This window comes from Marilutibacter penaei, from assembly GCF_014145395.1.
Taxonomy (GTDB): domain Bacteria; phylum Pseudomonadota; class Gammaproteobacteria; order Xanthomonadales; family Xanthomonadaceae; genus Marilutibacter; species Marilutibacter penaei.
The window spans coordinates 1-55,617 of the sequence record NZ_JACHTE010000002.1 but is presented as its reverse complement, the minus strand read 5'-3'; the positions used below and the strand labels follow the sequence as shown (position 1 = coordinate 55,617).

General features: G+C 70.0%; 53 protein-coding genes and 1 pseudogene. 30 read left to right on the top strand and 24 right to left on the bottom strand.

All coding sequences use genetic code 11. The features are described 5' to 3' along the window. Window positions 1-280: 280 nt before the first annotated feature. From H4F99_RS02655 to mutS, 3 genes are read left to right on the top strand one after another with little or no spacing between them, the layout of a single operon-like run. On the top strand, window positions 281-1,759 hold the full coding sequence (locus H4F99_RS02655) for a SulP family inorganic anion transporter (protein WP_182668188.1): 1,479 nt from the start codon (window positions 281-283) through the stop codon (window positions 1,757-1,759). Window positions 1,760-1,769: 10 nt separating this feature from the next. Then, window positions 1,770-2,642, top strand: coding sequence for a universal stress protein (locus tag H4F99_RS02650; protein WP_182668187.1), 873 nt, complete (start codon window positions 1,770-1,772; stop codon window positions 2,640-2,642). Between the two features lie 58 nt (window positions 2,643-2,700). Then, a complete protein-coding gene (gene mutS, locus H4F99_RS02645) occupies window positions 2,701-5,310 on the top strand; it encodes a DNA mismatch repair protein MutS (RefSeq protein ID WP_182668186.1) in 2,610 nt (869 codons plus the stop codon). Between the two features lie 12 nt (window positions 5,311-5,322). Here mutS and H4F99_RS02640 read toward each other — a convergent pair whose 3' ends face one another. Then, window positions 5,323-5,985 carry a hypothetical protein gene (locus H4F99_RS02640; RefSeq protein WP_182668185.1) on the bottom strand — a complete coding sequence of 221 codons (663 nt, stop codon included), beginning with the start codon at window positions 5,983-5,985 and terminating at the stop codon, window positions 5,323-5,325. A gap of 350 nt (window positions 5,986-6,335) precedes the next feature. Here H4F99_RS02640 and katG point away from each other — a divergent pair, with 350 nt between their 5' ends. Then, window positions 6,336-8,570, top strand: a complete 2,235-nt coding sequence (gene katG / locus H4F99_RS02635; protein ID WP_182668461.1) for a catalase/peroxidase HPI — start codon at window positions 6,336-6,338, stop codon at window positions 8,568-8,570. 478 nt (window positions 8,571-9,048) lie between these two features. Here the strand turns inward: katG and H4F99_RS02630 are convergent, their stop codons facing one another. Continuing rightward, window positions 9,049-10,242, bottom strand: a complete 1,194-nt coding sequence (locus H4F99_RS02630; RefSeq protein ID WP_182668184.1) for a trans-sulfuration enzyme family protein — start codon at window positions 10,240-10,242, stop codon at window positions 9,049-9,051. Between the two features lie 90 nt (window positions 10,243-10,332). On the opposite strand from H4F99_RS02630, the gene H4F99_RS02625 reads away from it, so the two are divergent. Both H4F99_RS02625 and H4F99_RS02620 read left to right on the top strand, forming a co-directional pair. Beyond that, window positions 10,333-10,815 carry an Lrp/AsnC family transcriptional regulator gene (locus H4F99_RS02625; RefSeq protein WP_182668183.1) on the top strand — a complete coding sequence of 161 codons (483 nt, stop codon included), beginning with the start codon at window positions 10,333-10,335 and terminating at the stop codon, window positions 10,813-10,815. 70 nt (window positions 10,816-10,885) lie between these two features. Beyond that, window positions 10,886-11,503 carry a DUF937 domain-containing protein gene (locus H4F99_RS02620; protein WP_182668182.1) on the top strand — a complete coding sequence of 206 codons (618 nt, stop codon included), beginning with the start codon at window positions 10,886-10,888 and terminating at the stop codon, window positions 11,501-11,503. Between the two features lie 6 nt (window positions 11,504-11,509). Here the strand turns inward: H4F99_RS02620 and H4F99_RS02615 are convergent, their stop codons facing one another. From H4F99_RS02615 to ffh, 7 genes are all read right to left on the bottom strand, one after another. Further along, window positions 11,510-11,920, bottom strand: a complete 411-nt coding sequence (locus H4F99_RS02615) for an RNA-binding S4 domain-containing protein (protein ID WP_182668181.1) — start codon at window positions 11,918-11,920, stop codon at window positions 11,510-11,512. Window positions 11,921-12,014: 94 nt separating this feature from the next. Next, window positions 12,015-12,389, bottom strand: coding sequence for a 50S ribosomal protein L19 (gene rplS / locus H4F99_RS02610; RefSeq protein ID WP_182668180.1), 375 nt, complete (start codon window positions 12,387-12,389; stop codon window positions 12,015-12,017). A gap of 147 nt (window positions 12,390-12,536) precedes the next feature. Continuing rightward, the gene (gene trmD, locus H4F99_RS02605) at window positions 12,537-13,328 is read right to left on the bottom strand and encodes a tRNA (guanosine(37)-N1)-methyltransferase TrmD (RefSeq protein WP_182668179.1); all 792 of its coding nucleotides are present in this window, start codon (window positions 13,326-13,328) and stop codon (window positions 12,537-12,539) included. 9 nt (window positions 13,329-13,337) lie between these two features. Continuing rightward, entirely contained in the window at window positions 13,338-13,853 is a 516-nt protein-coding gene (rimM, locus tag H4F99_RS02600; protein WP_182668178.1) for a ribosome maturation factor RimM, read from the bottom strand. Window positions 13,854-13,897: 44 nt separating this feature from the next. Next, window positions 13,898-14,152 carry a 30S ribosomal protein S16 gene (gene rpsP, locus H4F99_RS02595; protein ID WP_182668177.1) on the bottom strand — a complete coding sequence of 85 codons (255 nt, stop codon included), beginning with the start codon at window positions 14,150-14,152 and terminating at the stop codon, window positions 13,898-13,900. Window positions 14,153-14,335: 183 nt separating this feature from the next. Next, window positions 14,336-17,617, bottom strand: a complete 3,282-nt coding sequence (locus tag H4F99_RS02590; RefSeq protein WP_246371206.1) for a S8 family serine peptidase — start codon at window positions 17,615-17,617, stop codon at window positions 14,336-14,338. A gap of 212 nt (window positions 17,618-17,829) precedes the next feature. Beyond that, window positions 17,830-19,197, bottom strand: a complete 1,368-nt coding sequence (ffh, locus tag H4F99_RS02585; RefSeq protein ID WP_182668175.1) for a signal recognition particle protein — start codon at window positions 19,195-19,197, stop codon at window positions 17,830-17,832. Window positions 19,198-19,303: 106 nt separating this feature from the next. Between ffh and H4F99_RS02580 the strand changes: the two genes are divergently transcribed. The 6 genes from H4F99_RS02580 to purU all read left to right on the top strand — a co-directional run bounded on the left by H4F99_RS02580 (window position 19,304) and on the right by purU (window position 26,017). Next, a complete protein-coding gene (locus tag H4F99_RS02580; RefSeq protein ID WP_182668174.1) occupies window positions 19,304-20,098 on the top strand; it encodes a cytochrome C assembly family protein in 795 nt (264 codons plus the stop codon). Window positions 20,099-20,276: 178 nt separating this feature from the next. Next, window positions 20,277-20,729, top strand: a complete 453-nt coding sequence (locus tag H4F99_RS02575) for a MarR family winged helix-turn-helix transcriptional regulator (protein ID WP_182668173.1) — start codon at window positions 20,277-20,279, stop codon at window positions 20,727-20,729. Window positions 20,730-20,732: 3 nt separating this feature from the next. Continuing rightward, window positions 20,733-22,184 carry an efflux transporter outer membrane subunit gene (locus tag H4F99_RS02570; RefSeq protein WP_182668172.1) on the top strand — a complete coding sequence of 484 codons (1,452 nt, stop codon included), beginning with the start codon at window positions 20,733-20,735 and terminating at the stop codon, window positions 22,182-22,184. 68 nt (window positions 22,185-22,252) lie between these two features. Further along, window positions 22,253-23,464, top strand: a complete 1,212-nt coding sequence (locus tag H4F99_RS02565; protein WP_425487987.1) for an HlyD family secretion protein — start codon at window positions 22,253-22,255, stop codon at window positions 23,462-23,464. Between the two features lie 9 nt (window positions 23,465-23,473). Beyond that, the gene (locus H4F99_RS02560; RefSeq protein WP_182668170.1) at window positions 23,474-25,057 is read left to right on the top strand and encodes a DHA2 family efflux MFS transporter permease subunit; all 1,584 of its coding nucleotides are present in this window, start codon (window positions 23,474-23,476) and stop codon (window positions 25,055-25,057) included. 108 nt (window positions 25,058-25,165) lie between these two features. Beyond that, a complete protein-coding gene (gene purU / locus H4F99_RS02555) occupies window positions 25,166-26,017 on the top strand; it encodes a formyltetrahydrofolate deformylase (protein ID WP_182668169.1) in 852 nt (283 codons plus the stop codon). A 9-nt stretch (window positions 26,018-26,026) separates the two neighbouring features. Here purU and radA read toward each other — a convergent pair whose 3' ends face one another. Together radA and H4F99_RS02545 are read right to left on the bottom strand one after the other, a co-directional pair. Then, the gene (radA, locus tag H4F99_RS02550) at window positions 26,027-27,433 is read right to left on the bottom strand and encodes a DNA repair protein RadA (RefSeq protein ID WP_182668168.1); all 1,407 of its coding nucleotides are present in this window, start codon (window positions 27,431-27,433) and stop codon (window positions 26,027-26,029) included. Window positions 27,434-27,497: 64 nt separating this feature from the next. Next, entirely contained in the window at window positions 27,498-28,790 is a 1,293-nt protein-coding gene (locus H4F99_RS02545; RefSeq protein WP_182668167.1) for a nucleotide sugar dehydrogenase, read from the bottom strand. Window positions 28,791-28,948: 158 nt separating this feature from the next. On the opposite strand from H4F99_RS02545, the gene H4F99_RS02540 reads away from it, so the two are divergent. The 4 genes from H4F99_RS02540 to aqpZ all read left to right on the top strand — a co-directional run bounded on the left by H4F99_RS02540 (window position 28,949) and on the right by aqpZ (window position 31,917). Next, window positions 28,949-29,479 carry a phosphoglycerate mutase family protein gene (locus tag H4F99_RS02540; protein ID WP_182668166.1) on the top strand — a complete coding sequence of 177 codons (531 nt, stop codon included), beginning with the start codon at window positions 28,949-28,951 and terminating at the stop codon, window positions 29,477-29,479. An 87-nt stretch (window positions 29,480-29,566) separates the two neighbouring features. Further along, window positions 29,567-30,427 carry a pirin family protein gene (locus H4F99_RS02535; protein WP_182668165.1) on the top strand — a complete coding sequence of 287 codons (861 nt, stop codon included), beginning with the start codon at window positions 29,567-29,569 and terminating at the stop codon, window positions 30,425-30,427. Between the two features lie 139 nt (window positions 30,428-30,566). Further along, window positions 30,567-31,022 (top strand): hypothetical protein, encoded by a 456-nt coding sequence (locus tag H4F99_RS02530; protein WP_182668164.1) that lies wholly within the window; start codon window positions 30,567-30,569, stop codon window positions 31,020-31,022. 160 nt (window positions 31,023-31,182) lie between these two features. Further along, entirely contained in the window at window positions 31,183-31,917 is a 735-nt protein-coding gene (aqpZ, locus tag H4F99_RS02525) for an aquaporin Z (protein WP_182668163.1), read from the top strand. A gap of 424 nt (window positions 31,918-32,341) precedes the next feature. Here aqpZ and H4F99_RS02520 read toward each other — a convergent pair whose 3' ends face one another. The 4 genes from H4F99_RS02520 to H4F99_RS02505 all read right to left on the bottom strand — a co-directional run bounded on the left by H4F99_RS02520 (window position 32,342) and on the right by H4F99_RS02505 (window position 37,018). Continuing rightward, window positions 32,342-33,199 (bottom strand): pirin family protein, encoded by an 858-nt coding sequence (locus H4F99_RS02520; protein ID WP_182668162.1) that lies wholly within the window; start codon window positions 33,197-33,199, stop codon window positions 32,342-32,344. A gap of 561 nt (window positions 33,200-33,760) precedes the next feature. Next, complete coding sequence (gene rlmKL, locus H4F99_RS02515; protein WP_182668161.1) at window positions 33,761-35,944, bottom strand: bifunctional 23S rRNA (guanine(2069)-N(7))-methyltransferase RlmK/23S rRNA (guanine(2445)-N(2))-methyltransferase RlmL; 2,184 nt, start codon at window positions 35,942-35,944, stop codon at window positions 33,761-33,763. Then, complete coding sequence (locus H4F99_RS02510) at window positions 35,941-36,483, bottom strand: alpha/beta hydrolase (protein ID WP_182668160.1); 543 nt, start codon at window positions 36,481-36,483, stop codon at window positions 35,941-35,943. Before H4F99_RS02510 ends, rlmKL begins: the two co-directional genes overlap by 4 nt. Window position 36,484: 1 nt before the next feature. Next, the gene (locus tag H4F99_RS02505; protein WP_182668159.1) at window positions 36,485-37,018 is read right to left on the bottom strand and encodes an MOSC domain-containing protein; all 534 of its coding nucleotides are present in this window, start codon (window positions 37,016-37,018) and stop codon (window positions 36,485-36,487) included. A gap of 72 nt (window positions 37,019-37,090) precedes the next feature. On the opposite strand from H4F99_RS02505, the gene H4F99_RS02500 reads away from it, so the two are divergent. From H4F99_RS02500 to H4F99_RS02485, 4 genes are all read left to right on the top strand, one after another. Further along, window positions 37,091-37,657, top strand: a complete 567-nt coding sequence (locus H4F99_RS02500) for an N-acetylmuramoyl-L-alanine amidase (RefSeq protein WP_182668158.1) — start codon at window positions 37,091-37,093, stop codon at window positions 37,655-37,657. 56 nt (window positions 37,658-37,713) lie between these two features. After that, window positions 37,714-38,610 carry an acyl-CoA thioesterase gene (locus tag H4F99_RS02495; RefSeq protein WP_182668157.1) on the top strand — a complete coding sequence of 299 codons (897 nt, stop codon included), beginning with the start codon at window positions 37,714-37,716 and terminating at the stop codon, window positions 38,608-38,610. Further along, window positions 38,610-39,515 (top strand): hypothetical protein, encoded by a 906-nt coding sequence (locus H4F99_RS02490; RefSeq protein WP_182668156.1) that lies wholly within the window; start codon window positions 38,610-38,612, stop codon window positions 39,513-39,515. Before H4F99_RS02495 ends, H4F99_RS02490 begins: the two co-directional genes overlap by 1 nt. Window positions 39,516-39,599: 84 nt before the next feature. After that, window positions 39,600-40,796, top strand: a complete 1,197-nt coding sequence (locus tag H4F99_RS02485) for an RNA polymerase sigma factor (protein WP_182668155.1) — start codon at window positions 39,600-39,602, stop codon at window positions 40,794-40,796. Window positions 40,797-41,316: 520 nt separating this feature from the next. Here H4F99_RS02485 and H4F99_RS02480 read toward each other — a convergent pair. Continuing rightward, window positions 41,317-41,982 (bottom strand): EF-hand domain-containing protein, encoded by a 666-nt coding sequence (locus tag H4F99_RS02480; RefSeq protein ID WP_182668154.1) that lies wholly within the window; start codon window positions 41,980-41,982, stop codon window positions 41,317-41,319. 135 nt (window positions 41,983-42,117) lie between these two features. Here H4F99_RS02480 and H4F99_RS02475 point away from each other — a divergent pair, with 135 nt between their 5' ends. Continuing rightward, window positions 42,118-42,879 (top strand): arginyltransferase, encoded by a 762-nt coding sequence (locus tag H4F99_RS02475; RefSeq protein WP_182668153.1) that lies wholly within the window; start codon window positions 42,118-42,120, stop codon window positions 42,877-42,879. Window positions 42,880-42,932: 53 nt separating this feature from the next. Next, complete coding sequence (locus H4F99_RS02470; RefSeq protein WP_343064134.1) at window positions 42,933-44,102, top strand: endonuclease/exonuclease/phosphatase family protein; 1,170 nt, start codon at window positions 42,933-42,935, stop codon at window positions 44,100-44,102. A gap of 6 nt (window positions 44,103-44,108) precedes the next feature. Here H4F99_RS02470 and H4F99_RS02465 read toward each other — a convergent pair whose 3' ends face one another. Together H4F99_RS02465 and purT are read right to left on the bottom strand one after the other, a co-directional pair. Beyond that, window positions 44,109-44,489 carry a hypothetical protein gene (locus H4F99_RS02465; RefSeq protein ID WP_182668152.1) on the bottom strand — a complete coding sequence of 127 codons (381 nt, stop codon included), beginning with the start codon at window positions 44,487-44,489 and terminating at the stop codon, window positions 44,109-44,111. 25 nt (window positions 44,490-44,514) lie between these two features. After that, entirely contained in the window at window positions 44,515-45,729 is a 1,215-nt protein-coding gene (gene purT, locus H4F99_RS02460; RefSeq protein WP_182668151.1) for a formate-dependent phosphoribosylglycinamide formyltransferase, read from the bottom strand. A gap of 195 nt (window positions 45,730-45,924) precedes the next feature. On the opposite strand from purT, the gene H4F99_RS02455 reads away from it, so the two are divergent. The 6 genes from H4F99_RS02455 (at window position 45,925) to H4F99_RS02430 (ending at window position 49,501) form a co-directional block, all read left to right on the top strand. After that, complete coding sequence (locus tag H4F99_RS02455) at window positions 45,925-46,830, top strand: hypothetical protein (RefSeq protein WP_182668150.1); 906 nt, start codon at window positions 45,925-45,927, stop codon at window positions 46,828-46,830. A 139-nt stretch (window positions 46,831-46,969) separates the two neighbouring features. After that, the gene (locus H4F99_RS02450) at window positions 46,970-47,833 is read left to right on the top strand and encodes an SPFH domain-containing protein (protein ID WP_182668459.1); all 864 of its coding nucleotides are present in this window, start codon (window positions 46,970-46,972) and stop codon (window positions 47,831-47,833) included. Between the two features lie 10 nt (window positions 47,834-47,843). Continuing rightward, window positions 47,844-48,230, top strand: a complete 387-nt coding sequence (locus tag H4F99_RS02445) for a hypothetical protein (protein WP_182668149.1) — start codon at window positions 47,844-47,846, stop codon at window positions 48,228-48,230. Continuing rightward, a complete protein-coding gene (locus H4F99_RS02440) occupies window positions 48,227-48,424 on the top strand; it encodes an Arc family DNA binding domain-containing protein (RefSeq protein ID WP_182668148.1) in 198 nt (65 codons plus the stop codon). Before H4F99_RS02445 ends, H4F99_RS02440 begins: the two co-directional genes overlap by 4 nt. Continuing rightward, window positions 48,417-48,593 (top strand): DUF4177 domain-containing protein, encoded by a 177-nt coding sequence (locus H4F99_RS02435; RefSeq protein ID WP_182668147.1) that lies wholly within the window; start codon window positions 48,417-48,419, stop codon window positions 48,591-48,593. Before H4F99_RS02440 ends, H4F99_RS02435 begins: the two co-directional genes overlap by 8 nt. 104 nt (window positions 48,594-48,697) lie before the next feature. Then, window positions 48,698-49,501 (top strand): M15 family metallopeptidase, encoded by an 804-nt coding sequence (locus H4F99_RS02430; RefSeq protein WP_182668146.1) that lies wholly within the window; start codon window positions 48,698-48,700, stop codon window positions 49,499-49,501. 31 nt (window positions 49,502-49,532) lie between these two features. Here the strand turns inward: H4F99_RS02430 and H4F99_RS02425 are convergent, their stop codons facing one another. The 6 genes from H4F99_RS02425 to H4F99_RS02400 form a co-directional block, all read right to left on the bottom strand. Continuing rightward, on the bottom strand, window positions 49,533-49,925 hold the full coding sequence (locus tag H4F99_RS02425) for a hypothetical protein (RefSeq protein WP_182668145.1): 393 nt from the start codon (window positions 49,923-49,925) through the stop codon (window positions 49,533-49,535). A gap of 107 nt (window positions 49,926-50,032) precedes the next feature. After that, window positions 50,033-50,701: a DNA-3-methyladenine glycosylase family protein gene (locus H4F99_RS02420; protein WP_182668144.1), complete on the bottom strand. Its 669-nt coding sequence runs from the start codon at window positions 50,699-50,701 to the stop codon at window positions 50,033-50,035. Between the two features lie 5 nt (window positions 50,702-50,706). Beyond that, window positions 50,707-51,075 (bottom strand): DUF423 domain-containing protein, encoded by a 369-nt coding sequence (locus H4F99_RS02415; protein WP_182668143.1) that lies wholly within the window; start codon window positions 51,073-51,075, stop codon window positions 50,707-50,709. A 101-nt stretch (window positions 51,076-51,176) separates the two neighbouring features. Then, entirely contained in the window at window positions 51,177-52,358 is a 1,182-nt protein-coding gene (locus H4F99_RS02410; protein WP_182668142.1) for a polyketide cyclase, read from the bottom strand. 236 nt (window positions 52,359-52,594) lie between these two features. After that, window positions 52,595-53,236 carry a response regulator gene (locus tag H4F99_RS02405; protein WP_182668141.1) on the bottom strand — a complete coding sequence of 214 codons (642 nt, stop codon included), beginning with the start codon at window positions 53,234-53,236 and terminating at the stop codon, window positions 52,595-52,597. Next, window positions 53,233-54,441: a sensor histidine kinase gene (locus H4F99_RS02400; RefSeq protein ID WP_182668140.1), complete on the bottom strand. Its 1,209-nt coding sequence runs from the start codon at window positions 54,439-54,441 to the stop codon at window positions 53,233-53,235. Before H4F99_RS02400 ends, H4F99_RS02405 begins: the two co-directional genes overlap by 4 nt. A 151-nt stretch (window positions 54,442-54,592) precedes the next feature. On the opposite strand from H4F99_RS02400, the gene H4F99_RS02395 reads away from it, so the two are divergent. Beyond that, a complete protein-coding gene (locus tag H4F99_RS02395; protein WP_182668139.1) occupies window positions 54,593-55,192 on the top strand; it encodes a GNAT family N-acetyltransferase in 600 nt (199 codons plus the stop codon). Continuing rightward, window positions 55,189-55,617, top strand: a pseudogene (gene minC, locus H4F99_RS02390) (septum site-determining protein MinC); the annotation flags it as partial. The gene H4F99_RS02395 and the pseudogene minC, both read left to right, overlap by 4 nt.

Below are 55,617 nucleotides of genomic sequence, written 5' to 3'. Positions count from 1 at the left end.
GGCATCCGCGCCGCCACCGGCCATGCTCCGGTGGTGCCCTGTACGCCGCGGAACGCATGCCGGCGGGCGGGTGAAGTCCCCCTCCATCTGCACCGCCGAGCGAAAATGGAACTTACCACGGGCGCCTGTTCATGCACGTGGCAGTGCAGCAGCCGGGGTGCCACTGGCGGCGTGGGGCGGTACCATGGCGGCCACTTCCGCACGTCCGGGCCTCCGGCCCCGTGCAATACACCCGCCCCCCCCAACTCCCTTGCCCCGCCCGAACGGCGGCGCCTTGCCCATGCCCATGTCCCTGCGCCAGCAATGGTTCTCCAATATCCGCGGCGACGTCCTCGCGGGACTCGTCGTCGCGCTGGCACTGATCCCCGAGGCGATCGCGTTTTCGATCATCGCCGGCGTGGATCCGAAAGTGGGCCTGTACGCGTCGTTCTGCATCGCAGTGGTGATCGCCTTCGCGGGCGGACGCCCCGGCATGATCTCCGCCGCCACCGGTGCGATGGCGCTGGTGATGGTCGACCTGGTCCGGGACCATGGCCTGCAGTACCTCTTCGCGGCCACGCTGCTGACCGGCGTGTTCCAGATCGCGGCCGGCGCCTTGAAACTCGGCGCGCTGATGCGCTTCGTCTCGCGCTCGGTGGTCACGGGATTCGTCAATGCACTCGCGATCCTGATCTTCATGGCGCAGTTGCCGGAACTGATCGACGTGCCCTGGACGGTCTATGCGATGACCGCCGCCGGACTGGCGATCATCTACCTCTTCCCGCGCCTGACCCGTGCGGTACCGTCGCCGCTGGTGGCCATCGTGGTCCTGACCGCGGTCGCGATCGCGCTTGGACTGGACATCCGGACCGTCGGCGACATGGGTGAGTTGCCCGACAGCCTGCCGACGTTCCTCGTCCCCGACGTCCCGTTCAACTGGGAGACCCTGCGGATCATCGCGCCATACGCGGCCACCCTGGCCGTGGTCGGCCTGCTGGAATCGCTGTTGACGGCACAGATCGTCGACGACCTCACCGACACGCCCAGCGATCGCAACCGCGAATGCGCGGGCCAGGGCGTCGCCAACATCGCCACCGGATTCCTCGGCGGCATGGCCGGCTGCGCGATGATCGGACAGTCGGTCATCAACGTGAAATCCGGCGGCCGCGGCCGGCTCTCGACCCTGGTCGCGGGCAGCGTGCTGCTGGTCCTGGTGGTGTTCGCGGGGCCCTGGGTGGAGCGCATTCCGATGGCCGCGCTGGTCGCCGTGATGATCATGGTGTCGATCGGCACCTTCAGCTGGTCGTCGATCGTCAACCTCCGGACCCACCCCGGCACCTCGAGCGTGGTCATGCTGGCCACCGTGGTGGTGACGGTGTTCACCCACGATCTCGCCAAGGGGGTCCTCACCGGCGTCCTCCTGTCCGGCATCTTCTTCGCGAAGAAGGTCGGTCGCGTACTGCACGTCGCGTCGACGCCGCGAAACCACGGACGCGCACGCACCTACGTGGTCACCGGCCAGGTGTTCTTCGCGTCGGCCGAGAGTTTCGTCGCGTCCTTCGACTTCAAGGAAGCGCTGGACGACGTCACCATCGATGTTTCCAACGCCCACTTCTGGGACCTGAGCGCAGTCGGGGCCCTCGACAAGGTGGTGATCAAGTTCCGGCGCGAAGGCGCGGCGGTCGAGATCGTGGGCCTGAACGAGGCCAGCCGGACCATGGTCGACCGGCTGGGCGTGCACGACAAACCCGACGCAGAACGCCTGATGGGCGACCACTGAGGGAACGAGGATGAGCGGCAGCCTGATCCACCACGACGGTCGCGTGCTCGCGGCCCTGGACGCGTCTCCCTACGCCTATGGCGTGGCGACCTGCGCGGGCTGGGCAGCCAGCCGCCTGGGCGCACCGCTGGACCTGCTGCACGTGCTCGACCGTGATGCCGGAGCCCGGTCGAGCGACCTCAGTGGCAACCTAGTCCTGGGCGACCGCGAACAGCTGCTGGAAACGCTCACCGGCTTGGACGCCGAGCGCGCGCAGGTCGCCCGTATCCGGGGCCGGGAGTTGCTGGACCTCGCGGCCGACCAGGTCCGCGGACAGTTCGACGGACCCATGGACATCGAAGCACGGCTGCGCCATGGATCGCTTCCGGAAACCCTTCTCGACCTGGAACCGCAGGTGCGCCTGTTCGTACTCGGCAAGCGCGGCGAGCATGCCGATGTCGACGCCGCCCACCTGGGCGGTGCGCTCGAGCGGGTCGTTCGCGCGGTTCACCGCCCGGTGCTGGTTGCCTCCCGGGCCTTCGTTGACCCGAAGCATTTCCTGATCGCCTTCGACGGCAGCGACACGACCCGCAAATGCATCGAGATGGTCGCCGCCAGCCCACTCCTGCGAGGGCTGCGCTGCAGCGTGCTGGCAGTCGGCGACGCCGCCCCGGAGGGCATGGAAGCGTCGATCGCCCGGTTGCGCGACGCCGGTTTCGACCCGGAGCCGCTGGTCCAGCCCGGCGCACCGGAAACCGTGATCACCGCGACGGTGGCCGCGCGCTCCGTCGACCTGCTGGTCATGGGGGCCTACGGGCATTCGCGCATCCGGCAGTTGATCGTCGGAAGCACCACCACCCAGGTGCTGCGCAGTTGCACCATTCCGGTCCTACTGCTGCGCTGACCTGCCGCGCCCGGCCGGTACAATCGACGGCCACCCGCACTGCCGCCGCGAACGCCGCATGTCCAAGAGCGCCGACACGACGCCCGAGCACACTCCGCTGATGAAGCAGTTCTTCGCCGCCAAGGCGGAGCATCCGGACGTGCTGCTGTTCTTCCGGATGGGCGACTTCTACGAGCTGTTCTACGACGACGCGCGCAAGGCGGCGCGGCTGCTGGACATCACCCTGACCCAGCGCGGCAGCTCGGGAGGCGCGCCGATACCGATGGCCGGCGTGCCGCACCATTCGGCCGAAGGCTACCTGGCGCGGCTGGTCGCGCTGGGCGAGTCGGTGGCGATCTGCGAGCAGATCGGCGACCCGGCCGCGAGCAAGGGGCTGGTGGAGCGCAAGGTCGTGCGCATCATCACCCCCGGCACGGTCACCGACGAGGCCCTGCTCGACGAACGCCGCGACACCCTGCTGCTGGCGGTGGCGCGCAGCAAGGGCGGCTATGGACTGGCCTGGGCCGACCTGTCTGCCGGGCGTTTCCTGGTCAACGAGGTGGCCGGCGACGACCTGCTGGAAGCCGAACTGGCCCGCCTGGCACCGGCCGAAGTGCTCGTCGCCGACGAAGACGGCTGGCCCGGCTTCGTACTCGAACGCGGCGGCCTGCGCCGGCGGCCGCCATGGCTGTTCGACGCCGACAGCGGGCGCCGACAGCTGCTGCGCTTCTTCAACCTGCACGATCTGACAGGTTTCGGGATCGAAGACCGGCCGATGGCGATCGCCGCCGCGGCGGCCCTGCTCGGCTACGTCGAGGAGACCCAGAAGCAGCGCCTGCCGCACCTGGGCGCGATCGCGGTGGAGTCCGGCGATGGCGCGATCGCCATGAACGCGGCGACCCGCCGCCACCTCGAACTCGACACCCGCGTCGACGGCGACACCCGGCATACCCTGCTCGGCGTGCTCGACAGCACGGTGACGCCGATGGGCGGCCGCCTGCTGCGGCGGTGGCTGCACCGCCCGCTGCGTGACCGAGACACCTTGCGACGGCGCCACCAGGCGGTCGCCACCCTGCTCGACACCGGCACCGGCGACACGCTGCGCGAGCGCTTCCGCGCCCTGGGCGACCTCGAGCGCATCCTCTCGCGCATCGCCCTGCGCAGCGCGCGGCCGCGCGACCTGTCGACGCTGCGCGACGGCCTGGGCCTGCTGCCGGCGGTCCGCGAACTGCTGTCGCCGCTGGACGCGCCTCGACTGGCCGAACTGGTCGATGCACTCGGCCGGCACGACGCCCACGCCGCCCTGCTCGCCTCGGCCATCGTCGAGCAGCCACCGGTGCTGGCGCGCGATGGCGGGGTGTTCGCCGAAGGCCACGACGCCGAACTGGACGAACTGCGCCGGCTGTCGGAGCACGCGGACCAGTTCCTCGTCGACCTGGAGACCCGCGAGCGCGAGGCCAGTGGCATCCCGACGCTGAAGGTCGGCTACAACCGCGTCCACGGCTACTACATCGAGATCAGCAAGGCGCAGGCCGGCAAGGCGCCGACCCACTACACCCGGCGCCAGACCCTGACCAATGCCGAGCGCTACATCACCGAAGAGCTGAAGACGTTCGAGGACAAGGTGCTGTCGGCGCGCGAGCGTGCCCTGGCCCGCGAGCGCGCGCTGTACGAGGGCCTGCTCGATGCCCTGAACGAACGCCTGCCCGAGCTGAAGGCCTGCGCGGCGGCGCTGTCGGAGCTGGACGTGCTGGCCGGCCTGGCCGAACGCGCGGACGCCCTGGACTGGTCGCGCCCGGAACTCGTCGACGCCCCCGTGCTGCGCATCGAACGCGGCCGCCACCCGGTCGTCGAAGCGGTGCGCGACGCTCCCTTCGAGCCGAACGACCTGGTGCTGGGAGAGGACGTGGACGGCCAGCCGCGTCGCATGCTGGTCATCACCGGCCCGAACATGGGCGGCAAGAGCACCTACATGCGGCAGAACGCGCTGATCGTGCTGCTCGCGCACATGGGCAGCTTCGTGCCGGCCGCGCGCGCGGAGATCGGCCCGATCGACCGCATCCTGACCCGCATCGGCGCCGGCGACGACCTGGCCAGGGGGCAGTCGACCTTCATGGTCGAGATGAGCGAGACCAGCCATATCCTCCACCACGCCACCGACCGCTCGCTGGTGCTGATGGACGAGATCGGCCGCGGCACCTCGACCTTCGACGGCCTCGCACTGGCGGATGCCTGCGCACGCCACCTCGCCGGGCACAACCGCGCGTGGACCCTGTTCGCCACCCACTATTTCGAACTGACCGCACTGGCCGAGCCCGGCAGCGGCATTGCCAACGTGCACCTGGACGCGGTCGAACACCATGATCCCGTGCAAGGCGACCGGCTGGTGTTCATGCACGCAGTGAAGGACGGCCCCGCCAACCGCAGTTTCGGCCTGCAGGTCGCCGCACTGGCGGGCCTGCCCAGGGCGGTGGTGCGCCAGGCCCGGGCGCGCCTGGCCGAACTGGAGCAGCGCGGCCACGACGTCCCGCCCGCCGCATCGCTGGTGCCCGACACCCTGGACGCCCCGCGCCAGGCCAGCCTGTTCGCCGCGCCGTCGGCCGCGCTGGAAGCCCTGGCCGGCCTCGACCCCGACGAGCTGACGCCGAAGCAGGCGCTGGAAGCGCTCTACCGCCTCAAGCAGCTCTAGCGCGAGCCGGGCTCAGCCGGCGGCCTCGGCGCCGCCGTCGCCCCGGTCGAAGCGGCGCACCTGTCGGGCCGGGTCGAACGGCCCGATGCGCTCGCGCCCGTCGAAGCGGTACTCCGCATGGGGCCCGTCCGCGCGCACGTAGTGCAGGAACACCTGCACCCAGTAGCGTCCGTCGAAGCGCCCACGCCAGTGCGGCAGGTCGGCGCCCCTGTACGCCAGCATGTCGCCGGGGCCGAGCGGCAGTTCGAGGTCCTCGCCATCGGCCTGCACGCCGAGCGTCCACGGACGGTCGGCATCGAAGCCCAGCGTCAGCGAGGTGCTGATCTCGCAGGACGGCCGGTCGAGGTGGCGCGGCAGTTCGGCACCCGGCATGTACACGCGCAGGTACGAGTAGCACGGATGCAGCGGCCCGCCCGCCACGCGCTCCATCAGCGGATGGATGCGCAACAGCAGGCATTCCGACAGCGTGTCGGCATAGCGCCCCTGCGAACCCAGGCTGTCCTCGCGCGTGTAGTGGCCGGGGACGCCGGTCTGCATCACCGCGTAATTCGCGCACAACTCCGCCTCGGCCGGTGCGAGCACGCCTCGCAACACGGCAAAGCCACGCGAGCCGAAGTGCGCGGCGCACTGTGCCAGGGGATCGTTCGCGGGAGTCGGAGGTACCGGTTCGGTCATGCGGAAATGGGGATGGCGGGCAACGACGCATGGTAACCGGGCCGCGCCCGGCCCACCGGTGGCGTCCACGGTTTCGTAATGGCCGCGGGCGCAGGATGGGGTCGGCCGCGGGGAAGACATCGTGCAGGGCCCCTGCAGATGATAGTGAAGGCCTATCAATCCATTCCGAAACTTTCATTTCAGTTATGAATCGAGCGGGCGTAGGTTGATTGGACACAGCGAAACCGTGCCCTGGCCGACACCCGCTTCTTTCCCGAGCACCGCCCTGTCGTAGCCCGTCAACCCGGTTCAGCCCAGATCACCGCTTGCCCGGATCGTCCGGACCGCAAGTGCCCAGGCAAAGGAGACCGATCATGTCGAAAGCGAAGTGCCCCTTCCACCAGACCGCCGGCGGCGGCACCCAGAACAAGGACTGGTGGCCCAACCAGCTCCGGCTTGACCTGCTGAACCAGCATTCGGACCGCTCCAATCCGCTCGATGGCGACTTCGACTACGCCAAGGCCTTCGAGAAGCTCGACTACCACGGCCTCAAGAAGGACCTGCGCGAGCTGATGACCGACTCGCAGGACTGGTGGCCGGCGGACTTCGGCCATTACGGCGGCCTGATGATCCGCATGGCCTGGCACAGCGCCGGTACCTATCGCGTCGGTGACGGACGCGGCGGCGGCGGCCGCGGCCAGCAGCGCTTCGCCCCGCTCAACAGCTGGCCGGACAACGTCAGCCTGGACAAGGCACGCCGGCTGCTGTGGCCGATCAAGCAGAAGTACGGCCAGGCAATCTCCTGGGCCGACCTGATGATCCTCGCCGGCAACGTCGCCCTGGAGACGATGGGCTTCCGCACCTTCGGCTTCGCGGGCGGCCGCCCGGACACCTGGGAACCGGACCAGGACGTGTACTGGGGCCGCGAGACCAAGTGGCTCGGCGGCGACGATCGCTACTCCCGTGGCTCCCCTGGCGTGGCGGAGCACGCGGTGCTGGTGTCCGAGGACGACAGCCAGGTCGAGCACACCCGCGACCTCGAGAACCCCCTGGCCGCGGTGCAGATGGGCCTGATCTACGTCAACCCGGAAGGCCCTGACGGCAATCCCGACCCGCTGCTGGCAGCCAAGGACATCCGCGACACCTTCGGCCGGATGGCGATGGACGACGAGGAAACCGTCGCGCTGATCGCCGGCGGCCACACCTTCGGCAAGACCCACGGCGCCGGCCCGGCCGACAACGTCGGCGCTGAGCCCGAGGCCGACGAACTGGAAGCCCAGGGCTTCGGTTGGCACAACAAATTCGGCAGCGGCAAGGGCGGCGACACCATCACCTCCGGCCTGGAAGTGACCTGGACGCAGACCCCGACGCTGTGGAGCAACAAGTTCTTCGAGAACCTGTTCGGCTTCGAGTGGGAACTGGAGAAATCGCCCGCAGGTGCCCAGCAGTGGGTCGCCAAGGACGCCCCCGAGGACGTGCCGCTGGCGCATGACGCCTCGAAGAAACAGCGCCCGAGGATGCTGACCACCGACCTGTCGCTGCGTTTCGACCCGATCTACGGGCCGATCTCCAAGCGTTTCCTCGAGAACCCGCAGGCCTTCGCCGAGGCCTTCGCCCGCGCCTGGTTCAAGCTGACCCACCGCGACATGGGCCCGCGCGCCCGCTACCTCGGGCCGGAAGTGCCGAAAGAAGAACTGATCTGGCAGGACCCGGTGCCCGCCGTCGACCACCCGCTGGTCGAAGCTGCCGATGTCGACGCGCTGAAGAAGAAGATCGCCGACTCCGGCCTGTCCGTGGCCGAGCTGGTCTCGACCGCGTGGGCGTCGGCCTCGACCTTCCGTGGTGGCGACAAGCGTGGTGGCGCGAACGGCGCGCGCATCGCCCTGGCCCCGCAGAAGGACTGGGCGGTCAACCAGCCGGCACAGCTCGACAAGGTGCTCAAGGCGCTCAAGCGCATCCAGGCCGACTTCAACATCGACGCCAGCGGCGGCAAGAAGGTCTCGCTGGCCGACCTGATCGTGCTGGCCGGTGGCGTCGGCATCGAGCAGGCGGCCAAGGCTGGCGGCAGCGCCGTCGAGGTCCCATTCTCGCCGGGTCGTACCGATGCGCGCCCGGACCAGACCGACGTGGAATCCTTCGCGGTGATGGAGCCCTATGCCGACGGCTTCCGCAATTACCTCAAGGGGCCTTCCGCGGTGCCGGCCGAGCACCTGCTGGTCGACCGCGCGCAGCTGCTGACCCTGACCGCGCCGGAAATGACCGCCCTGGTCGGTGGCCTGCGCGTCCTCGGTGCCAACGCGGACGGTTCCGGCACCGGCGTGTTCACCGATCGCCCGGGCACCCTGAGCAATGACTTCTTCGTCAACCTGCTCGACATGGGCACCGAATGGAAGGCGACAGGTGCCAACAGCTACGAAGGCACCGATCGCAAGAGCGGCCAAGTGAAGTGGACCGGCAGCCGCGTCGACCTGGTGTTCGGCTCCAACTCGGTGCTGCGCGCGCTTGCAGAGGTCTACGGCAGCTCGGACGGCGAGGCGAAGTTCATCAAGGACTTCGTCGCCGCGTGGACCAAGGTCATGGAGCTGGACCGCTTCGACCTCGCCTGACCGGATCGGTCACGGCACTCTCCCGGAGCGGGTATCAACCCGCGTCGGGAGGGGGCACCGTACAGCACGTTGATCTGCAACAACGAAGCCCGGCATCTTTGCCGGGCTTCGTCTTCCAACCCTACCGCAATGATCGCCAATGGCGGTGGATGGCCCGATGGACACACCTTTCATAGCGGCTTTGCCTCAGGCAGGCCCACCCACGAAGCGAATCTCTGCAAGCCACCGTAGCGCCGGTCGTCGGGATGGGGGTGGCGGAGAGCCGGGCAGGACGCCCGGCGACCCGACTTGAAGACAGGACGTCGCCAGGAGGGCGGAGCCACCCCCATCCCGGCGGGCGGCGCCCCACCCGAAGCCGCCCCACCCGAAGCCGCCCCACTCGAAGCCGGCACACCCGAAGCCGGCACACCCGAACCCGGCCCTCCCGAAGCCGGCCTCACAGCGTGAGGGCAAGCCAGCGAAACCACGCCGCCAGGCATCAGGCGGCGTCCCGTTCCCGGACCGACGACGCCTGCGCCAGCGCCTGCTCGAGGTCGGCCCACACATCCTCGACATGCTCGATGCCGACCGACATCCGCATCAGCCCCGGCGTGATCCCGTGCGCCTGCTGGTCGGCGGGACTCACCACGCGATGGGTCAGGCCTGCGGGATGCTGGATCAGGCTGTCCACCGACCCCAGGCTCACTGCCGGCGTGATCAATCGCACCGCACGCATCACCGCTGCCGCCGCAGCGTGGCCGTCGGCCAGCTCGAACGCCACCAGACAGCCCGCTCCCCGCATCTGGCTTCGGCACAGGCCGGCATTGCGGACGGTACCGAGGCCGGGATGGAACACACGCGCCACCCCTGGATGTGCCGCCAGCCGCCGGGCGATGCTCTCCGCGTTCGCCTGCGCTCGCTCCACCCGCAACGCCAGCGTCGGCAGGCCCCGGTGCAACAAGTAGGCGGCGAGCGGATGCAGCAGTCCTCCGGTCGCCGCCCGCACCGTGCGCAGCGGCTTTGCATCCTCGTCGGCGCAACAGACCACTCCGGCGATGACGTCCCCGTGCCCGCCGAGGAACTTGGTCGCGCTGTGCAGCACGTAGCGCGCGCCGAACGCCGCGGGGTTCTGCAATACCGGGGTCGCGAAAGTGGAATCGACCAGCACCGGCACGCCGCCGGAGGCCTCCACGGCGGCACGGATGTCGACCAGGTCCAGCGTCGGATTGGCCGGCGTTTCGATGATGACCAGGGCCGTGTCCGGACGCCGCCGCCCGGCGATCTCGTCCGCATCGACGAATTCCGCCTCCATGCCACACAGGCCGCTGGCCAGCAGGTGGTCGGAGGTGCCATACAGCGGGCGGACCACCAGCACGTGGCCGCCGTGCGCGCGCCGGGCCATCAGCACGGCGGTAAGCGCGGCCATCCCGGACGCGAAAGCCACGCAGGCCTCCGTGCCTTCCAACGTCGCGAGCGCCTGTTCGACACGCGCCACCGTCGGGTTGTGCAGGCGCGCGTAGATCGGATTGGCGGCGCTGGCCTCCCCGCCCACGAGCGCATCGAAACTGGCCGTCCCCGCCTCCAGGTCGTGGACCGGATAGGTCGTGGACAGGTCGATCGGCGGCGCATGCACGCCAAGCGCGGCGAGATCATCGCGGCCGGCATGGACGACATCGGTATCGAAACGGGGCATGGCGAGCGCTTCCATCAGAGTTGCGCTCAACCCTAGAACATGATGCGACTGATAGAGTTCATTCCGAACACTATTCGAGCAAGCTGCCCAATGCCGAGGATCGACCGAACGGACTTCGCCCTCCTGCGCCTGCTGCGGAAGCATGCGCGGCTGCCGAACAAGACCCTCGCGGAAAAGACCGGGGTGGCGCCTTCGACGGCCCTGGAGCGCATTCGCCGCCTGCATGAGGCGCGGGTCATCCAGGGCTACCACGCCGAGATCGAACCGGCCGCGATTGGCATTGGCCTGCAGGCCATGGTGGCAGTGCGGCTGGCGCGCCACTCGCGGACCCTGGTCGACGGCTTCCTGCGTCACCTCCAGGGCCTGCCCGAGGTGCTGGCCTTCTACCACCTCGCCGGCGCGGATGACTTCCTCGTCCATGTCGGGGTACGCGACAGCCACCACCTGCGTGAACTGGCCCTCACGGCGTTCACCGAGCGCGACGAGGTTGCGCACATCCACACGCAGCTGATCTTCGGCTTCCACCGCAACACCGAATTGCCTGTCCTCGTCGACCTGAACGACGAAGCCTGACGGGGACCTCCACGGGACCGGAACATCCTCGCGCTAGCATGGCGTTCCACCCGTCGAACAGGATGCCGCCATGTCCACTCCCCTGACCCGGGACATGCTCAGCCAGTTGCAGGGCGCGCCCCTCGCGAACATCAGCCGGCAACTCGGCCTGCCCGAAGACCAGGCGGAGGATGCGATCAGCGCCGCCTTGCCGCTACTGGTCGGTGCGCTGGGCCGGAACGCCAGCCAGCCCCAGGGCGCAGAAGCCCTCTTCGGCGCGCTACAGCGGGACCACGCCGGCACCGACCTCGGCGGACTGCTGGGTGCCGTCCTCGGCGGCGGCGGCCAGGGCGCGGGGATCCTCGGGCATGTGCTGGGAGGCCAGCAGGGCAACGCCGTGCGCGGGCTGGGGGCCGCGACCGGCCTCGACAATGACCGCATGGGCCAGCTCCTGAAAATGCTGGCGCCGCTGGTGATGGCCTACCTGGCCAAGCGCATGTTCTCGTCGACGCCCGCCCCGGCCGGCACCTCGCCGCTGCAGCCCACGCCGGCGTCCCTCGGCACCGCGCTTGGCGAGGAAAGCCAGCGCATCCGGCAGGACAGCCTCGGGGGCGGCCTGCTCGGTGCCGTGCTGGACCAGGACGGTGACGGCGACCTGGATGTCAACGACCTGATGCGCCTGGGCAGCTCGATCTTCGGCGGTCGCTGACGCCGGTCAACTGGCGTCGATGTCGCCCAACGCGCGGATCAATCGCCGGGCGCGCTTGTCGGGCCGGGTTTCCGGCGCCCTGTAGCCGGCACTGGCCGCGGCGCGCAGTGCACGGGCCTCCTCGCGCGCGCGCGCCGAGGCCTCGCCCTCGCGGTACAGCGTGCGCGCGACGCTGGCCGGCCCCCGCGTGTCGCTGAGGGCCAGCACCTCGACTTCGAACGTTTCGTGGCCTCGCTCGATCTTCATCGGATCGCCCACGCGGACCGTGCGCGAGGGCTTGGGCCGTTGCCCGGCCACCTCGACCTTGCCGTTCTCGATCGCCTGTCGTGCCAGCGCGCGGGTCTTGAAGAACCGGGCCGCCCACAGCCACAGGTCGATGCGCACGCCACCCACCGGATTGTCCTTCGTCTCGTCCATCCACCTGCCTGCCCGTGTCGGGGCATTATCGCCCCCAACGCAGAACGGCCGCCCCTGGGGCGGCCGTTCGCGTGAATCGCCGGAGACGCGGCGCTTACTGCTTGTTCTTCGCGTAAGCCGCCAGGTCTTCCTTGATGCGCGCCTTCTTGCCTTCCAGGCCACGCAGGTAGTACAGCTTGCCGGCGCGGACCTTGCCGCGGCGCTTCACCTGCACCGAGTCGATGATCGGGCTGTGGTTCTGGAACACGCGCTCGACACCGTAGCCGTGCGAGATCTTGCGCACGGTGAAGGAGGAGTTCAGGCCGGCGTTCTTGCGCGCGATGACCACGCCTTCATAGGCCTGGACGCGCTCGCGGTTGCCTTCCTTCACCTTCACGTTGACGACGACGGTATCGCCGGGGCCGAAGGGCGGCAGCTCGCGCTGGGCCTGTCCGGCTTCGAATTCCTGGAGCAGCGTGTTGAGAGTCATGGTCTTGGCCTGTTGATGTCGCTTTTCTGGGCCCCGGGTCGTGGCCCGGTGGCGATTTGTATGCGCGAGTGCACGTGGACCCGCGTCATGGCATGGATGGAGCTAAGCCGCGCATTATAGCGGCATTGCTGAAGCCAATGCCAGCCGTCAGGCGTCCTGTTCAGGCGGCATCCCGGCACGGCCGTCCGGCAGCGGCTGTTCGCCGTCCTCACCCGCCCGCCAGGCGTCGAGCAGCTTCCGGTCCGCTGGCGACAGCGCGCGCTCGTCGATCAGGTCCGGGCGGCGGGACCAGGTCCGGCCCAACTGCTGCATGCGACGCCAGCGGGCGATCTCGGCATGGTTGCCGGACAACAACACGCCGGGCACGTCGCCGAGCGCATGGGCCACGGGTCGCGTGTAGTGCGGGCAATCGAGCAAGCCGTCCTCGAAACTGTCCTGGACCGCGGATTCGGCATCGTTCAAGGCCCCGTCCTGCAGGCGCGCGACGGTGTCGACCACGACCGCCGCGGCCAGCTCACCGCCTGACAGGACGTAGTCGCCGATCGACAGTTCCTCGTCGACTTCGGCGCGCAGCAGGCGCTCGTCCACGCCTTCGTAGCGCCCGCACAGCAACACCAGGCGATCGCTGGCGGCCAGCTCGCGCGCCTTGCGCTGGGTCAGGGGCGCGCCCTGGGGCGACATATAGACCACGCGTGCGGGGCGCGGATCCGCGGCACGGACCTCGCGCAGGCAGGCCCTCAGCGGATCGATGAGCATCACCATGCCCGGACCGCCGCCGAACGGACGATCGTCCACGCGCCGGTAATTGCCTTCGGCATGGTCACGCGGGTTCCAGCCTTCCAGCGTCAACAGCCCGCGCTCGATCGCGCGACCGGTCACGCCAAAGGCCGCGCACTGAGCGATGAATTCAGGGAACAGGCTGACGACGTCGATACGCATGACGCGGGCCTAGAAATCCGGATCCCAGTCGACGCTGACGGTGCCCGACTCGAAGTCGACGCCCGTGACGAACCGGGGCTGGACGAACGGGATCATGCGCTCGCGCGCCTCGTCGCGGACCACCATCACGTCGTTCGCGCCCGTGGCGAACAGGTGCGACACCACGCCAAGCACCGTGCCTTCCGCGTTCACCACGCGAAGACCCTCCAGGTCGACCCAGTAGTACTCGCCGGGCTTCGCCGGGGGGAGCGCGTCCCGCGGGACATGGATCTCGGTGCCGTGCAGCGCTTCGGCGGCGTCGCGGTCGAGCACGTCGGGCATGTGGCCGATCAGGTACTTCCCGCTCTCGCGCCCCCGTGCGCCGCGCAGCTCACGCTCGGATCCGTCGGGGAAACGCAGGATCCAGGGCTGGTAGCGGAACAGCGCCGAACGCGGCTCCGTCCAGGACTCGAACTTGACTTCCCCACGCAAGCCAAAGGCGCCGAGCACCCTGCCCAACAGGATGCGGCGCCCTTGTTCGCTCATGTGCGGAGGCGTGCAGGCGGGCCGCGCAGGCGCGGCCCGGCGGATCAGGCCGCGGCGGCCTTGACCGCGTCCTTGTACAGCACCGCGACCTTGTCGGTCAGCTGCGCGCCGTTGTCGATCCAGTGCTTGACGCGCTCGACGTTCAGCTCGACCGGCTTCTCGCCCCCGACCGCAACCGGGTTGTAATAGCCGACGCGCTCGATGTTGCGACCATCGCGGGCATTGCGGCTGTCGGTGACGACGACGTGGTAGAACGGACGCTTCTTGGCGCCACCGCGCGCCAGACGGATCTTGACCATGCTGTTTCCTTTGTTGCCCAGCCGCCAGGATGGCGGGGTAAGCCGGCAAGTATAGTCCAGCCCGCGGCCGAACGGAATCAGCGCGCAGCCCGAAACTGAACCGTAGCTACGCAAACGGGGCGCCCTGGGGCGCCCCGCATGCCTGGAACCGGGGCGGCGGGCAAGGCCCGCGGCCCCACGGCGTCAGGGCGTGACCGTCAACCTGACCGGGACGCTCGCCACCGGCTGGCTCGGGTCATTGCTTGCGAAGCAGGCCCGTGCGGTGTGCACGCCCGGGGCGAGACCCGCACTGTTGACGCTCAACAGCACCGGGGTATCGAAGCCCCCGTAAAGTCGTCCACTGGACGGCAGGGCCGTGCCCAGCCACGACGCGCCGCAGGCGTACTGCGCATTGACCTGGAACGCCATGCCCGGATTGAGCGGCGAGGTCGGCCCCCAGGTACCCCCTGCCTCGGGGGACACCACGACCTGGGCCTGGCTGCCCACGCCCTGCTGCGACTGGTACCACGCCCAGCGGCTCGCGTAGGGAATGGTGACCCGGACATGCAGCCAGTACGTGCCCGGTGGCAGGGTGACGTCGTGTCCGGCAAGCGTGGGATCGAACTGCAGCCAGCCGTCGGTGAGGCCAATGCCCGGCCCGTTCATGGGCGAGGTGAAGGTCCACAGCGCCGCTTCGGGCGACTGGAGCGGGTACCCGGCAGGCGTACCGCCGGCGTCGGCGAAGATCGACCAGGTGACGCTGGATGCCGTGGTCAGCAGGTTGGCACCGCCCACCACGAAACCGCGTGCCGCGAGGAAGTCCACCTTGCCGGTTTCACCGACCACGAAATCATCCGCGGTGTAGATGCCGGTCTGGAAGTCCGGGTAGAAACCGCTCGCGGTGCCCGTGGTCACGCCTTCCGACCCCGATGCATGGACGACGTCGCTGACGCTGCCGCCGCTCTGCCGGCTCCATTGGAGCCAACCGCCGCCTTCGTTGCCGACCTCGAGCCGGGCCACGCCACGTCGACCGGCCTTGAGCGAGAGTTCGACACCCTCCATCGGACTGAAGCCGATGCGCGGCTCCGGCACCGAGACCGCCACCGGCATGTGCAGCGTCGCCACGTGCGGCGAATGGCTGACCGGCTCGAGCACGACCTTGCCGAAGTTCCAGCTGGCATCGGCCGGCAGGTCACGCGCATCGACGATGACCGTCAGCTTGACCTCCTTGCCACCCTTCACCTGGAACAGGGCCGGCCAGACGATGCCCTTCACGCCTTCCAGCCTCGCGTGCCACAGCACGTTGGGCTTGCGGACGCTGCGCAGGGTCCGGGTAAAGGTGCACAGGCCCACGCAGCGCTGCTCGGCCATGCTGGGCAGGTTCAACGTACTCGTGTCGCCCCCCTCGACCGGGTTCGCCGCGATGTAGTTGGCGGTGGTCTCGTCCATCACCAGGCCTGCACGGGCGGCATCGCGCACATGGACGCGGCCCGCGCCCATCGCGAAGGCGTCGGCCGGCGTCGTACCGTCTTCGATGTAGACCTCTTCATTGGCCGTCATCATCAGGGCGGACTTCAGCTCGGCCGGGGTCCAGGTGGGATTGAGCTGCTTCAACAGGCCCGCGGCGCCCGCGACGTGCGGAGACGCCATGGAGGTGCCGCTCTTCAGGCCCACCAGTTCCTCGAACCCGTCGATGGTGGTACCCGCGTCGGCGGCGAGCACGGCGACGCCGGGCGCGGTCACGTCCGGCTTGACGAGCTCGTAGTTGGCGGGACCGCGCGAACTGAAGGCCCCCAGCACGTCGGGGGTGTTCGCGACGGCCTGCGCCGGATAACCGATCCCGGCCGTCGCGGACACGCCGGCGGCGAAGTCGCGCACCGCGTTGCCGTCGTCCTGGGTGATCGCGAAGGCGGGGATGTCCGTGTCCGGCACCGACGGGCTGAGCGCGCCGGCCGCGTTGTTGGCGATCACCACGGCCACCGCGCCGGCGTTCGACGCGCTGTTGGTCTTGATGCTGAACGAGCAGCCGCCACGCCGAACCAGCGCGATCGCGCCGGCGAACGTGCCCGCTGGATAGGCCGCGCAGCCATCGGCGCCACTGTCGAAATCGGGTGCGACCACGAACGGCGTCGAGCCCGGGATCGCGGACTCATGCGCCACGCCGTTCGCACCTGGCGTCAGGATCACGCTCTGGAGCGGGGCCGGCACCGCGCCGGGACCGGTCATGGACAGGATGAACTCGTATCCCTGTCGGCCATGCGTGGCCGCGGCGACCGTGGTGACCCAGGGCTCGTGGTGGCCGAGGGTCCCGGCGTCGGGCCCGGAATTGCCGGCGGATGCCGCGACGAAGATGCCGGCATCCGCGGCACCGAGGAACGCCTGGGACACGGCCTCGCTCCAGGGCGACGTGCCGCCACCGATGGAGAAGTTGATGACGTCCACGCCATCCGCCACGGCCTGGTCGATCGCGGCGGCGGAGGACACGTTCGGACACAGCCCGTTGCCATCGCTGAGCCGCGTGTAGCAGACGTCATAGGCGATGATGTTGCCCCGCGGTGCAACGCCGGAAATGCGCACCTGGGCGCCCCGGAAATCGACGGTCCGCGGGTTGCCCGCGATGGTCGACGCCACGTGCGAACCGTGGCCGCTGGTATCGCCGAAGCTCGGCTCGTCGCGATAGGCCGGGTTGCTGCAGGCATTGCCCGGCGCGCCGCACACGAAGTCATACCCGCCGATCAACTTGTCGTTGCACCGGCCCTCGTCGATCCCGCCCGGCGCACAGGTGCCCAGGTAGTTGCCCGACCCGAGCGGGTTGACGTGGACGTAGCCGTCCGGGGACTCCGCGGCGAACGAGGGGCTGCCGAAGTTGATGCCCGAATCGACGACGCCGAACACGATGCCCTCGCCGCGCGCACCCGGCAGGTTCGGCGTGCCCGGCAGGGTCTGTCCAGGCGGGAGGCCGCTGCCCCCGCTCCAGACCTGGTCGGCACCGATGCGTTGTGGCCCGGCATCGGTATCGAGCTCGTACTCGCGATACGGCTCCACGAACGCCACCTCGCCGAGGTTGGCGACCGCGGCCGCCTCGTTCACGGTCAACTCCGTGACCACGCCATTGAGGGCGTGCTGCATGCGCTTGCGCACGTGGAGGGAGCGCCCCAGGACACGACCCGCCCGGGCTTCGTGCTCGCCCTGCCGGCGCGCCAGGTCGGCCACGTAGGCGCGTGCTTCGCGACTGGCGGCATCGATGCGGCCCGAGCCGTCACCGGTGCGACGCGGCTTGGGGATGCCCGCGACGTCGCCTTCGTAATTGGCGAGCGCCGGCTCCCTGTAGCCGATGATGTAGATCTGGCGCGGGCCGTTGTCGGGCTCGGAGGCCGCGGGCCTCGCGGGCGATACCGGAGCGGCAGCGCCAGGCGTGCTCACGCCTGCGGCGGCCACGAGCACGGCCGTGCCCAGCACGACGCCCAGTCGGGTGCTTGGAAGCATCTGGACTCCCCTCATGATGCGGACGGATCACCGCGGGCCACTGGTGCCCACGGCAGAGATGGTTACGACTGCTGTCGCCTCTCCCCTGTCCATCTGCCACCGCGTCCATTCACATGCGGGGACCTCGCGCCGAAGCGTGCGCGATGTCGCAAATCTAGGTCAGCGCCCGCGCCGCTGCAACGACCGTCCGTCGGCCCGGGGCCAGGCGGTCCTCAGCGGAACGGCATGCCGCCGCGGCCGCCCATCATCCCGCGCATGCCGCGCATCATGCCCTTCATGCCGCCGCGGCCCAGCTTGCCCATCATCTTTTCCATCTGCTGGTACTGCTTCATCAGCTTGTTGACGTCGGCGGGCGTGACCCCTGCCCCACTGGCGATGCGCTTGCGGCGCGAGCCATTGAGCAGCGCCGGGTTGCGGCGTTCCTTGAGCGTCATCGAGTTGATGATGGCGACCATGCGCGGCACTTCCTTGCCCGTCACCTGGCTCTTCACGTGGTCGGGGATCTGGCCCACGCCCGGCAGCTTGTCCATCAGGCCGGACAGGCCGCCCATGTTCTGCATCTGCTCGAGCTGCTCGCGCATGTCGTTGAGGTCGAAGCGCTTGCCCTTGGCGACCTTCTCGGCGAGTTTGCGCGCCTTGTCCTGGTCGACCTGCTGCTCGACCTGCTCGACCAGCGACAGCACGTCGCCCATGTCGAGGATCCGGCTGGCGATGCGGTCCGGATGGAACACGTCCAGGCCGTCGGGCTTCTCGCCGACGCCGATGAACTTGATCGGCTTGCCGGTGATGTAGCGGACGCTCAGCGCGGCACCGCCACGCGCATCGCCGTCGGTCTTGGTGAGGACGACGCCGGTCAACGGCAGGGCCTCGCTGAAGTGCTTCGCCGTGACCGCGGCATCCTGGCCGGTCATGGAATCGACGACGAACAGCGTCTCGACCGGCTCGACCGCGGCATGCAGGGCCTTGATCTCGGCCATCATCGCGTCATCGATGCTGGTGCGGCCGGCGGTATCGACGATCAACGCATCGACGTAGGACTTGCGCGCGTCGGCGATCGCAGCGCGGACGATGGCCTCCGGCTTCTGGTCGGCGCTGGACGGGAAGAACAGGACATCGACCTGTTCGGCCAACGTCTTCAGCTGCTCGATGGCGGCCGGGCGATAGACGTCGGCCGACACCACCATCACCTTCTTCTTGCGGCGCTCCTTGAGGTGCTTGGCCAGCTTGGCGACGGTGGTGGTCTTGCCCGCGCCCTGCAGGCCGGCCATCAGGATCACCGCCGGCGGCGTGGTGGCCAGGTTGAGGTCCGACGCGGTGGCGCCCATCACCGTGGTCAGCTCGTCGCGCACGACCTTGATCAGGGCCTGGCCCGGGGTCAGCGACTTCAGCACTTCCTGGCCGACCGCACGCACCTTGATCCGCTCGACCAGGGCCTGCACGACGGGCAGGGCGACATCGGCCTCGAGCAGCGCGATGCGGACCTCGCGCAGCGACTCGCGGATGTTCTCCTCGGTCAGGCGGCCACGGCCACGCAGGCGCTCGATGGTGCCGGAGAGGCGCTGGGTCAGGGATTCGAACATCGCGGTACGGCCAAAGCGGAAGACGGTCGCGAATTATAGCGTCGCACCCGCCCACGCACCGTCGGGGCCTTGCGTGGCCGGCGCGTGGCTGTGCGACACTCCCCCGATGACAATCGTTCTCATCGCCATCGTCGCCTATCTCGGCGCCGCCGGCCTGCTGTTCGCCGACCTGCGCCGCGGCGGTCGCCGGCCGGCGCCACGCCCCTGGTGGTGGCTGGCGCTCGCCGGCACCCTGCTGCATGCCGGTGCACACCTCGTCGCGTGGCGGCAGACGGGCCACACCGACCTGCACTTCTTCGCGGCGCTGTCGCTGGTGGGGCTTGGCATGGCCATGTTGACCACGCTGTTCGCCGCACGCGACCGCATGGCCGCACTCGGGGTGGTGGTGTATCCGCTGGCGGCAGCGGCCCTGGCCAGCGACTTCCTGCATGCGCCGGGGGTGCCGCGCGGGCTGGACTGGCGCCTTCAGTTGCACGCGTGGCTGGCACTGCTCGCGTACGCCACGCTGGCCGTGGCGGCCCTGCTGGCGATCATGCTGTGGCTGCAGGAGCGGGCCCTGCGCCGCCGTGACATCCACGGCTGGTTGCGCGCGCTCCCGCCACTCGTCGAGCTTGAATTCCTGCTGTTCCGGACGATCACGGTCGGGTTCATCCTGCTGACGGCGACGTTGCTCACCGGCATGCTGTTCGTGGAGGACCTGTTCGCCCAGCATCTGGTGCACAAGACGGTGCTGAGCGTGCTGTCATGGCTGGCGTTCGGCGGCCTGCTGGTCGGCCGCTGGCGACACGGCTGGCGCGGCACCAAGGCCGTGCACTGGACGCTGGTGGCGATGGCCCTGCTCGTACTGGCCTTCTTCGGCAGCAAGTACGTCCTTGAATTGATCCTCGCCCAGTCCCGCTGAAAGCCGCGGCTGCTCGAGCGTCCGCCGGGCGCGGGGTCTCCGGCACGCATCGCTGAACACGCCTCCCGGAATCCGGCGGCCCCAGTCTTGCTCCCGAAACGCAGCGTCCTACGGGTGGCACCCTCATCTCTAATTAATTGCCTTTACAACTATTGCGCGGGCGAGCAAAATGGCGGCCATGAACCCGCCCTCCTCCCCTTGCAGCGGTTCGACGCTGGGCCTGCTGTTCCGCCAGGTCCGCGACGCGATGTGGGCCCGCATGGCCCATGAGCTGGCCCGCGCCGGACACGACCTCAGCTTCAGCCAGTACATCACCATCAAGCGGCTCGCCGATGGCCCGGTCGGCGCCACCGAACTGGCCCGTACCGCCGAGCTCAACCCCGGCGCGATGACCCGCCTGCTGGACAAGCTCGAGGCACGCGGCGTCCTCGTCCGCAATCCCCACCCCGACGACCGGCGCGCCCTGGTGATCGAACTCACCCCGGCCGGCCAGTCGCTCTGGCAGGACGTCAACGCATGCGGTCGTCGCGTGCGCGAACGCGCCCTGCACGGACTTTCCGGACCCGAGCGCGACCAGCTGCTGTCGCTGCTCGCCCGGGTCCGAGACAACCTCAACGACAGCGGAGCCTGAGCCATGACCCGCACCCTGCGCCCCTTCACTGCCACGCTGCTGTCGGCGGCCCTGCTCGCCGGCTGCGCCAGCACCGGCGGGCTGGCGCCGGCGGGCACCTTGACGGACCCCGATACGCTGGCCGCCGGCCGCTCGCTGTCGGCCCATGCCACCTCCGACGCCGACTTTCCGTCGACCGCCTGGTGGACGGCCTTCGGCGATCCGCAGCTCGATGCGCTGGTCGAGGAAGCGCTGGCCGGGGCGCCGAGCCTGGCAGTGGCGGATGCCCGCCTGCGCCAGGCGACGGCCCGCGCGGGCCTCGTCGATGCCGACCGCATGCCCACCGTGGGCGCCTCGGCCGCCTACTCGGGGCTGAGGATCGGCGAGACCGTCGCCCCCGAGCCGCTGGGCGGCAGCTATGCGGGGGTCGAGATGCTGAGCCTCCGCTTCGAGCACACCTTCGATGTCTGGGGGCGCAAGCGCGCCGAGTGGGACGCCGCGATCGGGGAGGCCCGCGCGGCTGACATCGACGCGCAGGCCGCGCGGCTGACCCTGGCGTCCCAGGTCGCGCGCACGTATGTCGCGCTGGCCGAAGCCCATGAGGCGCTCGACGTCGCCGAGGCGGAGCAGGCACGCGCGGAGCGCCTGCAGGCGCTGGCGGGGCAGCGGGTCGCCGCCGGCCTCGACAACCGGATGCAGCTCAAGCGTGCCGAGAGCGCGGTCGCCGCCGCCGCGGAACAGGGCCAGGCCGCCCGCCAGCGGATCGACGCCACCCGCAACGCGCTGGCCGCCCTGCTCGGTCGCGGGCCGGACCGCGGCCTCGCGATCGAGCGCCCCGCCCTGCTGCAGGCCCCGGCGCCGCGCATCCCCGCGCTGCTGCCCAGCGAGCTGCTCGGCCACCGGCCGGACATCGTCGCCGCACGCTGGCGCGCCGAAGCGGCCCAGCGCCGCATCGATGCCAGCGAGACCGCCTTCTACCCGACCGTCAACCTGACCGCGATGGTGGGCCTGGCCTCGGTCGGCCTCGACGACCTGTTCCGCGAAGAAGCGGGCCTGGTCCAGGGCGGTCCCGCGATCAGCCTGCCGATCTTCGACGGTGGACGCCTGCGCGCCCAGCTCGATGCCAGCGACGCCGCCTTCGATTTGGCCGCCGCCGACTACAACGGCCGGCTGGTCGAAGCGCTCCGGCAGGTCACCGATGCCCTGCAGGGCGCGCGCGCGCTTGAGCAGCGGATCGCCACCGCGACCGTGGCACGCGATGCCGCGGCGGAGGCCTGGACGATGGCGACGCAACGCTACGAGGCCGGCATCGGCACCCAATTGGACGTGCTGTCCGCGCAACAGCCCCTGCTGCAGCTCGACCAGCAGCTGGCCTCGCTGCGTGCACAGCGCGTGGTGGCCGCCATCGACCTCGACGAAGCACTGGGCGGGGGGCTGCAACCGCTGCCGCCCGACGCCACCGCCGACGCCCACTGACCCGACTCCGCACCATCGCCGGCCGCGCCCGCGCCGGCACAGCCCAGGACACCCCCATGACACGCGAGATCAACCCCGCCGCCAGCGCCGCCACGACGCCGGCCAAGGCCTCCTCCAACGGAAAGCGCAAGCGCGCCCTGGCCATCGTCGCCGGCGTCGTGCTGCTGTCCGGCGCCGCCTGGTCGGCCTGGTACCTGTTGCACGGCCGCTGGCACGAGACCACCGAGGACGCCTACGTCCAGGGCGACATCGTCAGCATCACCCCGCAGACCGTCGGCACGGTCGTCGGCATCAGCGCCGACGAGGGCATGAAGGTGAAGGCCGGGCAGGTCCTGGTGCAACTGGATCCCGATGATGCCGACGTCGCCTACGACGCCGCGCTGGCGAACCTCGCCGCCACCGTGCGCCAGGTCCGCGGCCTCTACAGTGCCGTCGACGCCGGCCAGGCCGACCTGCGTGCCCGCCAGGTCGCCGTCGCCCAGGCCCGCGCCGATGTCACGCGCCGCGCGGGCCTGGTCGCCTCGGGTGCGGTCTCCGCCGAGGAGCTGGCCCATGCACGCGACCAGCTGGCCGCCGCCGAAGCGGCGATGTCCGCCTCGCACGGCGAGCTGGCGCGCAACCGCGCCCTGGTCGACGCGACCGAGGTCGCCAGCCAGCCACAGGTCCAGGCCGCCGCGGCGCAGCTCCGGCGCGCCTGGCTGGACCGCCAGCGCTCGGCCATCCTCGCGCCGATCGACGGGTTCGCCGCCAAGCGCAGCGTGCAGCTGGGCCAGCGCGTGCAGCCGGGCACGCCGCTGATGACGGTGGTGCCGCTGGACGCGCTGTGGATCGAAGCCAATTTCAAGGAGACCCAGCTGGCCCGCATGCGCATCGGCCAGCCGGTGACGGTCCACACCGACCTCTACGGCGACGCGGTCGAGTACGACGGCCGCATCGCCAGCCTCGGCATGGGCACCGGCAGTGCGTTCTCGCTGCTGCCCGCGCAGAACGCCAGCGGCAACTGGATCAAGATCGTGCAGCGCGTGCCCGTGCGCATCGAACTCGACCCGACGCAGCTGGCCGAGCATCCGTTGCGCCTGGGCCTCAGCACCCATGTCGACGTCGACCTGCACGACCAGGACGGCGCGGTCCTGGCCGAGACCCATGCCGAGGAACTGGTGCTGGCCACCGACACCTACGCGCACCAGCTGGCCGAGGTCGACGCGGTGATCCGCGGGGTCATCGAGGCTAACCTCCCCGCAGGCGCGCGCCAGGACGGCGCCGAGCGCGACAAGGGCTGATGCCGCGCCATGTCCGACCTCGTTGAACAGGAGGCCGCCGCCGGCCTGCCGGCCACGCCCGATCCCCCGAAGGCCTTCGCGCCGCCCAACCATGCGTTGACCACGATCGGCCTGGCGCTGGCGTCGTTCATGCAGGTGCTCGACACCACCATCGCCAACGTGTCGCTGCCGACCATCGCCGGCAACCTCGGTGCCAGCGCCAACCAGGCCACCTGGGTCATCACCTCGTTCGCGGTCAGCATGGCGATCGCGCTGCCGCTGACCGGCTTCCTGACCCGGCGCTTCGGCGAGCGCGCGCTGTTCACCTGGTCGACGATGGCCTTCGTGGTCGCCTCGCTGCTGTGCGGGCTCGCCGGCAGCATGGAGTTCCTGGTCGGCGCGCGCGCCCTGCAGGGCTTCGTCGCCGGCCCGATGTATCCGGTCACCCAGGCCCTGCTGATCTCGATCTACCCGCCGCACAAGCGCGGCCAGGCGATCGCCCTGCTGGCGATGGTCACCGTCGTCGCGCCGATCGCCGGACCGATCCTCGGCGGCTGGATCACCGACAACTACAGCTGGGAATGGATCTTCTTCATCAACGTGCCGATCGGCATCTTCTCCAGCCTCGTGGTGGGACGCCAGCTCAAGGGCCGCCCCGAACGGCTCGAAAAGCCGAAGATGGACTACATCGGCCTCACGACGCTCGTGCTCGGCGTCGGCGCCCTGCAGGTGATGTTGGACCTGGGCAACGACGAGGACTGGTTCAACTCGACGCTGATCGTGTGGCTGACCATCGTCGCGGTGGTGGCGCTGGTGGTGTTCGTGATCTGGGAGCTCACCGAGAAGGACCCGATCGTCGACCTCCGGCTGTTCCGGCACCGCAACTTCACCAGCGGCACCATCGCGATGGTGCTGGCCTATTCGGCTTTCTTCAGCGTCGGCCTGCTGGTGCCGCTGTGGCTGCAGCGCAACCTCGGCTACACGGCGATCTGGGCGGGGTTCGCGACCGCGCCGATCGGCATCCTGCCGGTGCTGCTGACGCCGCTGGTGGGCAAGTACGGCACGCGCATGGACCTGCGCTGGCTGGCGACGCTGGCCTTCATCGCGATGGCCTTCACCAGCTTCATCCGCGCGGGGTTCAACCTCGACGTCGACTTCCAGCACGTCGCCTGGGTGCAGCTGGTGCAGGGCCTCGGCGTGGCGCTGTTCTTCATGCCGGTGCTGACGATCCTGCTGTCTGACCTCGAGCCGCACGAGATCGCCGCCGGCTCCGGCCTCGCCACTTTCGTGCGTACCCTGGGCGGCAGTTTCGCTGCCTCGCTCACCACCTGGGCCTGGAACCAGCGCGGCACCGTGCACCACGCGCGGCTGACCGAGCACATCCAGGCCGCCGACCCCGGCATGCTGCAGACGGTGACCACGCTCGGCCAGGGCGACCTGCAACGCGGTGCCGTGGTGATGAACCAGATGATCTCGCAGCAGGCAATGCAGATCGGTTTCAACGAGATCTTCCACCTGCTCGGCATCCTGTTCCTGCTGGTGATCGGTTTCGTCTGGATCGCGCGCCCGCCGTTCACCGCGAAGGTGGGTGGTGCCGCGGCCGGTGGCCATTGAGGTGACGGGTCGAGGCAACGGGCCGAGGCGATTGGTTGCGCCGGAAATTTTCGCGGATCGCGTATTGGGCTATACAGGGCGCCCCCGTCGCCCCGTCGTCCGCCGCGCATGCCCGAGTACGCCCTCACCCTGTCCTGCCCCGACCGCCGCGGCATCGTCAATGCAGTGACGGGCGTGCTGCTGCGCCACGGCGGCAACATCCTCGAAGCGCAACAGTTCGACGACGTCGAGAACAGCCGCTTCTTCCTGCGCTGCGTGTTCACGCTCGCAGACGGGGGGTTCGACGCCTTCCGCGATGAATTCGGCCCGCTCGCCCGCGACTTCGGCATGGACTGGACCGCGCGCGACCGCGGCGTGCCGCGCCGGGTGATGCTGCTGGCGTCGAAGTTCGACCACTGCCTGGCCGACGTGCTCTACCGCTGGCGCACCGGCGAACTGCACATGGACGTGACCGCGGTCGTCTCCAACCATCCACGCGAAACGTACAGGCACCTGGACTTCGACGGCATCCCCTTCGTGCACCTGCCGCTCGCAAGGGGCCAGAAGGCCGCGCAGGAAGCCGCGCTGTGGTCGAGGATCGAAGCGACCGGCACCGAGCTGGTCGTGCTGGCGCGCTACATGCAGATCCTCTCCGACGACCTCGCCGGCAAGCTGGCCGGACGCTGCATCAACATCCACCACTCCTTCCTGCCCAGCTTCAAGGGCGCGCGCCCCTACCACCAGGCCCACGCACGCGGGGTCAAGCTGATCGGCGCGACCGCGCACTTCGTCACCGCCGACCTCGACGAAGGTCCGATCATCGAACAGGACACCCAGCGCGTCGGCCACCAGCACACACCGGACGACCTCGTCCGCATCGGCCGCGACATCGAGCGCCAGGTGCTGGCGCGCGCACTGCGCAACTGGCTCGACGACCGCATCCTGCTCAACGGCCACAGGACGGTGGTGTTCACCGCCTAGCGTTGCCGGCTAGACAGCCTCCAGCGCGTCCGCCAACCGCTCCACCGCGATCACCTCCATCTCGCCGACCCGGCCGGACTTCGGCGCGTTGGCGCGCGGCACGATGGCGCGCTTGAAGCCGTGGGTCGCGGCCTCCTTCAGGCGCTCCTCGCCGTTCGGCACCGGGCGGATCTCGCCGGACAGGCCGACCTCGCCGAAGGCGACGGTGCGGTCGGGCAGCGGGGTATCGCGCAGGCTGGACAGCACCGACAGCAGCACTGGCAGGTCGGCGGCGGTCTCCTGCACGCGGATGCCGCCGACGATGTTGACGAACACGTCCTGGTCGCCGACGCCGACGCCGCCATGCCGGTGCAGCACCGCCAGCAACATCGCCAGCCGGTTGCCCTCCATGCCGACCGCGACGCGACGCGGGTTGGACAGCGGCGACGCATCCACCAGCGCCTGGACTTCGACCAACAGCGGGCGGGTGCCCTCGCGTGTGACCATGACGCAGCTGCCGGGCTGCGGCTCGCGGCTGCCCGACAGGAAGATCGCCGACGGGTTCGGCACCTCCTTCAGGCCCTTGTCGCCCATCGCGAACACGCCCAGCTCGTTGACCGCCCCGAATCGGTTCTTGAACGCGCGCAGCACGCGGAAGCGGCTGCCGCTCTCGCCCTCGAAGTAGAGCACCGCGTCGACCATATGCTCGAGCACGCGCGGGCCGGCGATGCCACCCTCCTTGGTGACGTGGCCGACCAGGAACACCGAGGTCCCGGTCTCCTTGGCGTAGCGCACCAGCCGCGCCGCGCTCTCGCGTACCTGGCTCACCGAGCCGGGCGCCGCGGTCAGCGACTCCGTCCACAGCGTCTGCACGGAGTCGGCAACGATCAGCCGCGGTCGGACGTCCGCGGCCTGTTCGAGGATCCTCTCGATGCCGGTTTCCGCCAGCGCGTTGACGCCGTCCAGCGGCAGGCCGAGGCGCGCGCCGCGGCCAGCGACCTGCGCCAGCGACTCCTCGCCGGTGACGTAGAGCGACGGCAGTTCGCCGGCCATCATCGCCACCGCCTGAAGCAGCAGGGTGGACTTGCCGATGCCGGGGTCGCCGCCGACCAGCACCACCGCACCGTGCACCAGCCCGCCGCCGAGCACGCGGTCCAGCTCGCCGATGCCGGTCGAGACCCGCTCGGCCTCGGTGTGGGTCACGTCCTTGAGCGCGGTCACCTTCGGCGGGTCGACCTTGCCGGCCCAGCCGGCGCGCCTCGCGGGTGCAGCCTTCGCCACCGCCGTCGCCGGCTCGACCACGAACTCGCTCAACGCATTCCATGCACCGCATTCGGCGCACTGGCCCTGCCACTTGCTGTGGTCGGCGCCGCATTCGGTGCACACGTAGGCGGTGCGGGCCTTTGCTTTTCCGGGCTTGGGCGGGGCGATGGACATGCGGGCACGACGCGGAATCGAGGAGCCGTCACTGTACCCGGCCCACGTCGCAGGCCGCGAGACTTCACAACCGGCCGTCGACCCCGTCCGCCCCCAGCACCGACTTGACGTCGTACACCACGCAGGTTGCCTTGCCATGGGCACGCACGCCGTCCAGCCCGACCGCGAGGAACGCCGCGTGGGGCACTGCGAGCACCACCGCGTCGTATGCGTCCATCGCGGGCGCCTCCACCAGATCGATGCCGAGGTGCGCGCGCGCCTCGGCCGGGTCGGCCAGTGGATCGTGGACATCGACGTTCGCATGCGACGCCTGCAACTCCCGGACGATCTCCCCGACGCGCGTGTTGCGCAGGTCCGGGCAGTCCTCCTTGAAGGTCAGGCCCAGCACCAGGATCCGCGAATCGACGACGTGGATCCGCTTGCCCGCCATCAGGCGCATTACCTGGTGCGCCACGTGCAGGCCCATCCGGCTGTTGATCCGGCGCGCGGTGAGGATCAGCTCCGGGTGATAGCCCAGCACCGTGGCCTTGTGGGTCAGGTAATAGGGGTCGACACCGATGCAGTGGCCGCCTACCAGCCCCGGGCTGAACGGCAGGAAGTTCCACTTGGTCCCGGCCGCATCGAGCACGTCGCGGGTGTCGATGCCCATGGTGTTGAAGATCATCGCCAGCTCGTTCACCAGGGCGATGTTGACATCGCGCTGGGTGTTCTCGATCACCTTCGCCGCCTCGGCCACCTTGATGCTCGGCGCACGATGCGTGCCCGCTTCGATGATCGAGCGATACAGCGCATCGACGAAGTCCGCGGTGGCAGGCGTCGAGCCTGAGGTCACCTTGGTGATGGTCGCGAGCCGCCGCTGGCGGTCGCCGGGATTGATCCGTTCCGGGCTGTAGCCGCAACTGAAGTCGACATTGAAGCGCAGGCCCGATGCCTCTTCGAGGATCGGCACGCAGACTTCCTCGGTGGTGCCGGGGTAGACGGTCGATTCGTACACCACCACGTCGCCGCGCTTGAGCAGACTCCCGACCAAGCGGCTCGCCGCCTCCAGCGCGCCCAGCGCCGGGCGGTTGGCTTCGTCCACCGGGGTCGGCACGGTGACGATGAACACGTTGCAGGCCCCCAGTGCGGCCGGGTCGGTGCTGAACCGCAGCCGCGTCGCCGCCCGCATTTCGCCCGCGCCGCATTCGCCGGTGCGATCGCGGCCCTCGTCCAGCTCGGCGACACGGGTGGCATCGATATCGAAACCGACCGTCTCGACACGGTGCCCGAACGCGATCGCCAGTGGGAGGCCCACGTAGCCGAGGCCCACCACCGCGATGCACGGCGTGGACGGAAGCGGCGGAACGGATGGGGTCATGGTGTCTCCAGGCGGTGTCCGGGTGTGGGCCGGGCGCGCGGCCCGTCCCGCCATTGTGAACAGGCCGCACGGATTCGGCAGTACCCTGAGGAGGCGGATCGGCTTTCCGCGACCCTCGTCACACGCCTTCCACCGCTCCACGCCCAAGGAACCCGTCCATGCGCCTGCGCCCCGCTCGCGTCGTGCTGTTCGCCCTGCTCCTCGTGCTCGTGGGAGCAGCCTGCGCGGCGAAGCCGGGCAACGACCCTTCTGCGTCCCTGCGCTTCGTCGTGGTTCGCCACGCCGAAAAGGCGCCCGCCCCGGCCGACGATCCCGCGCTGACCCCTGAGGGCGAGGCGCGCGCCGCACGGCTGGCGGCATCGCTGGCGAATGCCCCCCTCGTGGCCGTCTACGCCACCGACTATGCACGCACCCGCGACACCGCCGCCCCCAGCGCGGCGGCGCATGGCCTGGCCGTCACGTCCTACGACGCGCGCGAACCCGCCGCCGCCTTCGTGGCGGGCCTGCGCGCCCGCCACGAAAGCGGCACGGTGCTCGTCGTCGGCCACAGCAACACCGTGCCGGGGATCGCCGGCGCGTTGTGCGGCTGCGCGGTGGCGGCCATGGACGAGAGCGAATACGACCACCGCTTCATCGTCGACATCGACGCCTCGGGCGCCGCCACCCTGGTCGACCGCCCGCTGCCCTGAGCGGGCGCAACGCAGCGTCGCGCCACCGGCACGGCGTTTTCGCCCGGCCGGTGCCATGCTGGGCACCCCCGGCACCGGAGCGCAGCGATGACCGTGATCGTCAGTCCCCGCATCCATGACCTCGGCGGCTTCCAGGTCCGCCGCGCGGTCCCGTCGATCCAGGCCCGCAGCGTCGGGCCCTTCGTCTTCGTCGACCACATCGGTCCGGCCGTGTTCGAACCCGGGACCGGCATCGACGTGCGCCCCCACCCGCACATCGGGCTGGCCACGGTGACCTTCCTGTGGTCGGGCCGCATCACCCACCGCGACACGCTCGGCAGCGTGCAGGACATCAATCCCGGCGACGTGAACTGGATGACCGCCGGCCGCGGCATCGCGCATTCCGAGCGCACGCCCACGGTGCTGCGCGAAGGCGAGCACCCGCTGCACGGCATGCAGACCTGGGTCGCCCTGCCCCGCGGCGACGAGGAAGCCCCGCCCTCGTTTTTCCACCACGCCGCCGCGACCCTGCCCGAACAGCGCGGCGATGGCAGCTGGCGGCGCATCGTCGCCGGGCGCGGCTTCGGCGAGGAATCGCCGGTGCGGGTGTTCTCGGACACCCTCTACGTCGCGATCGACCTCGAGCCCGACGCGGAACTCGCCCTGCCCGCCAGCCACCCCGAGCGCGCGCTCTACGTCCTTGAGGGCGAGGCCCAGCTGGACGGTGCCGACATCCCGGACAAGCACCTGGTCGTGCTCGACCGCGGCACCGCGCCCCGGCTGCGAGCGAAGACGCCCCTCAAGGCCATGCTGCTCGGCGGCGAACCGCTGGACGGCCCGCGCCACCTGTGGTGGAACTTCGTGTCCAGCTCCAAGGAGCGCATCGAGCAGGCCAAGGACGACTGGGAGGCCGGGCGCTTCGGCGAGGTGGTCGACGACGACGAGCGGATTCCCCTGCCCCGGCGTTGATCCCGTGCGGCGGGCGCGACGGGGCAAACTGGTCACAGGCGAAACAATATCCCGTTCAGTTTGTCAATCCCCCGAAGTTGCTATATGGTCGGGCCGTGGGAGTCAAGCCGTAACTGGCGGCAAAATCAGGGGGTATCCGATGAACACGTCACGTATCGCCTTGGCGATGGGCCTGCTGGCAATCGCCACGTGGGGACAGGGTCACGCGCAGGACGCAGCTGGCGGTTGCCCGATGCTGCCGGCGAGCACCGGCCTGAGCTGGGAGTACAGCCAGGCGGGCGACGCCGACTTCTGCCGTGCATTGCGCGCCGATGGCAGCGAAGCCTTCGGCATGTACATCGCGGCGAAGCCCGCATTCGAGCCCAAGCGCGGTGATCGCGAGGAAGAGAGTCGCATCGACGGCCACGAGATCCACTGGTATCGCACCGAGCTGGCCGGCAAGCCCGACATCGTCGCGCGCGAGACGCTGGTGAAGGCCGGGCCGGACCGCATGGCGCACATCTGGATCCAGGCCGAGGACGAACAGCGGCTGCAGCAGGCCATCGGCGCCGCCGAGCAGCTGCAGTTCAATCCCAGCCAGCTCAGCAGCAACTAAGCACGACCTTTCGACGCGCCGTCCCTTGGGGCGGCGCGTTTTCGTGCGCGCACGGCCACGCTCCGCCGTCCTTCACCTCGCCGCAACGTTCCCCACTGCACCTTGAACGCGCCCCGGGCCGTGCCCGGTGGCATTCAATCCAATGACCGGGGAGGGTTCCATGATCAAGCGACTCGCGGCCGAGTTCATCGGCACGTTCTGGCTGGTGCTCGGCGGTTGCGGCAGCGCCGTGCTGGCCGCCAACTTCGGCGGTGACGGCAATCCACTGGGCATCGCCTTCCTCGGCGTGTCCTTCGCCTTCGGCCTGACCGTGCTGACCGGCGCCTATGCGTTCGGCCACATCTCCGGCGGCCACTTCAACCCGGCGGTGAGCTTCGGCCTGTGGGCCGGCGGGCGCTTCCCGGCCCGCGACCTGGCGCCCTACGTGATCGCGCAGGTGCTGGGCGGCCTGTTCGCCGGCTTCATCCTGTGGCAGATCGCCAGCGGGTCGCCGGCCTTCGCGTCGGACCCGTCCTCGGCCGGCAACTTCGCCAGCAACGGCTTCGGCGACCTGTCCCCCGGCGGCTACTCGGCGGCGGCGGCGTTCCTGTGCGAGGTGGTGCTGACGGCGATGTTCCTGGTGGTGATCATGGGCGCCACCCACAGCCGCGCGCCGGCGGGCTTCGCGCCCATCGCGATCGGCCTGGCGCTGACCCTGATCCACCTGATCAGCATCCCGGTGACCAACACCTCGGTGAACCCGGCACGCTCGACCGGCGTGGCCCTGTTCGCCGGCTCGGGGGCGATCTCGCAGCTGTGGCTGTTCTGGGTCGCACCGATCCTCGGCGGCCTGATCGGCGGCATGCTCTACAAGTGGATCGGCCCGGAGCGCCCGGAGATCACCGGACACGGCTGAGCCTTTTCTCGGTGATACACGAAGGCCGCATCCTCGGGTGCGGCCTTTTTTGTGGGTGATGCTGCGTCTGCGGTGAAGAACGCGGAAAGAGGGGGTGCCCCAGGATCTCGCGTGACACGCCGTGAATCCGTCCCTGGAGGCTCGGGCGCGGCATCCATGCCGCGCACGGTCACGCAAGTCCCTGAGCCACCCCCTCTAGGCAACCAGGCTCGCGCTTTCAAAAAAGCACCCGAAGCCTGGACCCCCACGGTCGCTGAAGGCGCCGATCGACGGGATGGGGGTTGCGGAGAGCCGGACAGGACGTCCGGCGACCCGACTTGAAGACAGGACGTCGTCAGGAGGGCGCAGCAACCCCCATCCCGGCCGGCGGCGCCTCCATCCGAAGCGATCAACCCTCAACTGCCGAAAGCGTCGCCCCCCGACTTCAGAACCGGCCTTCCTGGTAATCGACGAAGGCCTGCATGATTTCCTGCTTCGTGTTCATCACGAACGGGCCGTGGCGGGCCACCGGTTCGCGCAGCGGGCGCCCGGCCACCAGGATCAGCCGCGCGCCCGCATCGCCGGCGGCCAGCACCAGCCGCTCGCCGCCGCCCAGCACCGCCAGCGTCCGCGACGGCAGCGCGCGGGCCTCGTCGCCCTCGCCCACGTTCGCATCGCCCTCGTAGGCATACGCGAACGCGCTGTGCCCTTCCGGCAGGTCGTGCGTCCAGGCCACGCCCGGCTCGAGCGCGATGTCGAGATACAGCGGATCGGTCGCCGGCTGCACGATCGGCCCGGCGGTGCCGTCGACCTCGCCTGCGATCACCTTGACCGACACGCCCGGCGCCGGCGCCACCTGCGGGATCCGCTCGGGCGCGAACTCCTGGTACTTCGGCGCCGTCATCTTGTCGCGCGCCGGCAGGTTCACCCACAGCTGGAAACCGCGCATGCGGCCCTCCTCCTGCTCGGGCATCTCCGAGTGCACCAGGCCACGGCCGGCGGTCATCCACTGCACGCTGCCGGGGACCAGCACGCCCTCGTTGCCGTGATTGTCGCGGTGGCGCATGCGGCCGTCGAGCATGTAGGTGACCGTCTCGAAGCCGCGGTGCGGATGGTCCGGGAAGCCGGCCAGGTAGTCCTCGGGCCGGTCGGTGCCGAACTCGTCCAGCAGCAGGAACGGATCGAGGTCCGGCAGCGCCGGGCCGCCGATCACGCGGGTCAGGCGGACGCCGGCACCGTCCGAGGCCGCCTGGCCCTGGACCGTGCGGTTGACGCGGGCATTGCGGGGCGCGGGGGTGTTCATGGGGTGGCCTCCAGATGCGTTCGCCGGGAGTGGCGTTGGGGCAAGGATGCGCCTTCTTCGGGGCCTCGGACGTGCGCCTGGAGCGGCAGTTCGTTCCATCGATGCAACGATCGCGTCGATTTCTGGAGATTGCGGTCAACATGAAGGCCCATGCGGGCGAAGGGGCGAGCCGGCAGGCCTGGCGGGCGCCCCCGCAGCCTCCGTTTCCGTGGCGTTCCGTCGTCCGGGAAAGGCCGGGAGCCCGGCAGGTCGCGTCGAGTTCCAACCTCGACGTTCCGAGGCCCCGACCCTGAAGCTTCGGGTTCCGACCTCGACGTTCCGAGGCCCCGACCCTGAAGCTCCGGGTTCCGACCTCGACCTTCCGAGGTCCCGACCCTGAAGCCCCGGGTTCCGACCTCGACGTTCCGAGGTCCCGACCCTGAAGCTCCGGGTTCCGACCTCGACACTCCGGGGCCCCGACCCTGAAGCCCCGAGCTCCGACCTCGACACTCCGGGGTCCCGACCCTGCAGCTCCGCGTTCCGACCTCGACGCTCCGGGCGCCGAACCCGCCGCACCCGGCCCTACCCCTTGCGGGTCAGGCGCCAGCAGCGGTGGATGCGCGGGTTGCGCTCGAAATCGGGCGGGATCGTCGCCGCGCTGATTTCCTCGCAGTCGGCGAAGGCGGCCACGGCGACCTCGTCCAGGCGGAAGCGGCGGAAGTTGTTCGAGAAATACAGCACGCCGCCCGGCGCCAGCCGGCCGACGGCGAGCCGCAGCAGCTCGACATGGCGCGCCTGCACGTCGAAGTCGTCGGCACGCTTGGAGTTGGAGAAGGTCGGCGGATCGCAGAAGACCAGGTCGTACTGGCCCGAGGTCGACGCCAGCCACTCCATCACGTCGGCCTGCACCAGTTGATGCTGGCGACCGCCGATGCCGTTCGCGGCGAGGTTGTCGGCACACCACTGCAGGTAGGTCGCCGACAGGTCGACGGTGGTGGTCGAACGCGCACGCCCGACCGCCGCCTGCACGCTGGCCACGCCGGTGTAGCCGAACAGGTTGAGGAAGCGCGCGTCCTCGGCCTCCCTCGCCAGCCGCATCCGCATCGGCCGGTGGTCGAGGAACAGGCCGGTGTCGAGGTAGTCGAACAGGTTCACCCACAGGCGCGCATCGCCCTCGCGCACCGGCAGGCGTTCGTCGCGCTGGTCGAAGGCGCCGTACTTGCTGCCGCCCTTGCCGCGCGCACGGGTCTTCAGTGCGACCTGCTCGCGCGGCACCGCGAAGACCTCGCGCGCGGCCGCCAGCAGCTCGTTGAGGCGGCGGCGCTGGTCGGCCTCGGGGATGGTGGCCGGCGCGGCGTACTCCTGGATGTGCAGGAAGGTCCGCGACGGCGTCTCTTCGGTTTCATACACGTCGATCGCCGCGGCGTATTCGGGCAGGTCGGCGTCGTAGGCGCGGTAGCAGGTGATGCCCTCCTGGCGACGCCAGGCCTTCAGCTTGCGCAGGTTCCTGCGCAGCCGGTTGGCGACCATGGTCGCGCCTTCGTTGAGCTGACGCGGGCCTTCGTCGGTACGTCCGGGCGGGCGCACCGGGTCGACCGCGATCAGCGCGCATTCGATCGCGCCGTTGAACAGCGGATAGACCTTCGAGGCGCGCAGGCCGGTGGCACGCGCCAGCCCGGCATCGCCGCAGAGCAGGCTGGCACGCCAGTCCGGCGCGGCGCGCCCAAGTGCATCGCCGAGCGCGCGGTACAGCGCCGGGTCCGCGGCCAGGCGCGCGTCGTAGGGCGGGTTGCAGACGGCCAGGCCGGGCGCGTCAGCGGCGGGCAGGGTGTCGGCGGTAAGTTCGCGCACGTCGGCGACCTGCCAGTCGATGGCATCGCCGAGGCCGGCACGGGCGGCGTTGTCTCGGGCCGCGCGGATGGCGGCCGGGTCGGAGTCCCGACCGGCAAAGCGCGGCGCCAGCGCGGCGCGGCCGGCGGTCTCGCGCGCCTGCGCCTCGGCCACCAGCGCGTCCCAGGCGGCAGTGTCGAAATCGCGCCAGCGGCTCGGCGGCAGGCCTTCGTGGCGCAGCAGGCCGGGGGCGACGTCGGCCGCCATCAGGGCGCCCTCGATCACCAGGGTACCGCTGCCGCACATCGGGTCGAGCAGTGCGCCGCCGGCGGCGTGCACCTTCGGCCACTGGCCGCGCAGCAGCACGGCGGCGGCGAGGGTTTCCTTCAGCGGTGCCTCGCCCTGCTGGCGGCGCCAGCCGCGGCGGTGCAGCGGCCCGCCGCCGAGGTCGACCGACAGGATCGCGCGCCCCTTGCGGACCACCAGGTTGAGGCGCAGGTCGGGCATGTCGAGGTCGACGTCCGGGCGCACGCCGGTGGCCTCGCGCATGGCGTCGACCACCGCGTCCTTGGTCCGTTGCGCGGCGAACCGCGCATGCGTGATGGCGGTACCGGACACGTGGGCGTCGATGGCGATGGCATGGCGCGGCTCGAGCTGCGCGGGCCAGTCCAGCGCGCGCACGCCGGCGTAGAGCGCGGCCTCGTCGGGGCACTCGAAGTCGGCCAGCGGCCACAACACGCGGCTGGCCAGGCGCGACCACATGACCGCGCGCAGCGCGTCGGCCAGGGTGCCTTCGACATTGACGCCGGCGATGGTCGCCTTCGCCGAGGCGCAGCCCAGCGCCAGCAACTCCTCGGCGAGCAGATATTCCAGCCCCTTGCCGCAGCTGGCGAAGAAGCGCGTGGGGGATGCTGTCGTGTCCGATGCGGTGTTCATGCGTCCTCGCGGCGGCCCAGCGAACGCAGCAGCGCGGCGAAGGCGCCGGCGCTGGTGTCGACATGCGCCGCCAGGCGATGGCTGTCGTCGACCAGCAGCAGGCGGGCGCTGCGCTGCGCCGCCCAGGCGACGACGTCGGCGGCCGGGATCAGTTCGTCGTGCCAGCCGTGGACGATCGACAGCGGCACGTCGGCGGCGTCGATCGCCGGCGCGCGACCCATGCTTACCGGCGGCGCCATCAGGAACAGGCCGGCGACCGGCACCTGCAGCGACACGCGGCCGGAAATCCATGCACCCAGGCTGGAACCGGCCAGCACCAGCGGCCCGCGTGCGGCGGCGGCCCGGGCCAGGCCGAGCAGGCGCTCCAGGCGGGCGGCGACGTCGCCCACCTCGCTGACCTCGCGCTTCGCGTCGAGGTCGGTGTAGTCGGGGCGGTCGTGGGTCCAGCCGAGGTGTTCGGCGGCCTCGGCCAGCGCGGTCACCTTGGTGGCGTCCGGGCCGCTCTCGAACCCGTGGGACAGGATGCAGTGCCCGCGCATGTCAGCGCCCCGCTTCCACATCGACTTCCTCAGCATCGACCGGCAGCGCCTCGACCGGCGCACCGACCGCCAGCGTGCCGCCTTCGACGATGCGCGCGCACAGACCGCCCATGCCGCGCATGGCATTGAAGCCGCCGGGGCCGAGGGCGCACTCCATGCGCGAACACGGATCGCAGTCCTCGGTGCCCTCCAAAACGACATCGCCAATGCGGAAGCGTCGGCCCTTGAGCGCGGCCAGCGGGATGCCGGACACGACGAGGTTGCGGCGCAGGGTGGCCGGGGCCACGTCGGCATGTCCGGCCAGCGCGGCGATCGCCGGCAGGTGCTCGGCCTGGATGAGAGTGACGCCGCGCTTGCCGCTGCCGCCGCCGTAGCGGTCGCCGGACAGGCCGGCGCCGGCCGTCGCGTCGGCCACTGCCACCGCCTGCATCGGCACGTCGCGCGCGGGCCGCAGGCCGATCCATTCGACCCGGCCGGCACGCGGCAGGCGGGCCATCAGCTGGCCGAGCATGGAGTCGGCGGGCGGCAGGGTCATCACGGGCTCCGGGCGGGTCGCCGGGCTGCAGCGCGCGCAGTCCGGCCGGGGGCGAATGGTAGCATCCGGCCCATGCCGGCCCTGCCCCTCGTCCACCGTCCCCTGCCCTACGAAACCGCGCTGCAGGCGCGCGTTCACGAGGCCATCGACCTGGTGGTCATCCACTGCACCGAACTGCCCGACCTGGCCACCGCGCGCGAGTACGGCGAACGCGTGCTCTACCCGGACAGCGGCACCGGCAACAGCGGGCACTTCTACATCGACCGCGACGGCCGGATCGAACAATGGGTGCCGCTGGCGCGCACCGCCCACCACACGCGCGGCTACAACCCGCGCTCGGTCGGCATCGAACTGGTCAACACCGGGCGCTACCCGGACTGGCTGGCCGCCGGCCACCAGGCGATGGACGAGCCCTACACCGACGCCCAGCTCGAACGCCTGGACGCGTTGCTCGGGCACCTGTGCGGGGTCCTGCCGGCGCTGCGCCTGATCGCCGGCCACGAAGACCTGGACACCACCGAGGTGGAGGCCAGCGACGACCCCACGCGCCGGGTGCGCCGCAAGCGCGACCCGGGGCCGCTGTTCCCATGGGACGCGGTGCTGGCGAAGACGTCGCTGCGGCGCTGGCAGGGCGACTGAAGCACGTCGGCCATCCGGGCTACACTGGCCCGCCTTTTCCGCCGCACCCCGCCTGCATGAGCTCTCCCGTCGCCGAACTGATCGAACTGCTGTCGCTCGAACGCCTCGAGGACAACCTGTTCCGCGGCCAGAGCCGCGACATCGGCACCAAGTACGTGTTCGGCGGACAGGTGCTGGGCCAGGCGCTCTCGGCGGCGCAGGCGACGATGAAGGACGCCCGGGCGGCGCACTCGCTGCACGCGTATTTCCTGAAGGCCGGCGACATCAACGCGCCGATCGTCTACCAGGTCGACCGCACCCGCGACGGCGGCAGCTTCTCGGTGCGGCGGGTCACCGCGATCCAGCACGGCCAGCCGATCTTCTTCCTCGCCGCCTCGTTCCAGAAGGGTGAAGGCGGCGCCGAGCACCAGCTGTCGGCACCCGAGGTGCCGCGGCCGGAGGACATCGCCCCGGCGCCGCCGGTGCCGGAGAAGGTGATGGCGACCCTGCCGACCAAGATCCAGCGCTGGCTGTCGCGCGGCGGCCCGTTCGAGTTCCGCCACGTCTATCCGAGGGACGAACTCAACCCGCCCAAGCGCCCGCCCTACCAGCAGGTCTGGTTCCGCCTCGCCGAGAAGGTCGGCGACGGACCGGAACTGCACCGGGCGCTGCTGGCCTACGCCTCGGACTTCCACCTGCTCGGTACCGCGACCTTCCCGCATGGCATCAGCTACTACCAGCCGAACGTGCAGATGGCGTCGCTCGACCATGCGCTGTGGTTCCACCGTCCGTTCCGCGCGGACGAGTGGCTGCTGTACTCGATCGACAGCCCCAGCGCACAGGCCGGGCGCGGTCTGGCCCGTGGGCAGATCTTCGACCTGCAGGGCCGGCTGGTCGCCAGCACTGCGCAGGAAGGCCTGATCCGCGTGGTCGCCGACGCGGCGGCCGCGCAGCACGTCCCGGCGAAAGACTGATGCGCCAGGTCTTCACCAGTCCGCGTCTGGAGAACGTCGAGGCGGTCGCCCGGCTGCTCGAGGACGACGGCATCGAGGTACGGATCACCAACGGCCGTTCCTACCGCGGCAACCGCCGCCGCACCTTCAGCTATGGCGGCGGCGCCGATGCCGGCGAACAGGCCGCGGTGTGGGTCATCCAGTCCGAGGACCAGGTGCGCGCCCGCGAGATCCTGCGCGAGGCTGGTCTGATCGACTCGACCCGCCACCGCGACAGCTTCGTCGCCAGCTTCCGCGAACAGGACGAGGCGCAGGTGCAGGCGGACCGGCGTAGCCAGCGCATCGCGCGGATCAAGTACGCGCTGCTGGTCGGCCTGCTGATCGCGGCCGGCGTGATGGCGGTGCAGATGGTCCGCCAGCGCCCGCAGGCGACCGATGCCCCGGCGGCCCTGCCCGTGGCACCGACACCGGACCGGGCGAGCGAAGGCTTCCCGGCCGAGCCGCAAGCACCCTTCGACGGCAGCGCGCAGCCGACGATCCTGCCGGTCGCCGAAGCGGTGTTCGCGCACGAACTCGGCCAGGCGCGCCTCGACATCGCCTGCCTGTCGATCGACGGCCGCGACGCCCCGGCGGCGCTGATCCAGTCGCTGCAGGCAGGCCTGCCGGCCGACAGCGCGCTGCGGCTGGTGTCCGCGTCGAACTGCGTGCGCAATGCCGACGAGGCCGAGGGCAGCACCCATGCCGCCAGCGGCCTGCCGGCGCTGATGGTGGACGTGGCCTGGTTCCGCCCGACCTCCGCGGACGCGGGTGCGGTCGACTTCGTGGCCTACCACCACCGCAGCTTCGCCACCTACCGGACGCTGGAACTGCGTCGGGTCGACGGCCGCTGGCAGGTGGAACGGGTCAGCCGGGACGTGTCGATCTGAAGCCCGGCGCCGCGGTGGTCACATCCGGCACGCCCGCGCGTCAGTGGTACGGATGCGCCTGATCGCGCGAGACCGGACCCCGACATGAACGCCACCGCCCTGCCCGCCTTCGACATCGAACGCCTGATCGGCGACCAGCTCCCGGCCGCGCGGCGCGGCGACCACGCGGCCTATGGCCGCATCGTCGAGGCCTGCCAGTCCAGCGTCAGCGCGATCGCGCTGGCGATCGTGCGCGACGTACCCACCAGCGAGGACATCGCGCAGGAAGCCTTCCTGAAGGCCTGGCAGGGCCTGGACCGGCTGCGCAACCACGCGAGCTTCCTGCCCTGGCTGCGGCAGATCACCCGCAACCTCGCCCGCGACCACCTGCGTGCGACCCGCCACCGCCCGCTGACCGGCGAGGTCGCCGAACTCGCCATCGGCATGGCCGCCGACAGTGCGGACACGCCCGAGGAGCGCCTGCGCGCGACCGAGGAAGAAGCGGCCGCCGCGGAGCTCATTTCGGCGCTGCCCGAGGACGCGCGCGAGACCCTGTTGCTCTATTACCGCGAAGGCCAGCAGTCGAAGCAGGTCGCGGCCCTGCTCGGCCTGACCGACGCGGCCGTCCGCAAGCGGCTGTCGCGGGCCCGCGCGGCGGTGCGCGAGGAACTCCTGCAGCGCTTCGGCACGTTTGCCCGCACGAGCGCACCCGGTGCCGCCTTCACCGCGATGGTGGTCGGCGGGCTGGCGATGTCGGCGCCGGCAGTCGGCACGGCGGCGGTGGTCGGCACGGGTCTGGTGGGCGGCGCGGGCAAACTGGGCGGCAGTGCGGTGACCGCCTCGGGCGGCGTCGCCGGCGGATCACTCGGCATGGTTGCGTCGCAGTGGCTGGGCACGTCGCAGGTGTTGCCGGTGCTGTTGCTGGGCGTCCTGGCGGGCGCGCTGGGCTCGAGCTTCACCTGGTGGTACCTGGCGCGGTTCGCGCGCTCGCCGGCGCAACACCGCGAGATCAGGCGCTTCGTGCTGCTGATGTGCTTCATCGGCATCGTCTGGTCGCTGGCACTGATGGTGGCGCTGAGCCTGAAGGAGACGTGGCTCACGCTGCTGGTCGCAGCCGCCGGCCTTGCCGCGGTCAACCACCAGCACATGACGCAGCTGAAGCGGATGATGGCGCCGATGCTCGCCGACCCGGCCAATCGCCGCTGGAGCGCGTCGTATCCGTGGGTCATGGGGCGCCCCGCCTGCGTGGTGAGCAGCCTGTTCGTGGTCGTCGCTTTGCTGGTGCTGTTGATGACGTCGTAGCGCGATATGCGCGGGGCCATCACTTCTCTCCTTTACGTGGAGGCGGCTTCGGACGGAGTCGCCGCCCGCCGGGCTGGGGGTTGCTACGCCCTCCTGACGACGTCCTGTCTTTAAGTCGGGTCGCAGCCCATCCTTGGGCTGCTCTCCGCAACCCCCAGCCCGTCGACCGACGCCTTCAGCGACCGTGGACGTCCGGGCTTTGGATGCTTTTGGAAGCGCCAGGGGATTGTCCAGAAGACGGTGGGTCTGGGGTTCGCGTGACCGTGCGCGGCATGGATGCCGCGCCCGAGCCCCCATGGGTGAGGCAGCGCGTTTGCGAAGCATCGCTTCGCGCGCAGCCGAACGCCCGGAGGCTATGCCGGAGGGCCGGACCCGCGAAGCGGGGGTTTACGGCGTGTCACGCAATCCACAGGGCCACCGTCTTCAACCGATTACCTCCCCCACAACCGGAGATAAAAAAACAGGCGCCCGAAGGCGCCTGTCGCACTCCCCCCGGAGTGCAGCCAATCCGGCTGGAAGATCAGCGACGGCCGGGGCCGCCGCGGTCAGCGTGACCGCCGTGGCCACGCTGGCCGCCGATGGGCTCAGCCTCACTGGCGCTCAGATAGCCGTCGCGGTTCTCATCCATGAACGCGAAGGCCGGGGCCAGGCGCGGCATCGAAGCGTCCACCTCGGCCTTGCTCAGGCGGCCGTCATTGTTGCCATCCGCCTCGGCGAAACGGGCCTGGCGGCGCTCTTCGCGCTTCGCTTCGTGCTCCGCACGCATCGCCTCATGGTGCGCTCGCAGCTCGCTGCGGACGATGTAGCCGTCGCGGTTGCGGTCGATGGCATCGAAGCGCTCGGCCAGGCGCGGCATGTCGGCCACCTCGACCTTGCTGATGCGACCGTCCTGGTTGGCATCCAGCTTCACGATGCGGTCGAGGCCACCGCCCGGGCCACCCCGATGGCCGCGGCGCTGCGGTCGCTCGTCGGCCGTCAGGCGGCCGTCGCCATTGCGGTCCATGCGGTCGAAGCGCTCGGCCAGGCGCGGCGCCTGCGCGGCTTCGGCCTTGTCGATCGCGCCGTCGCCATTGGCGTCGAGGCGGGTCATGGCGCCCTGGCGGCCTTCAGCCGCGCCCGGTGCTGCGAAAGCGGTGCCCGCGACCAGCGCGCTGGCGAGGGCGACGAACAGAAAGGAACGGGTCATCGAAACATCTCCGGTTGATCGACACCCCGCGGTGCCGTTGTCCATGTCAACGCCTGTCATCCGCACCGGTTGACGCGGTCCGTGGCAGGTTCAGGTGCTGGACAGGCCCGCGTGCAACGGCGCTATGCTGCACGCATGGGCAAGACCCCCGCCCCGGATGCCAACGACCTGCGCCTGTTCCACACCGGCGAGCATCCCTGCGGGTACTGGCCGGAGCGGCCGGCGCGCGACCTCGTGCTCGACCCGCGCGACCCGCGGCTGCCGGACTGGTACCCGCTGGCGCTCGAATGGGGCTTCCGTCGCTCGGGCGACATCATCTACCGCCCGCACTGCCAGGGCTGCCAGGCCTGCGTCGCGGTGCGCATTCCCGTCGATGCCTTCAAGCCCGACCGCAGCCAGCGCCGCTGCCTGCGCGACAACGCCGACATCGAGATGCGCGTCTGCCAGGCAGTGCGCACGGACGAGCAGTTGGCGCTCTATCGTCGCTACCTGCGCGCGCGCCATGCCGGAGGTGGGATGGACGGGCATGGCGCGGTCGAGTTCGACCAGTTCCTGGTCGGCAGCTGGAGCGAGGGCCGCTTCATGGAGCTGCGCGAAGCGGGGCCGACACGACCGGGGCGCCTGCTTGCCGTCGCGGTCACCGATGTCATCGGGAATGCGCTGTCGGCGGTGTATACCTTCTTCGACCCCGACCACGCGCGACGTGGGCTCGGCACGCTGGCGATCCTCAAGCAGATCGAATGGGCGCGCCGCGAACGGCGGTCCCACCTCTACCTCGGCTACTGGATCGCAGGCCACGACAAGATGGACTACAAACGCCGCTTCCGGCCGCTGGAAGGTTTCGACGGGCGCGGCTGGCGCGCCTTCAACGATTCCGACGCCGGGGCCAACCCGTGAGCCCCATCCGCCTGCTGGCGACCGCGTTCGCGGCGGTCGCGCTCGTCGCCTGCGTGCGCGTGCAGGTGCACGGCGACCCGAGTCCTGCCACGCCCATGACATCGACCCCGCTCCGCCTCGCCACCTTCAACACCTCCCTGTACGACGAGCGCGCCGGCGGCCTGGTCGAGCGCCTCCAGGGTGACGACGCCAACGCGCGACGCATCGCAGCGGTCCTGCAGCGCGTGCGCCCGGACATCGTGCTGCTCAACGAGTTCGATTTCGACGATGCGCACGCGGCCGCCGGGCTGTTCCAGCGGCGATACCTCGAAGTGGCCCAACCCGGCGGCGGCGAGCCGCTCTCCTATCCGTACCGCTACCTCGCGCCGGTGAACACCGGCGTGCCGAGTGGCCTCGACCTCGATGGCAATGGCCGGGCGGGCGGCGAGGGTCGCGATCGCGGCAACGATGCCTGGGGCTACGGCCTGCATCCTGGACAATACGGGATGTTGCTGCTGTCGCGGTTCCCGATCGACGCGGACGCGGCCCGCACGTTCCGCACGCTGCGCTGGTCGACGATGCCCGGCGCGCGCCAGCCCGCCGACCCGACGACCGGGGCGGCCTGGTATCCGCCGGAGGTCTGGTCACGACTGCGCCTGTCGTCGAAATCACACTGGGACGTGCCGGTGCGCACGCCGTCGGGCACCCTGCACGTGCTGGCCGCGCACCCGACCCCGCCGGTGTTCGATGGCCCTGAGAACCGCAACGGCGCCCGCAACGCCGACGAGATCCGGCTGTGGCGCGAGTACATCAGCGGTGGCGACCCGGCATGGCTGTGCGACGACGCCGGCCACTGCGGCGGCCTGGCCGAGGCGGCGCGCTTCGTCATCCTCGGCGACTACAACAATGATCCGGCCGATGGCGACGGTGAGCACGAGGCCATCGTCGAACTGCTGGAGCACCCGCGCGTGATGCGCATGCCGACGCCGCGCAGCGAAGGCGCCGTGCAGGCGGCCGCGTCCTATCCCGGGCTGCCGCGCATCGGCAGTCCGGCGCATGCAACCGGCGACTACGGCCCTCGCACGGGCACGCTGCGGTTGGACTACGTGTTGCCTTCGACCGGCATGGCGCACCGCGGCAGCGGTGTCTTCTGGCCCGCACCGGGCGCACCCGGCGCCGAACTGCTGCAGGCCAGCGACCACCGCCTGGTGTGGGTGGACGTCACGATGCCCGCCGGCGATTGACGCGCCTCAGGCAGAAGGCGGATCGGATGCGGGCGGATCGCCCGCGGGCGCCGCGGATGCGTCACTCCCGTCCGCTTCGGGCACGGGGGCAGGCATGACATTGACCACCGTCGCCGGGCGTGGCCCGAAGCCGAAGGCCTCGTCGCTGCGCGCGGAAACGATCATCCGCACCATGTTGCCCGGCACCATGAGTTCCAGTTCGACATCCGTGCCATCCGGGGCGCGGCCATCGAGGATCATCTTGATGAAGGCTCCGCCGGTGTCGAGCTCGCGGCAGTTGACGTGCTCGACGCCCTCCTCGCCCTGCAGGTAGGGCTTGATCGCGCCCCCGAGTGCCTCGACGGCCTGCGGGAAGAAGAACACGGCATAACCACGGGGTTCGTTCATTGGAGCTCCTTGCAGGGGATCGTATTCAGCGCAGGCTGACATCGAGCGCGGCGGCGGCATCCCGGGCGCGCTGTCGCGCCTGTTCGACGTCCTCGCCACGTGCCAGCGTGACCGCGACGCGACGCTGGCCCTCCACCCGGGGCTTTCCGAAGAGGCGCAACTGGGTATCCGGTCCAGCGAGTGCGACGTCCACGCCCGCGAACACCGGCACGCCTTGGCCTTCCGCCAGCACGGCACAGGACGCGCTGGCGCCGAGCAGCGGCACCTGGCCCTCGGCATCGGCACCGACCGGCAGCCCGAGGATGGCACGCGCATGCAGGGCGAACTCGCTCAACACCTGCGAAGCCAGCGTGACCAGGCCGGTATCGTGCGGGCGCGGCGAGACTTCGCTGAACCAGACCTCGTCGCCTTTCACGAACAGCTCGACACCGAACAGGCCCCAACCGCCCAGGTCGTCGGTGATCGCGCGCGCGACTTGCTGCGCGCGCTCCAGCGCCCTCGACGACATCGCCTGCGGCTGCCAGCTTTCGCGGTAGTCGCCATCGCGCTGCAGGTGGCCGACCGGTGCGCAGAACGCGGTGCCGCCCGCATGGCGCACGGTCAGCAGGGTGATCTCGTAGTCGAAGTCGACGAAGCCCTCGACGATGCAGCGGCCCGCACCGGCCCGGCCGCCGGTCTGCGCGTAGTTCCAGGCGGCATCGATGTCGGCCTCGTTGCGCACGGTGCTCTGGCCCTTGCCCGACGAGGACATGACCGGCTTGACCACGCAGGGCAGACCGATCGCGGCCACGGCCTCGCGGTACTCGTCGAGCGTGTCGACGAACCGGTAAGGCGACGTCGGCAGCTCCAGGGTTTCCGCCGCGAGCCGGCGGATGCCTTCGCGGTCCATCGTCAACTGGGCGGCCCGCGCGGTGGGAATGACCCGCGCACCGCTGCCGCGCTCGGCAAACTCCCGCTCCAGTTCGACCAGGGTTCGCGTATGGATCGCCTCGATCTCGGGGACGATCAGTTGCGGCCGCTCGCTTGCGACCAGCGCGCGGATGGCCTGCCCGTCCAGCATGTCGATCACGTGGCTGCGGTGCGCCACCTGCATCGCCGGAGCATCCGCATAGCGGTCGGCGGCGATGACCTCGACACCGAGGCGCTGCAACTCGATGGCGACCTCCTTGCCCAACTCGCCGGAACCCAGCAGCAGGACGCGGAAGGCATGCGGGGACAGCGGGGTACCGAGGGTCGTCATGGGTTCGGGCGTGGACGGAACGGGCGCACAGTCTAACTTCGCGGTGACCGCCTGCCGAACCTCTTGGGCCGGCTCCGCCGCCGTGCGATGCTTGGCCGCATGCCCTCCGGCCCTGTTCAGCCCCTTCCGCGGTTCCGCGTCCAGGCGCGCGGAGGCGCATGCATTGCGGGCCTGCGATGCCTCGCGCGAGCCTTGGTGCCGCTCCTGTGCCTGGCGGCGTGCACGGCCGGCGAGGATACCGATTCCGGTGGCGTACAGGGTCTGCTGCTCAACCCGCAGATGAGCGAGATCAGCGGCATCGCCGCGTCGCGCCGGCATCCGGGCGTGCTGTGGATGCACGACGATGGCGGCAATCCGGCCCGGCTCTTCGCGACCACGGAAGGTGGACGTCGATTGGCCACGTTCACCGTTGACGGGGTGACCAAGACGGACTGGGAGGACATGGCCGCGTTCCGGCTGGATGGCAAGGACTATCTGCTGATCGCGGATACCGGCGACAACGGCGGTCTGCGCCGGAGTCTCCAACTGCATGTGTTCGAGGAGCCGGACACGCTGGAGAATGCGCGGCTGGTGCCCGCCTGGTCGGTTGCCTTCCGGTGGCCGGACGGTCCGATGGATTGCGAGGCGGTGGCGGTGGATGCCGCTGGCGGGCGTGTCCTGCTGATCTCCAAGAAGCGCGTCCCGCCCGAGCTGTTCAGCCTGCCGCTGCGTCATTACGGGGACGGCCTGCAGGTGGCATCTCGCATTGGGGCGCTGGCCAGTGTCCCCGCGCCCGCGGCCGGGAGCGGGGACGAAGAAGCAGCGTCACGAACGCGCCTCGAACACCAGGTGACTGCCGCCGACCTTTCCCCCGACGGCCGCCAACTCGCCGTCATGACATACCGCGACCTCCTCGTTTACACCCGCGTGGGCGAGGAAGACTGGGGCCGCGCCACCGCCCGCGCGCCCGCCACGGCGCTGCTGCCCTGGTTGCCCCAGGCCGAAGCTCTCGCTTGGCAGGCCGATGGCCGGCAACTGCTGGCCACCGGCGAACATCCCGGCACACCGCTGTACCGGCTTCCGGTACCTGCCAGCCCGCCGCCGCGCCCGACAAACGAGTGACGCACCTGGCGGTTCGTCCACCGGCGCGCCATCCACCGGGACGCCCACATGGGTTACCGGGCCTTTTTGACTTGACTTGACTTGACTTGATATCAATTTGATATCAATCTAACCGCATCTTCAGGAGGGCTCCGCCATGATGAAAGAAAACCCCGTCCGTTCGATCGCGGGCATTCCCCTGCTCGTGGTGTTGCTCCTGGCGGTCGCAGTCGCCGCGTGGCTGGTGATCCGCGCGATCGGCACGGACACCCCGTCGCTCCTGCTGTTCGCAGTGCCGATCGTCGCCGTCGTGGTCTTCATGCTGAGCGGCTTCTATACGATCCAGCCGAACCAGTCCGCGGTGCTCAGCCTGTTCGGCAAATACGTGGGCACGGCGAAGGAGAACGGCCTGCGCTGGAACAACCCGTTCTTCGCCAAGCGCAAGGTGTCGCTGCGCGTGCGCAACTTCGAGAGCGGCAAGCTCAAGGTCAACGACCTCGACGGCAGCCCGATCGAGATCGCCGCGGTCATCGTGTGGAAAGTGGTCGACTCGGCCGAAGCGGTGTTCAACGTGGACGACTACGAAAGCTTCGTCCACATCCAGTCCGAGGCGGCCCTGCGCGCGATGGCGACCAGCTACCCCTACGACCAGCACGAGGACGACCAGATCTCGCTGCGCAGCCACCCCAACGAGATCTCCGACCGGCTGAAGCACCACCTCGACGAGCGCCTGACCTCGGCCGGCGTGGACGTGCTGGAGGCGCGCATCAGCCACCTGGCCTACGCGCCGGAGATCGCCCACGCGATGCTGCAGCGCCAGCAGGCCAACGCGGTGATCGCGGCGCGGACGCGCATCGTCGCCGGCGCGGTCGGCATGGTCGAGATGGCGCTCGAGGAGCTGCAGAAGAACGGCGTCGTCGACCTCGACGAGGAGCGCAAGGCGGCGATGGTCAGCAACCTGCTGGTGGTCCTGTGTGGCGACCGCAGCACACAGCCCATCGTCAACGCCGGCACGCTGTACTGAGGCCGTCGAGATGGCCGCCACCCTCGCCCAGGACCTGCTCGTACCGCTGGTGCTGTTCGCCAGCAGCCTGCCGATGTTCGCCATCGCCTGGCGCGTCGGCCAGGGGGACCTGCGCTGGTTGAACGGCCTGGATGCCGCACGCCTGCCCGACCCCGCAGCAGTGGCGCGGCGCCTGGGCTGGCTACTCGCTTCGGTCGGCTTCGCGCTGTGGCTGGGCGCCCTCGGCCTGTACTGGGCCGGCGACCGCCAGGGCCCGCTGGCCGTGGTCACGGTGTTGCTACTGGTCGCGGTGAACGGGCTGGGTCTGGCGCTGTTCATCGCCGCCCGCCGCGCCCGCCGCGACTACCTGCCCCCACGCGACGGACGCGCGGCGGGCGGAGGGAACGGCCGGCCGTGAGCGGCAAGAAGAAAGCCTACCCCCTGCGCATCAATGCCGACGTGCTGGAAGCCGCCCAGCGCTGGGCCGACGATGAACTGCGCAGCCTGAATGCCCAGATCGAATACGTGCTGCGCGACGCGCTGCGCAAGTCCAACCGACTGCCTGGCCCCGGCCGGCAATCACCCAATGGGGATGAAGACGCCGATGAATGACCGCTGGCAACACAAGGTCGTGGATGTGCCCTACAAACTGTTCGAGAGCCAGTCCGAGCGGGCCCAGGCCGAACTCGACCGCCATGGCGCACAAGGATGGGAACTCGTGTCGGCGCTGCAGTCCAATGCCGCCGGCCCGCTCCACCTGTTCTTCAAGAAGCGCGCCTGACCCAGGGGGCAACCACGGGTCTCCGCTCGGGTCGCGGGCGAAGCGGATCCTTTGCGCGGTTCGCTCGAGTGGCGACACCCCCAAGGGCCGGCTAAGCTCCCCGGATGCGCGGCGCCCCGGACATCCTGTTCAATACGGCCGAGATCGAACTCTGGCCCGCCCGGCTGTTGCGCGCGCGCGCCAACCGGGATGCGCGCGCCCTGTCGCGGGCGCGACGGGTGCTGAGGCGCAAACGGGATGGACGCTATCTCGCCGCGGAGTTGCCCGAGGGCCTGCTGCCACTGGTACCGCGCCTGCCGCGCGAGCCGGGCCTCGACGAGGCCTTGGACGTGCTGGAGGCCGGTCTTCCTCCCCGTCACGCCGGACTGGCCCCTGTCGCCACGTTGGCCCTGACGCGGCTGGAAGAACGACTGTCCGTCCTCGGGCTGGACGCGGACGCCTACAGCGAGCGCACGGGACTGGCGCTGGTGGCCGAGCCGGAATGGCTGGCCTTCGCCGGCTCCGACCGCTTTCGCCGCCCCCTGTGGTTGCGGGCCGATGCCGCACGCGCGTGGCACCTCATGCAGGCCCACGCCCTGCGCGACGGCATCGTACTGGAGTCGATTTCCGGCTATCGCAGCCACGACTACCAGCTGGGCATCTTCGAGCGCAAACGCGCCCTTGGGCAGGACGTCGATGACATCCTCGCGGTCAACGCCGCCCCCGGGTTCAGCGAGCATCACTCGGGCCGTGCTTTGGATATCGGCACCCCCGGCGAGCCGGCGGCCGAGGCGAGCTTCGAGAAGACCGGTGCCCACGCGTGGCTGTCGGCAAACGCCGGCGGCCACGGCTTCATCCTGAGCTACCCCCGCGACAACCCCCACGGCATCGTGCACGAGCCCTGGCATTGGCGGTACGACGGCCCCTGACGGGCCGTCGCACGCGAGGCGAGTTCCCGACCTACTCTCGATCGATGTGGATGTGCGTGCCTTCCACCGTCAATTCGACGATCGCGACCTCGAAATCGGCCCCGTCGTGGTGCTTCTTGATCAGCACGTCCTCGCCATCGTCGACTTCCACGTGGTACATGTCGCCCAGCTCCGCCTTCAGCCCGTTGCTGATGAGGTCGGCGATGTGGTTTTCACTGGTGTCGTCGGGGATCGCGATGCGCACGTCGATCGCGGTCCCGCCCACCGGCGAGATGCGCACGACGACTTCACCGTCGCTGTCGGCATCGCTGCTGACCTCGAGGCGCCATTTGTTGGAGGGACTGGCGATGGCAACGCCGACGACCAGCAGGAGGATGGCCAGCCAGGCGGAACGCAGGACGGAACGACCGGAACGTACAGGCATGTGTCGGACCTCGAAATCCGTGGACACCGCTTCGGGCGGTGGCGGACCGTCGGCCCGCCCGGCCATCTTCGAGGGTGCGCGTTAAGGTGCGATGAGCACGCCCGGCGCTATGAGGATCGGGGCGTGGGGCCCCCCTCCCCGGCAGCGTCGGCCACGCGCCACAGGTACAGACTGGCCCAACTGCGGTAGGGCGCCCAGCGCGCGCCCCGCTCGACGAGCGCCCTCGCGGTCGGGGGCGTCGTTTGGCCATCGACGCGCTGCACCCCCTTGCGGATACCCAGGTCATCCACCGGAAGCACGTCCGGGCGGCCGAGGCGGAATATCAGCAGCATTTCGACGGTCCACCGGCCGATGCCCCTCACCGGCACCAGGGCCTCGATGATGGCCTGGTCGTCCATCCAGGCCATCCGCCGCGCGCTCGGGATCCCGCCCTGCGACGCCCGCAGGCTGAGGTCGCGCAGCGCCGCCAGTTTGTTCCCGGAAACGCCACACGCCCTGAGGGTCGCATCGTCGCAGCGCCCCAGCGTATCGGCATGCAGGCGCTGGCTGCCGATGGCGACCTCGACCCGCCCGACGATCGTCGCTGCCGCCTTGCCACTCAATTGCTGGAAGAGGATGGCGCGGGCGAGCGCGTCGACCGGGTCGAAGGAGCGATGCCAGCGTGGATCGGCCTCCAGCGGGCCCAGGCGGCGCATCCAGCCCGCCAGCCGACGGTCGCGCCGGGCCAGCCAGTCCGCCGCCTCGGCCACGTCGAAACCGCGTGCATGGCGCGGCATCGTCGTCAGCGCCGGATCGCGTCGGCCGCGAAGCCGAGCCAGCCGAGGATCATCAGGCTGCCACCCAGTGGGGCAAAGCGCGTCGGGACGCCGGCGAAATGGGCAAGGGCCAGGCTGCCGGAAAACAGCAGGACCCCCGCTGCGATCATCACGAGGGCCGCACCACCCAGCCGCCGCGTACACCCGGGTGCCAAGGCCGCCAGCGCGATCCCGTGTCCGAACGCGAACACCGCCGCGGTCTGCAGGTTCCCGCGCGCCGCCATCTCCACCCCATGCGATGCGTAGGCCGCCAGCGCCACGGACAACGCGGCCAGCACTCCGCCTAGCCCCTGCAGGCCGCGACTGAAGGCGGGGAAAGGACGAAGTCCGGACATCGGCACTTCCACGGTGGAGGTTCCCGGAGACGATAGCAGCCCCGGAAAACAAACAGCGCCGCTCGAGGCGGCGCTGTTGAATGTCACACGGGCAGACCGGCTTACTTGATCTGCCAGTACACCACGAACTCACCGTCGAGGGCGAAGCCCTGCTCGACACCGGTGAGCCAGTCCTCGTAGGGACGGTCGACGGTTTCATACCCGCGGGTCAGGGCCCAGGCACGCAGCGAGTCGCGGATCTTCGACAGGTTGGCCATGTGGCCGGTATACGGTACCGCCACCACGCGCGCTGCATCGGTGCGGACCAGCTCGACGGGGTTGCCGTCACCTTCGATCTTCAGCGTACCCAGCTCCGGTGCGTCGGTGGCGGGCGCCGCGACCGCGGCAGTGGTCTCGGCCTCGTCGCCTTCGTCCGCCTCGGCATCCGTGGACGCACGGCTGCCGCTCTTCTTGCGGACCGGCATGGCGGTGTCGAAGGAGTAGGTGTCGGAGCCGAACTCGTTGGTGATGATGCGCAGCGGGCCCGCGGCCTCCAGGCCATTCGCGTCCATCACCTTCTTGATCCACTCCAGGTTGCTCTTCATCTGGTTGGCGACGGCCTCGTTCTCACGCGGCACGGCGGCGCTCACGACGAGCAGGTTCTGGACCGCGCGGTCTTCCACGCGCGGGGCCTTCTCGGCATCACCGCCACCCAGCTCGGAGTAGTCGTGGTTCGGCACGGTGGACAGCATGTTGGTCAGGCGGCCCAGGCCGATCTTCATGTCCTGGCCCATGTTGCTGGTCACGTACAGGCCCGAATAGCGGCCGAGCAGGTCCCAGCCATAATCCACGTCGTAGGTCTGGGTGATCATGGTGTTGCGGCCACTGCGGCCGGTCGGCTCCAGCGTGTAGCTCGTGCGCTGGTTCTTGCCGCGCCCGCGGAACGGATTGGCGCCCCGCGGATTGTCGTCGAGCTCGATGCTCACGCTCTTGAGCGGCTCGTTGCCCACGATTTCCCAGTGGCCGCTGCCGATGTCGTCGTTCTCGGACTGATAGTCCAGCCGCGCGCCCACGCCCGCTTCCGGACCCGACAGTTCCAGCTTCATCGCCGGGTCGTGCGCCACCAGCGCGTTCCAGTCGTCGAAGCGACGGAAGCTGTTCAGCGTGTCGTACACGATGGTCAGCTTGCGGTTGGTCTCGACGCTTTCTTCAAGGTGCCGCGAGGACGGCAGCAACACGCCCACCACCAGGAACAACGCAGTGACGATGGCGAGGGAAATCAGGATCTCGATCAGACGGGTCATTCAGTGTTCTCCAGGATCGCCCCGGAAGCCTGGCCGGGACGCAGAACCGCAATCCTAGCAAAGGTCCGGGGGCAGACGCATTACCCTTTGGATGCAACAAAGCCGGACCCCGTCCGGCCGGCTGTCCCGGGGCCGGATTGCCCGCGAGCGCGCCCGGACAGGCTGCTCCCGTCGCCACCCGCCCCCCACCCGTTCAGCCCGTACGGACCAAGGGGCCGGACGCCCGCCCGCGGGGCTCACACCAGTTGAAGTTCGAAGGCCTTGAGCACGGCCCGCGTGCGATCCCGGACACCGAGTTTGGACAGGATGTTCGATACGTGGTTCTTGATCGTGCCCTCGGCGACCCCGAGCGAGTTCGCGATCTCCTTGTTGGAGAAGCCGCCGGCCATCAGCCGCAGGATCTCGGTCTCGCGGTCGGTGAGCGGATCCGGACGGTCCAGACTGACGAAATCGTTGCGCATGTGCTCCAGCCCGGACAGCAAACGCTGGGTCATCGCCGGCTGCACGAGCGACCCACCCTGCGCCACCGTCTGGATGGCGTCGACCAGTTGTTCGAGCGAGACATCCTTGAGCAGGTACCCTTTCGCGCCGGCCTTCAGGCCCGCCAGCACCAGCTGGTCGTCGTCGAAGGTGGTCAGGATGATCGTCGGCGGCAGGTTGCCGGCGGCGGCCAACGCCTGCAGCGCCTCGAGCCCGGACATCACCGGCATGCGCATGTCCATGAGGATGACGTCCGGCTTGATCTCGGGAACAACCTGTACCGCCTGCTTGCCATCGCCGGCCTCGGCCACCACTTCGATCCCCTCGGCCAGCGAGAGCAGGGAGCGGACGCCCTGGCGCACCAGGGTCTGGTCATCTACGAGCAGGACGCGAATCATGCGGTCACTCCTTCTTGTACGGCCGGCACGGCGGCCGCGGCGGGAAGCGCCAGGCACAGCCGGAACCCGGCCTGGGGCTTCGTTTCTATCGTAAGCGCTCCACCCAGCTGGGTGAGGCGCTCTCGCATGCCCTGCAGGCCATTGCCGGCGACGGGCCCATCGGCGCCCCGCCCATCGTCGCGCGCGCGCATCACCACGGTACCGTCCTCGGTGCGCGCATCGATCCACAGGTTGCGCGCGCCGGCATGCCGCACCGTGTTGGTGATGATCTCCTGGGTACAGCGCAGCAGGGTATGCGCGCGCTCCGGGTCCTCGACGGTCAGGGGCGACGCGATGTCCATGTGGATGTTCAGCGACGGCACGTTCTCGGCCAGTGGCCGCAGTGCCGCTTCCAGGTCGATCGCCCCGCCCTCCCGGAGCTGGCTCACGGCTTCGCGTACGTCGGTCAACAAAAGACGCGCCAGTGTATGGGCCTGCCTGACATGGTCCTTCACCCGCCCCTCCGACAGGTGGCTGGCGACTTCGAGGTTCAGGCTCAGCGCGGTCAGGTGATGGCCCAGGAGGTCATGCAGTTCACGCGAGATCCGGGTCCGCTCGTTGACCCGCGCGCTCTCGGCCAGCAGTGCACGGGTCGCACGGAGCTCCGCGTTCAACTGCCGCTGTTCCTCCCGGGCCAGCGACTGCTGCCGCGCCACCAGGCTGGTCACGAAGACGAAGCCGGAGAAGCCGGCGTACAGCACCGACTGCATCACCGCCTCGAAGATCGGCAGGTCCAGGCGGATGTAGACGGGAACGATGATGAGCTGGCTGATCACCAGCCAGGCGACGCCCAGCCACATCGGCAGCATCCACGGCAGCACGCTGGCGGTGACCATCAACAGCACGCTGCCCAGCCCGGACTGGGTGAAATAGCTCATCGCCACCGCGCTGGCGGTCAGCAGCAGCAGCGCGACCTGGTCGAACCAGCGCGGTGGGCGGAAACCCAGGTCGCGGGTCAGCCACCAGTAGCCGGCACCGAACAGCAGGTAGGCGCCAATGGCCCGCCACGGCATCGTCGCCAGGCCGGTCGCCAGCACCGAAGCCAGGCCTTCGGCCTCGATGATCCACGACCATGAATAGAGATAGAGGAGCGGCGCGCCCACGGCCACCCAGGTGAACAGGCCGGAGTACCGCAACAGTCGGGAATGGTTCAGGTGGCTCCACATGCCTGCATGCTAGCGGTACTGGGGCGTTCCGGGGCGAGCCGGAAGTCATGCGCCCAGACGGCGTCTCGCGGGCGCCCGCGGGCCATGCGATAATCCCGCATTGCCGGCGCGCGGCATGGTGCCGCCGGCCGTGGAACACATGGAGTCAGGAATGTCGATCGTCGTCCGCGACGTGCTTGAGCACGAGCTGGATTCCGTCCTTGCCCTCAACAACGCCGCCGGCCCCGCCATCCTGCCGCTCGACGCGGCCCGGGTGCGTCGTTTCTTCGACCATGCCGAGTATTTCCGCGTCGCCCTGCGCGACGACACGCTGGCGGGTTTCATGGTGGGCGTGGGCAGCGGGGCCGAGCACGAAAGCAGCAACTTCCGCTGGTTCCGGGACCGCCACGCTGATTTCTTCTATATCGACCGCATCGTCGTTGCCAGCCGCCGACGCGGCGGTGGCGTCGGCCGCGCCTTGTATGCCGATGCCCAGAGCTACGCCGAGCTGCGCTATCCCCAGATGGCCTGCGAGGTCTTCCTCGAGGGCGGCCACGACCCGGCCCTGCTCTTCCACGGCAGCTTCGGCTTCCGCGAGGTGGGGCAGCACGTGATGCCGGACGTGAACGTGCGCACCGCCATGCTGATGAAGCCGCTGTGCAGCTACCCCTGGGTGCGCGAGACCTACGGCGGCAAGCTGCCCGACGCCCCCTGGGTCCGGCATCGCGCGCACCTTGCTGCCCCGCACCGAATGACGGGCACCGGCCGATGAGTTCGGCCGTGGTGGACTACGAACAGGCCGGCGAGCTCAAGATCGGCCAGGTCGGCATCGCCAACCTCCGCATCCGCACCCTCGATGTCGACCGCCTGGTCGAGGAGATGCAGCAGCGGGTCCGTCGCGCGCCCAAGCTGTTCTCGCGGGCCGCGGTCGTGATCGACTTCGGTGGCCTGTCGCAGGTACCCGACGTTGATACCGCACGGCGCCTGATCGACGGGCTGCGCGAGGCCGGCGTGCTGCCGGTCGCGTTCGCCTACGGCACCACCGAAACCGAGCGTCTCTCCGAAGCCGTGGGCCTACCGCTGCTGGCCAAGTTCCGCGCTCAGTACGAACGCGACGAGGCCGAGCCCGCACGCCCCGCGCCACCCGCCGCCGCGCCGGCGCCGGCGGTCGCGCCCCCCCCGGCCGCGAGCGGCGGC

What these genes read in the sequence shown, in the direction of transcription:
- H4F99_RS02480 (WP_182668154.1), bottom strand. Translation starts at nt 41,982, where the DNA reads ATGACCCGTTCCTTTCTGTTCGTCGCCCTCGCCAGCGCGCTGGTCGCG.
- rplS (WP_182668180.1), bottom strand. Translation starts at nt 12,389, where the DNA reads ATGACTCTCAACACGCTGCTCCAGGAATTCGAAGCCGGACAGGCCCAG.
- H4F99_RS02430 (WP_182668146.1), top strand. Translation starts at nt 48,698, where the DNA reads ATGCGCGGCGCCCCGGACATCCTGTTCAATACGGCCGAGATCGAACTC.
- H4F99_RS02545 (WP_182668167.1), bottom strand. Translation starts at nt 28,790, where the DNA reads ATGACCCCATCCGTTCCGCCGCTTCCGTCCACGCCGTGCATCGCGGTG.
- H4F99_RS02410 (WP_182668142.1), bottom strand. Translation starts at nt 52,358, where the DNA reads ATGACCCGTCTGATCGAGATCCTGATTTCCCTCGCCATCGTCACTGCG.
- H4F99_RS02655 (WP_182668188.1), top strand. Translation starts at nt 281, where the DNA reads ATGCCCATGTCCCTGCGCCAGCAATGGTTCTCCAATATCCGCGGCGAC.
- radA (WP_182668168.1), bottom strand. Translation starts at nt 27,433, where the DNA reads ATGTCCATCGCCCCGCCCAAGCCCGGAAAAGCAAAGGCCCGCACCGCC.
- rimM (WP_182668178.1), bottom strand. Translation starts at nt 13,853, where the DNA reads ATGAGCGAACAAGGGCGCCGCATCCTGTTGGGCAGGGTGCTCGGCGCC.
- H4F99_RS02510 (WP_182668160.1), bottom strand. Translation starts at nt 36,483, where the DNA reads ATGCGCGGGCACTGCATCCTGTCCCACGGGTTCGAGAGCGGCCCGGAC.
- H4F99_RS02580 (WP_182668174.1), top strand. Translation starts at nt 19,304, where the DNA reads ATGACAATCGTTCTCATCGCCATCGTCGCCTATCTCGGCGCCGCCGGC.
- H4F99_RS02435 (WP_182668147.1), top strand. Translation starts at nt 48,417, where the DNA reads ATGAATGACCGCTGGCAACACAAGGTCGTGGATGTGCCCTACAAACTG.
- aqpZ (WP_182668163.1), top strand. Translation starts at nt 31,183, where the DNA reads ATGATCAAGCGACTCGCGGCCGAGTTCATCGGCACGTTCTGGCTGGTG.
- H4F99_RS02475 (WP_182668153.1), top strand. Translation starts at nt 42,118, where the DNA reads ATGGGCAAGACCCCCGCCCCGGATGCCAACGACCTGCGCCTGTTCCAC.
- H4F99_RS02400 (WP_182668140.1), bottom strand. Translation starts at nt 54,441, where the DNA reads ATGTGGAGCCACCTGAACCATTCCCGACTGTTGCGGTACTCCGGCCTG.
- H4F99_RS02495 (WP_182668157.1), top strand. Translation starts at nt 37,714, where the DNA reads ATGAGCTCTCCCGTCGCCGAACTGATCGAACTGCTGTCGCTCGAACGC.
- H4F99_RS02530 (WP_182668164.1), top strand. Translation starts at nt 30,567, where the DNA reads ATGAACACGTCACGTATCGCCTTGGCGATGGGCCTGCTGGCAATCGCC.
- H4F99_RS02570 (WP_182668172.1), top strand. Translation starts at nt 20,733, where the DNA reads ATGACCCGCACCCTGCGCCCCTTCACTGCCACGCTGCTGTCGGCGGCC.
- H4F99_RS02575 (WP_182668173.1), top strand. Translation starts at nt 20,277, where the DNA reads ATGAACCCGCCCTCCTCCCCTTGCAGCGGTTCGACGCTGGGCCTGCTG.
- H4F99_RS02560 (WP_182668170.1), top strand. Translation starts at nt 23,474, where the DNA reads ATGTCCGACCTCGTTGAACAGGAGGCCGCCGCCGGCCTGCCGGCCACG.
- trmD (WP_182668179.1), bottom strand. Translation starts at nt 13,328, where the DNA reads ATGCGTATCGACGTCGTCAGCCTGTTCCCTGAATTCATCGCTCAGTGC.
- purT (WP_182668151.1), bottom strand. Translation starts at nt 45,729, where the DNA reads ATGACGACCCTCGGTACCCCGCTGTCCCCGCATGCCTTCCGCGTCCTG.
- ffh (WP_182668175.1), bottom strand. Translation starts at nt 19,197, where the DNA reads ATGTTCGAATCCCTGACCCAGCGCCTCTCCGGCACCATCGAGCGCCTG.
- purU (WP_182668169.1), top strand. Translation starts at nt 25,166, where the DNA reads ATGCCCGAGTACGCCCTCACCCTGTCCTGCCCCGACCGCCGCGGCATC.
- H4F99_RS02465 (WP_182668152.1), bottom strand. Translation starts at nt 44,489, where the DNA reads ATGAACGAACCCCGTGGTTATGCCGTGTTCTTCTTCCCGCAGGCCGTC.
- H4F99_RS02420 (WP_182668144.1), bottom strand. Translation starts at nt 50,701, where the DNA reads ATGCCGCGCCATGCACGCGGTTTCGACGTGGCCGAGGCGGCGGACTGG.
- H4F99_RS02615 (WP_182668181.1), bottom strand. Translation starts at nt 11,920, where the DNA reads ATGGACGAGACGAAGGACAATCCGGTGGGTGGCGTGCGCATCGACCTG.
- H4F99_RS02620 (WP_182668182.1), top strand. Translation starts at nt 10,886, where the DNA reads ATGTCCACTCCCCTGACCCGGGACATGCTCAGCCAGTTGCAGGGCGCG.
- H4F99_RS02425 (WP_182668145.1), bottom strand. Translation starts at nt 49,925, where the DNA reads ATGCCTGTACGTTCCGGTCGTTCCGTCCTGCGTTCCGCCTGGCTGGCC.
- H4F99_RS02535 (WP_182668165.1), top strand. Translation starts at nt 29,567, where the DNA reads ATGACCGTGATCGTCAGTCCCCGCATCCATGACCTCGGCGGCTTCCAG.
- H4F99_RS02630 (WP_182668184.1), bottom strand. Translation starts at nt 10,242, where the DNA reads ATGCCCCGTTTCGATACCGATGTCGTCCATGCCGGCCGCGATGATCTC.
- H4F99_RS02490 (WP_182668156.1), top strand. Translation starts at nt 38,610, where the DNA reads ATGCGCCAGGTCTTCACCAGTCCGCGTCTGGAGAACGTCGAGGCGGTC.
- H4F99_RS02405 (WP_182668141.1), bottom strand. Translation starts at nt 53,236, where the DNA reads ATGATTCGCGTCCTGCTCGTAGATGACCAGACCCTGGTGCGCCAGGGC.
- H4F99_RS02650 (WP_182668187.1), top strand. Translation starts at nt 1,770, where the DNA reads ATGAGCGGCAGCCTGATCCACCACGACGGTCGCGTGCTCGCGGCCCTG.
- H4F99_RS02485 (WP_182668155.1), top strand. Translation starts at nt 39,600, where the DNA reads ATGAACGCCACCGCCCTGCCCGCCTTCGACATCGAACGCCTGATCGGC.
- H4F99_RS02415 (WP_182668143.1), bottom strand. Translation starts at nt 51,075, where the DNA reads ATGTCCGGACTTCGTCCTTTCCCCGCCTTCAGTCGCGGCCTGCAGGGG.
- H4F99_RS02640 (WP_182668185.1), bottom strand. Translation starts at nt 5,985, where the DNA reads ATGACCGAACCGGTACCTCCGACTCCCGCGAACGATCCCCTGGCACAG.
- H4F99_RS02520 (WP_182668162.1), bottom strand. Translation starts at nt 33,199, where the DNA reads ATGAACACCCCCGCGCCCCGCAATGCCCGCGTCAACCGCACGGTCCAG.
- mutS (WP_182668186.1), top strand. Translation starts at nt 2,701, where the DNA reads ATGTCCAAGAGCGCCGACACGACGCCCGAGCACACTCCGCTGATGAAG.
- H4F99_RS02505 (WP_182668159.1), bottom strand. Translation starts at nt 37,018, where the DNA reads ATGACCCTGCCGCCCGCCGACTCCATGCTCGGCCAGCTGATGGCCCGC.
- rpsP (WP_182668177.1), bottom strand. Translation starts at nt 14,152, where the DNA reads ATGGTCAAGATCCGTCTGGCGCGCGGTGGCGCCAAGAAGCGTCCGTTC.
- H4F99_RS02450 (WP_182668459.1), top strand. Translation starts at nt 46,970, where the DNA reads ATGAAAGAAAACCCCGTCCGTTCGATCGCGGGCATTCCCCTGCTCGTG.
- H4F99_RS02445 (WP_182668149.1), top strand. Translation starts at nt 47,844, where the DNA reads ATGGCCGCCACCCTCGCCCAGGACCTGCTCGTACCGCTGGTGCTGTTC.
- rlmKL (WP_182668161.1), bottom strand. Translation starts at nt 35,944, where the DNA reads ATGAACACCGCATCGGACACGACAGCATCCCCCACGCGCTTCTTCGCC.
- H4F99_RS02590 (WP_246371206.1), bottom strand. Translation starts at nt 17,617, where the DNA reads ATGCTTCCAAGCACCCGACTGGGCGTCGTGCTGGGCACGGCCGTGCTC.
- H4F99_RS02395 (WP_182668139.1), top strand. Translation starts at nt 54,593, where the DNA reads ATGTCGATCGTCGTCCGCGACGTGCTTGAGCACGAGCTGGATTCCGTC.
- H4F99_RS02500 (WP_182668158.1), top strand. Translation starts at nt 37,091, where the DNA reads ATGCCGGCCCTGCCCCTCGTCCACCGTCCCCTGCCCTACGAAACCGCG.
- H4F99_RS02540 (WP_182668166.1), top strand. Translation starts at nt 28,949, where the DNA reads ATGCGCCTGCGCCCCGCTCGCGTCGTGCTGTTCGCCCTGCTCCTCGTG.
- H4F99_RS02625 (WP_182668183.1), top strand. Translation starts at nt 10,333, where the DNA reads ATGCCGAGGATCGACCGAACGGACTTCGCCCTCCTGCGCCTGCTGCGG.